General features: G+C 65.2%; 57 protein-coding genes and 1 pseudogene (3 of these 58 running past the window's edge). 42 read left to right on the plus strand and 16 right to left on the minus strand.

Going from position 1 to position 56012, the window contains the following annotated elements; genetic code table 11:
* Position 1, plus strand: a 1-nt sliver of a protein-coding gene (locus ACCQ03_RS14960; RefSeq protein WP_057679618.1) for a GNAT family N-acetyltransferase. The gene continues 539 nt to the left of window position 1, outside the view; only 1 of the gene's 540 nt is visible here; its start codon lies beyond the left edge, outside the window; its stop codon straddles the left edge of the window (only 1 of its three bases is visible, at position 1).
* Positions 1 to 327, plus strand: the 3' portion of a protein-coding gene (locus ACCQ03_RS14965) for a non-heme iron oxygenase ferredoxin subunit (protein WP_057679617.1). Its footprint begins 3 nt before the window's first position; 327 of the gene's 330 nt are visible here — the last part of the coding sequence; its start codon lies off the left edge, out of view; the stop codon is at positions 325 to 327. Before ACCQ03_RS14960 ends, ACCQ03_RS14965 begins: the two co-directional genes overlap by 4 nt.
* 344 nt (positions 328 to 671) lie before the next feature.
* Entirely contained in the window at positions 672 to 2990 is a 2319-nt protein-coding gene (locus ACCQ03_RS14970; RefSeq protein ID WP_209225937.1) for a TonB-dependent receptor, read from the plus strand.
* A 48-nt stretch (positions 2991 to 3038) separates the two neighbouring features.
* On the plus strand, positions 3039 to 3725 hold the full coding sequence (locus ACCQ03_RS14975) for a Fe2+-dependent dioxygenase (protein ID WP_209225935.1): 687 nt from the start codon (positions 3039 to 3041) through the stop codon (positions 3723 to 3725).
* Entirely contained in the window at positions 3718 to 4476 is a 759-nt protein-coding gene (locus ACCQ03_RS14980; RefSeq protein ID WP_209225932.1) for a tetratricopeptide repeat protein, read from the plus strand. The genes ACCQ03_RS14975 and ACCQ03_RS14980 overlap by 8 nt, the downstream gene beginning before the upstream one ends.
* Before the next feature lie 7 nt (positions 4477 to 4483).
* Positions 4484 to 5125, plus strand: a complete 642-nt coding sequence (locus ACCQ03_RS14985; RefSeq protein ID WP_057679613.1) for a PepSY-associated TM helix domain-containing protein — start codon at positions 4484 to 4486, stop codon at positions 5123 to 5125.
* A gap of 21 nt (positions 5126 to 5146) precedes the next feature.
* Positions 5147 to 5662 carry a DUF2271 domain-containing protein gene (locus ACCQ03_RS14990; protein ID WP_209225929.1) on the plus strand — a complete coding sequence of 172 codons (516 nt, stop codon included), beginning with the start codon at positions 5147 to 5149 and terminating at the stop codon, positions 5660 to 5662.
* Between the two features lie 181 nt (positions 5663 to 5843).
* Complete coding sequence (locus tag ACCQ03_RS14995) at positions 5844 to 6647, plus strand: DUF4198 domain-containing protein (RefSeq protein ID WP_057679611.1); 804 nt, start codon at positions 5844 to 5846, stop codon at positions 6645 to 6647.
* 206 nt (positions 6648 to 6853) lie between these two features.
* Positions 6854 to 7825, plus strand: a complete 972-nt coding sequence (locus tag ACCQ03_RS15000) for an FAD:protein FMN transferase (RefSeq protein WP_017157691.1) — start codon at positions 6854 to 6856, stop codon at positions 7823 to 7825.
* Positions 7822 to 9603: a flavodoxin domain-containing protein gene (locus tag ACCQ03_RS15005; RefSeq protein ID WP_209225927.1), complete on the plus strand. Its 1782-nt coding sequence runs from the start codon at positions 7822 to 7824 to the stop codon at positions 9601 to 9603. The genes ACCQ03_RS15000 and ACCQ03_RS15005 overlap by 4 nt, the downstream gene beginning before the upstream one ends.
* Positions 9604 to 9848: 245 nt before the next feature.
* Here ACCQ03_RS15005 and ACCQ03_RS15010 read toward each other — a convergent pair whose 3' ends face one another.
* On the minus strand, positions 9849 to 10778 hold the full coding sequence (locus tag ACCQ03_RS15010) for a HutD/Ves family protein (RefSeq protein WP_372359826.1): 930 nt from the start codon (positions 10776 to 10778) through the stop codon (positions 9849 to 9851).
* A 455-nt stretch (positions 10779 to 11233) separates the two neighbouring features.
* Positions 11234 to 11608 (minus strand): ComEA family DNA-binding protein, encoded by a 375-nt coding sequence (locus tag ACCQ03_RS15015; protein ID WP_006452365.1) that lies wholly within the window; start codon positions 11606 to 11608, stop codon positions 11234 to 11236.
* 157 nt (positions 11609 to 11765) lie between these two features.
* Here ACCQ03_RS15015 and ACCQ03_RS15020 point away from each other — a divergent pair, with 157 nt between their 5' ends.
* From ACCQ03_RS15020 to murU, 4 genes are all read left to right on the plus strand, one after another.
* Complete coding sequence (locus ACCQ03_RS15020; protein WP_150146657.1) at positions 11766 to 13259, plus strand: M20 family metallopeptidase; 1494 nt, start codon at positions 11766 to 11768, stop codon at positions 13257 to 13259.
* Between the two features lie 556 nt (positions 13260 to 13815).
* Positions 13816 to 14088, plus strand: coding sequence for a GlsB/YeaQ/YmgE family stress response membrane protein (locus ACCQ03_RS15025; protein ID WP_017157695.1), 273 nt, complete (start codon positions 13816 to 13818; stop codon positions 14086 to 14088).
* A 57-nt stretch (positions 14089 to 14145) separates the two neighbouring features.
* Entirely contained in the window at positions 14146 to 15165 is a 1020-nt protein-coding gene (locus ACCQ03_RS15030; RefSeq protein WP_209225922.1) for an aminoglycoside phosphotransferase family protein, read from the plus strand.
* A complete protein-coding gene (gene murU / locus ACCQ03_RS15035) occupies positions 15162 to 15872 on the plus strand; it encodes an N-acetylmuramate alpha-1-phosphate uridylyltransferase MurU (RefSeq protein WP_057679605.1) in 711 nt (236 codons plus the stop codon). Before ACCQ03_RS15030 ends, murU begins: the two co-directional genes overlap by 4 nt.
* 388 nt (positions 15873 to 16260) lie before the next feature.
* Here murU and hda read toward each other — a convergent pair whose 3' ends face one another.
* Genes hda through ACCQ03_RS15050 form a run of 3 tightly spaced genes read right to left on the minus strand, consistent with a single transcriptional unit; the run spans position 16261 to position 19234 of the window.
* Entirely contained in the window at positions 16261 to 16962 is a 702-nt protein-coding gene (hda, locus tag ACCQ03_RS15040) for a DnaA regulatory inactivator Hda (RefSeq protein ID WP_057679989.1), read from the minus strand.
* Positions 16959 to 18125, minus strand: coding sequence for an AI-2E family transporter (locus ACCQ03_RS15045; RefSeq protein WP_057679990.1), 1167 nt, complete (start codon positions 18123 to 18125; stop codon positions 16959 to 16961). Before ACCQ03_RS15045 ends, hda begins: the two co-directional genes overlap by 4 nt.
* Positions 18122 to 19234 carry a DUF2066 domain-containing protein gene (locus tag ACCQ03_RS15050; protein ID WP_209225919.1) on the minus strand — a complete coding sequence of 371 codons (1113 nt, stop codon included), beginning with the start codon at positions 19232 to 19234 and terminating at the stop codon, positions 18122 to 18124. The genes ACCQ03_RS15045 and ACCQ03_RS15050 overlap by 4 nt, the downstream gene beginning before the upstream one ends.
* 22 nt (positions 19235 to 19256) lie before the next feature.
* Here ACCQ03_RS15050 and purM point away from each other — a divergent pair, with 22 nt between their 5' ends.
* The 6 genes from purM to ACCQ03_RS15080 all read left to right on the plus strand — a co-directional run bounded on the left by purM (position 19257) and on the right by ACCQ03_RS15080 (position 23749).
* A complete protein-coding gene (purM, locus tag ACCQ03_RS15055) occupies positions 19257 to 20390 on the plus strand; it encodes a phosphoribosylformylglycinamidine cyclo-ligase (RefSeq protein WP_209225916.1) in 1134 nt (377 codons plus the stop codon).
* Between the two features lie 12 nt (positions 20391 to 20402).
* On the plus strand, positions 20403 to 20873 hold the full coding sequence (locus tag ACCQ03_RS15060; protein ID WP_057679992.1) for a hypothetical protein: 471 nt from the start codon (positions 20403 to 20405) through the stop codon (positions 20871 to 20873).
* Positions 20874 to 20895: 22 nt separating this feature from the next.
* Entirely contained in the window at positions 20896 to 21513 is a 618-nt protein-coding gene (locus tag ACCQ03_RS15065; RefSeq protein WP_057679993.1) for a DUF2238 domain-containing protein, read from the plus strand.
* Positions 21500 to 22168, plus strand: coding sequence for a phosphoribosylglycinamide formyltransferase (purN, locus tag ACCQ03_RS15070; protein ID WP_057686966.1), 669 nt, complete (start codon positions 21500 to 21502; stop codon positions 22166 to 22168). The genes ACCQ03_RS15065 and purN overlap by 14 nt, the downstream gene beginning before the upstream one ends.
* A 66-nt stretch (positions 22169 to 22234) precedes the next feature.
* Positions 22235 to 23062, plus strand: a complete 828-nt coding sequence (locus tag ACCQ03_RS15075) for a DUF3108 domain-containing protein (RefSeq protein ID WP_209225914.1) — start codon at positions 22235 to 22237, stop codon at positions 23060 to 23062.
* Between the two features lie 3 nt (positions 23063 to 23065).
* On the plus strand, positions 23066 to 23749 hold the full coding sequence (locus ACCQ03_RS15080) for a DUF3108 domain-containing protein (protein WP_039572766.1): 684 nt from the start codon (positions 23066 to 23068) through the stop codon (positions 23747 to 23749).
* Positions 23750 to 24307: 558 nt separating this feature from the next.
* Here the strand turns inward: ACCQ03_RS15080 and ACCQ03_RS15085 are convergent.
* The 3 genes from ACCQ03_RS15085 to ACCQ03_RS15095 form a co-directional block, all read right to left on the minus strand.
* On the minus strand, positions 24308 to 24631 hold the full coding sequence (locus ACCQ03_RS15085) for a hypothetical protein (protein WP_017157707.1): 324 nt from the start codon (positions 24629 to 24631) through the stop codon (positions 24308 to 24310).
* Positions 24628 to 25902 carry a UDP-N-acetylglucosamine 1-carboxyvinyltransferase gene (gene murA / locus ACCQ03_RS15090; RefSeq protein ID WP_017157708.1) on the minus strand — a complete coding sequence of 425 codons (1275 nt, stop codon included), beginning with the start codon at positions 25900 to 25902 and terminating at the stop codon, positions 24628 to 24630. Before murA ends, ACCQ03_RS15085 begins: the two co-directional genes overlap by 4 nt.
* A gap of 255 nt (positions 25903 to 26157) precedes the next feature.
* Entirely contained in the window at positions 26158 to 26385 is a 228-nt protein-coding gene (locus ACCQ03_RS15095; RefSeq protein WP_057679285.1) for a BolA family protein, read from the minus strand.
* 53 nt (positions 26386 to 26438) lie between these two features.
* Between ACCQ03_RS15095 and ACCQ03_RS15100 the strand changes: the two genes are divergently transcribed.
* The 16 genes from ACCQ03_RS15100 to ACCQ03_RS15175 all read left to right on the plus strand — a co-directional run bounded on the left by ACCQ03_RS15100 (position 26439) and on the right by ACCQ03_RS15175 (position 40028).
* Positions 26439 to 27440 carry a KpsF/GutQ family sugar-phosphate isomerase gene (locus ACCQ03_RS15100; RefSeq protein ID WP_057679286.1) on the plus strand — a complete coding sequence of 334 codons (1002 nt, stop codon included), beginning with the start codon at positions 26439 to 26441 and terminating at the stop codon, positions 27438 to 27440.
* A gap of 48 nt (positions 27441 to 27488) precedes the next feature.
* Positions 27489 to 28037, plus strand: coding sequence for a KdsC family phosphatase (locus ACCQ03_RS15105; protein ID WP_007964352.1), 549 nt, complete (start codon positions 27489 to 27491; stop codon positions 28035 to 28037).
* Positions 28034 to 28609 (plus strand): LPS export ABC transporter periplasmic protein LptC, encoded by a 576-nt coding sequence (lptC, locus tag ACCQ03_RS15110; protein ID WP_150146662.1) that lies wholly within the window; start codon positions 28034 to 28036, stop codon positions 28607 to 28609. Before ACCQ03_RS15105 ends, lptC begins: the two co-directional genes overlap by 4 nt.
* The gene (gene lptA / locus ACCQ03_RS15115) at positions 28587 to 29168 is read left to right on the plus strand and encodes a lipopolysaccharide transport periplasmic protein LptA (RefSeq protein ID WP_081022747.1); all 582 of its coding nucleotides are present in this window, start codon (positions 28587 to 28589) and stop codon (positions 29166 to 29168) included. Before lptC ends, lptA begins: the two co-directional genes overlap by 23 nt.
* On the plus strand, positions 29168 to 29887 hold the full coding sequence (lptB, locus tag ACCQ03_RS15120; RefSeq protein ID WP_008572666.1) for an LPS export ABC transporter ATP-binding protein: 720 nt from the start codon (positions 29168 to 29170) through the stop codon (positions 29885 to 29887). The genes lptA and lptB overlap by 1 nt, the downstream gene beginning before the upstream one ends.
* Before the next feature lie 40 nt (positions 29888 to 29927).
* Complete coding sequence (locus ACCQ03_RS15125; RefSeq protein WP_057679289.1) at positions 29928 to 31367, plus strand: RNA polymerase factor sigma-54; 1440 nt, start codon at positions 29928 to 29930, stop codon at positions 31365 to 31367.
* A gap of 87 nt (positions 31368 to 31454) precedes the next feature.
* A complete protein-coding gene (hpf, locus tag ACCQ03_RS15130; RefSeq protein WP_005913379.1) occupies positions 31455 to 31772 on the plus strand; it encodes a ribosome hibernation-promoting factor, HPF/YfiA family in 318 nt (105 codons plus the stop codon).
* A gap of 21 nt (positions 31773 to 31793) precedes the next feature.
* Complete coding sequence (locus ACCQ03_RS15135) at positions 31794 to 32252, plus strand: PTS sugar transporter subunit IIA (RefSeq protein ID WP_017157714.1); 459 nt, start codon at positions 31794 to 31796, stop codon at positions 32250 to 32252.
* Positions 32249 to 33199, plus strand: a complete 951-nt coding sequence (gene hprK / locus ACCQ03_RS15140) for an HPr(Ser) kinase/phosphatase (RefSeq protein ID WP_003487845.1) — start codon at positions 32249 to 32251, stop codon at positions 33197 to 33199. The genes ACCQ03_RS15135 and hprK overlap by 4 nt, the downstream gene beginning before the upstream one ends.
* A complete protein-coding gene (gene rapZ, locus ACCQ03_RS15145) occupies positions 33196 to 34068 on the plus strand; it encodes an RNase adapter RapZ (RefSeq protein WP_017157715.1) in 873 nt (290 codons plus the stop codon). The genes hprK and rapZ overlap by 4 nt, the downstream gene beginning before the upstream one ends.
* 594 nt (positions 34069 to 34662) lie before the next feature.
* On the plus strand, positions 34663 to 35055 hold the full coding sequence (locus ACCQ03_RS15150; protein WP_017154797.1) for a PTS sugar transporter subunit IIA: 393 nt from the start codon (positions 34663 to 34665) through the stop codon (positions 35053 to 35055).
* Positions 35048 to 35317, plus strand: a complete 270-nt coding sequence (locus tag ACCQ03_RS15155) for an HPr family phosphocarrier protein (RefSeq protein ID WP_005913389.1) — start codon at positions 35048 to 35050, stop codon at positions 35315 to 35317. Before ACCQ03_RS15150 ends, ACCQ03_RS15155 begins: the two co-directional genes overlap by 8 nt.
* A 58-nt stretch (positions 35318 to 35375) precedes the next feature.
* Positions 35376 to 37106 carry a phosphoenolpyruvate--protein phosphotransferase gene (ptsP, locus tag ACCQ03_RS15160; RefSeq protein ID WP_209225911.1) on the plus strand — a complete coding sequence of 577 codons (1731 nt, stop codon included), beginning with the start codon at positions 35376 to 35378 and terminating at the stop codon, positions 37104 to 37106.
* Between the two features lie 14 nt (positions 37107 to 37120).
* Entirely contained in the window at positions 37121 to 37417 is a 297-nt protein-coding gene (locus ACCQ03_RS15165; RefSeq protein WP_209225909.1) for a hypothetical protein, read from the plus strand.
* A 314-nt stretch (positions 37418 to 37731) separates the two neighbouring features.
* Positions 37732 to 39093, plus strand: coding sequence for a magnesium transporter (gene mgtE, locus ACCQ03_RS15170; protein ID WP_003487859.1), 1362 nt, complete (start codon positions 37732 to 37734; stop codon positions 39091 to 39093).
* Between the two features lie 110 nt (positions 39094 to 39203).
* Complete coding sequence (locus ACCQ03_RS15175; protein ID WP_017154793.1) at positions 39204 to 40028, plus strand: carboxylesterase family protein; 825 nt, start codon at positions 39204 to 39206, stop codon at positions 40026 to 40028.
* Between the two features lie 60 nt (positions 40029 to 40088).
* On the opposite strand, the gene cydB is transcribed toward ACCQ03_RS15175, so the two are convergent.
* The 5 genes from cydB to ACCQ03_RS15200 form a co-directional block, all read right to left on the minus strand.
* A complete protein-coding gene (cydB, locus tag ACCQ03_RS15180; protein WP_057679294.1) occupies positions 40089 to 41105 on the minus strand; it encodes a cytochrome d ubiquinol oxidase subunit II in 1017 nt (338 codons plus the stop codon).
* Positions 41105 to 42502, minus strand: coding sequence for a cytochrome ubiquinol oxidase subunit I (locus tag ACCQ03_RS15185; protein ID WP_209225906.1), 1398 nt, complete (start codon positions 42500 to 42502; stop codon positions 41105 to 41107). Before ACCQ03_RS15185 ends, cydB begins: the two co-directional genes overlap by 1 nt.
* A gap of 332 nt (positions 42503 to 42834) precedes the next feature.
* On the minus strand, positions 42835 to 44064 hold the full coding sequence (locus ACCQ03_RS15190; RefSeq protein WP_209225904.1) for a dipeptidase: 1230 nt from the start codon (positions 44062 to 44064) through the stop codon (positions 42835 to 42837).
* A 573-nt stretch (positions 44065 to 44637) separates the two neighbouring features.
* Entirely contained in the window at positions 44638 to 46026 is a 1389-nt protein-coding gene (locus tag ACCQ03_RS15195) for an amino acid permease (protein WP_209225901.1), read from the minus strand.
* Between the two features lie 410 nt (positions 46027 to 46436).
* The gene (locus ACCQ03_RS15200; protein ID WP_057679297.1) at positions 46437 to 47498 is read right to left on the minus strand and encodes a pectate lyase family protein; all 1062 of its coding nucleotides are present in this window, start codon (positions 47496 to 47498) and stop codon (positions 46437 to 46439) included.
* A gap of 244 nt (positions 47499 to 47742) precedes the next feature.
* On the opposite strand from ACCQ03_RS15200, the gene ACCQ03_RS15205 reads away from it, so the two are divergent.
* Positions 47743 to 47931 carry a hypothetical protein gene (locus ACCQ03_RS15205; protein ID WP_237377095.1) on the plus strand — a complete coding sequence of 63 codons (189 nt, stop codon included), beginning with the start codon at positions 47743 to 47745 and terminating at the stop codon, positions 47929 to 47931.
* 347 nt (positions 47932 to 48278) lie between these two features.
* On the opposite strand, the gene ACCQ03_RS15210 is transcribed toward ACCQ03_RS15205, so the two are convergent.
* Entirely contained in the window at positions 48279 to 49220 is a 942-nt protein-coding gene (locus ACCQ03_RS15210; RefSeq protein ID WP_057679299.1) for a proline iminopeptidase-family hydrolase, read from the minus strand.
* Positions 49221 to 49602: 382 nt separating this feature from the next.
* Entirely contained in the window at positions 49603 to 50367 is a 765-nt protein-coding gene (locus ACCQ03_RS15215) for a LuxR family transcriptional regulator (protein ID WP_209225899.1), read from the minus strand.
* 192 nt (positions 50368 to 50559) lie between these two features.
* On the opposite strand from ACCQ03_RS15215, the gene ACCQ03_RS15220 reads away from it, so the two are divergent.
* The 5 genes and pseudogenes from ACCQ03_RS15220 (at position 50560) to ACCQ03_RS15240 (ending at position 55743) form a co-directional block, all read left to right on the plus strand.
* Positions 50560 to 51942, plus strand: coding sequence for an APC family permease (locus ACCQ03_RS15220; protein WP_150146675.1), 1383 nt, complete (start codon positions 50560 to 50562; stop codon positions 51940 to 51942).
* A gap of 94 nt (positions 51943 to 52036) precedes the next feature.
* Positions 52037 to 52243, plus strand: coding sequence for a hypothetical protein (locus tag ACCQ03_RS15225; RefSeq protein ID WP_057679302.1), 207 nt, complete (start codon positions 52037 to 52039; stop codon positions 52241 to 52243).
* 151 nt (positions 52244 to 52394) lie between these two features.
* Positions 52395 to 53802 (plus strand): annotated as a pseudogene (locus tag ACCQ03_RS15230) (trypsin-like serine peptidase).
* A 399-nt stretch (positions 53803 to 54201) separates the two neighbouring features.
* The gene (locus tag ACCQ03_RS15235) at positions 54202 to 54600 is read left to right on the plus strand and encodes a hypothetical protein (RefSeq protein ID WP_057678741.1); all 399 of its coding nucleotides are present in this window, start codon (positions 54202 to 54204) and stop codon (positions 54598 to 54600) included.
* A gap of 135 nt (positions 54601 to 54735) precedes the next feature.
* Positions 54736 to 55743, plus strand: a complete 1008-nt coding sequence (locus ACCQ03_RS15240; RefSeq protein ID WP_209225896.1) for an MBL fold metallo-hydrolase — start codon at positions 54736 to 54738, stop codon at positions 55741 to 55743.
* Between the two features lie 35 nt (positions 55744 to 55778).
* Here the strand turns inward: ACCQ03_RS15240 and ACCQ03_RS15245 are convergent, their stop codons facing one another.
* Positions 55779 to 56012: the final stretch of a tryptophan halogenase family protein gene (locus ACCQ03_RS15245; RefSeq protein ID WP_057678739.1), read on the minus strand. The gene runs 1284 nt beyond the window's last position; 234 of the gene's 1518 nt are visible here — the last part of the coding sequence; its start codon lies beyond the right edge, outside the window; it ends in the stop codon at positions 55779 to 55781.

Consider the following 56012-nt stretch of genomic DNA (forward strand, 5'->3'; position numbering starts at 1 on the left):
AGCGACACCTGGACCTTCGTCTGTGCCAGCGATGCGCTGCTGCCCGGTGAAATGCAGACCGTCTGGGACGAGGTCACCGACACGCCGATCGTGGTGTTCAACCTCGATGGCGCCTTGTATGCGCTGGAAGACCGCTGCAGCCACGAAGACTACGAGCTGTCGCCCGGCAGCTTCGATCCGGTTGCCGGCACCATCGAATGCCAATTGCATGGCGCGCGCTTCAATATTCGCGACGGCCGCCCTTTATGCGCACCTGCCTACACGGCCGTGCCCAAGTTCCCGGTCAAGCGCGAACACGACGGCATCTGGACCCGCGACGACCGCTGACTGACGCGATGCGATGCGGCGGCCGTTCCGCTCGACGGCGCCACGTTACAGCGCCTGCCATCGACTCGCAAATATTGCAAAGAAGAATGATTTGCATTTAAGATCGCATCCTTAAGGCCTTCTTAACAACTAGCCTGTCTGCGATCCCATGCAACCAGCCCTGCTCGACACCCGCCCCGCTCGTTCGCTCCGCCTGCGCCCCCTCGCGCAGCGCTTCAGCTTGCCTGGTTCGGGCGACTGTCGGCGCAGCGCTTCAGGTTAGCCGGCGCAGCGCCCACGCATTCCATCCCGCATCCGCCGAGCCATCGCCAGGTGGGAGCCTCGACTCCTCTTTGAGACCTTCCATGACGCCTCGCATTTCCCCGCTCGCTTCGGCCGTGTTGCTGACGCTGTCCGCCCCCGCTTTCGCCCAGCCCGACGATGTGGCGGCGCCTCCAGGGGCGGTGGATCTGGATGCGATCCGGGTGCAGCAGGAACGTGCGCAAAAGCCGTCTTCGCCCAAGTACACAGAAGCGCTGCGCGACACGCCGCAGACCATTACCGTGGTCACCAAGCAGACCATGGACCAGCAGAATCTGCTGTCGCTGCGCGATGTGCTCAGCACCCTGCCCGGGATCACCTTCGGCGCGGGCGAAGGCGGCGGCGGCTATGGCGACAGCATCAATTTGCGCGGCTTCACCGCCAGCAGCGACATCACCACCGACGGCGTGCGCGACAGCGCACAGTACAGCCGCAGCGACACCTTCAACCTCGAATCCGTCGAGCTCATCAACGGTGCCAACTCGGCCATGTCCGGCGCAGGCTCGGTCGGTGGCAACATCAACCTGGTCACCAAGACTGCCGGCCAGGGCGACTTCACCAACGTCATGATCGGCGGCGGCAGCGACCGTTACGGCCGCCTCACTGCCGACAGCAACTACGACTTCGAAAACGGCATTGCCGTGCGCTTGAATGCGATGGGCCACACCCAGGACGTGCCGGGCCGCGACGAAGAATTCCGTCACCGTTGGGGTTTTGCTCCGTCGGTGGCGTTCGGCCTGGGTTCGGACACGCGCTTTACGCTGAGCTACCTGCACCAGCACGACAACAACCTGCCGCAGTACGGCGTGCCGTTCGCGCTCAGCCCGTTCAACGATGGCCCGTTGCCGGGCGTGGACCGCGAAACCTATTACGGCTATCGCAATGTGTCGCGCCAGGACATCGACGTGGACATGCTCACCGGCGTGCTGGAAATGGACTTCGACGACAACGTCAAACTGCGCAGCCTGGCGCGCTTGCAGCGCGTGGATCAGCGCACCATCGCCACTGCACCTGAGGGCACCTGGTGCCTGCCCGACAACACCAACGCCTACACCGGCCGCGCCTGCGTAGGCCAGCCACCGTCGACCTGGAACCCCAACAGCGGGCCGCGCGGACTGGTGCGCGATACCGAAAACTTCATCGCGCACAGCCAGACCGACCTGACCGCCACATTGCACACCGGCGCCATCGAACATCGCCTCGTCGCCGGTGTCGCCTTCAGCAAGGAAGATTTCGAACTGGATAGCGGTTCGCTGTTCCGCAATGCCGACGGCTCCACCACCGGCATCACCTACCCGCTGCAGTCGTTCGACAACCCGTACAACATCTGGACCGGACCGCAGAACTATTTCCGCACCGGCCGCAGCAAGGGCAGCCTGACCAACCAGGCGGTGTACCTGTTCGACACCTTGCAGTTCAACGAGCAGTGGATGCTCAACCTGGGCGGCCGCTACGAGCACAACGAAGGCGACACCACCACCTATACCGTCAACGCCACCGGCGGCATCACCGGCGTGGCCGCAGGCTTCCCGGCCGGCAGCAAGGACGATCTGTTTTCGTATCGCGCCGGACTGGTATTCAAGCCGGTCGACAACGCCAGCCTGTATCTGTCCTATGCAAATGCGAAGACGCCCTCCAAGGCCTCGGTCAACGGCTCGTGCACGCCGATTGCCACCTCCACGGTGGGTGCCAACTGCAATGTCGAACCGGAAACCGCGGTCAATATCGAACTGGGCGGCAAGTGGGATGCGTTGGACGAGCGCCTGGCGCTGACCGCCGCAGTGTTCCGCAACGAACGCGAGAACTACAAGGTCAACAGCGGCGACCCGCTGGTCCCCGAGCAGGTGCTGGACGGCAAGGCGCGCGTGGACGGCATTGCGCTGGGCGCGGCCGGCTACCTGACCGAGCGCTGGTCCATCTTCGCCAACTACACTTTCCTGGACAGCGAAGTGCTGCAGAGCGTGTCCAATCGCACCGCCAGCCTCACAGGCGACCCCATCGCCGGGCGCGAGCTGGTGCAGACCCCGCGTAATGCCGGCAACCTCTGGACCACCTACCAGCTCAACCAGTGGACCTTAGGGTACGGCGTCAACTATCAGGGCAGCTTCTACCCGAACAACACCTCGACCGCGGTGTATCGCAAGACCGACGCCTATTGGGTGCACCGCGCCATGGTCGGCCTGCGCGTCAACGAGTGGCTCAGCCTGCAATTGAACGTCAACAACCTGTTCGACAAGGAGTACTACACCAGCATCCGCAACAACCTCACTGTCAACGCCGCAGGAACCGTCACGGCGGGCAGCGGTTGGGCATTGCCGGGTGATGGCCGCTCGGCAGTGTTGAACGCCACCTTCAGCTTCTAACCCTCAGGCATGCCGTCCGCGCAGCGCGGGCGGCGTGGAGACCACCGCATGTTGTTGCCCATCCCCGATGTGCTCAGCCACGCGCAACTCGGCCAGTTGCGCGCGCAGCTGGACGTGGCCGACTGGTCAGACGGCCGCATCACCGCCGGCCCCCAATCGGCACAGGTCAAGGACAACGCACAGTTGCCCGAAGACAGCGCCGTCGCACGCGAAGCCGGCGCGCTGGTGCTGGAGGCGCTGGCGCGCAGCAGCACGTTCTTCTCGGCAGTGTTGCCGCGCAGGATCTACCCGCCGCTGTTCAATCGCTACAGCGGCGGGCAGTCGTTCGGCTATCACGTGGACAACGCGGTGCGCTACGACCGCAGTCGCGGCGGTGCCGAAGCGGTGCGCACCGATGTCTCCGCCACGCTGTTTCTCAGCGACCCGGACAGCTACGACGGTGGCGAGCTGGTCATCGAGGACACCTACGGCACGCAGTCGGTCAAGCTGCCGGCCGGGCACCTGGTGATCTATCCGGGCACGAGTCTGCACAGGGTCATGCCGGTCACGCGTGGCGCGCGTGTGGCGTGTTTCTTCTGGACACAAAGCATGCTGCGCGACGCTGCGCAGCGCCGCCTGTTGTTCGAACTGGATGTCTCGATCCGCCGCCTCACCCAGGACACGCCCGGGCATCCCTCATTGATCCAGCTCACCGGCGTGTACCACAACCTGTTGCGGCAATGGGCCGATGTCTGAGCCGGCGCTGGACATCGCGCAGCTGAGCGCATTGCTGCGCGGGCAGCCGGAACAGGCACGTGCGCTCTTGCACAACGCCGCTGCGAACCATGACGTAGGCGCACAGCTGCTGCTCGCACAGATGTATGCCGAAGGACGCGGCATTGCCGCAGATCCGGCTGCCGCGATGCTGTGGTACGAAGTGGCCGCCAACGCAGGGTGTGCGGAGGCGATGAACCAGCTTGGCCGCTGCCATGAGCTCGGGTTCGGCACGGCCATCAACGAGGTGCTGGCCGTGCTGTGGTATCGCCGCGCCGCCGACCATGGCCTGGCGTGGGGCATGTACAACCTGGCGCACATGTACGCCTCCGGGCGCGGCGTGGCGCAGGACCATGCGCAGGCATTGGCGCTGTACCGCCGCGCGGCCGAAGCCGGTCATGCCAAGTCGATGAACTTCCTGGCGCGCTTTCTCGACCAGGGCCTGGCCTGCGCTGCAGATCCCATGGCCGCATGCGTGTGGTACCGGCGCTCTGCCGAAGCGGGCGATTTCCGCGGCCAGGCCGGCTACGCCACGCTGCTTGCCGACAGCGGCGAGCTGGATCAGGCCGAGACATGGATGCGTCGCGCCATCGCAGGTGGCCACGCCGGCTTTCTGCAGCAGCTTGCGCCACTGCTGGCCGGCGCGCACCATCCACGCCTGCGCGCCTTGCTGCACGAGGTGGCTGCACGGCAGCGACAACTGCAGCCCTGCGTTTCCGAACAGGTGGCCTGAGCGCAGCATGTCGACCTCAGACCACGCTCACCTCGCCAGCGCACAGCAACGTCGCGGTTTCTGGCTGCGCATGCTGCATCAGTGGCACTGGATCAGCTCGGCGCTGTGCCTGATCGGCATGTTGCTGTTTACGGTCACCGGACTGACCTTGAACCACGCCGCACGCATCGAAGCCAGCCCATCGACCGAGCAACGCTCGCTGACGCTGCCGCCTGCCCTGCTGCACACGCTGGGCAACCGGCAGGACGGCAATGCACCGCTGCCGCCGCGTGTGGCGCAATGGTTGGGACGCCAGCTCGACATCGGCATCGGCGCGCGCACCGGCGAATGGTCGGCCGACGAAGTGTATGTCGCACTGCCCCGCCCAGGCGGCGACGCGTGGCTGAGCCTGGACCGCACGACGGGTGCAATCGAATACGAGCGCACCTCGCGTGGCTGGGTGGCCTATCTCAACGATCTGCACAAAGGCCGCAATGCCGGGCCGGCCTGGGGCTGGTTCATCGACGTGTTCGCCATCGCCTGCCTAGTGTTCTGCATCACCGGCCTGTTCCTTCTACACCTGCATGCACGGCAGCGGCGCATGACCTGGCCGCTGGTCGGCCTGGGCCTGCTGATTCCGTTGCTGCTTGCCCTGCTGTTGATCCACTGAACCTTTCTACCGGAGACGATCATGCGCGTCACGTTGACCATCGCCTTGAGCTGCCTGCTCGCCATGCCCGCATATGCGGCCACGCTCGACATCAATGTCGAAATCCCCAAGCTCACCGTCGCCGAATACCACCGCCCATATGTCGCGATCTGGCTGGAAGGCGCAGATCAGGAGGTCGCCGCCAATCTGGCGGTCTGGTATCAATCCAGGGACACCGCCGAAGGCCACGGCACCAAATGGCTGCCGGATCTGCGCCAGTGGTGGCGCAAGAGCGGCCGCACCCTGAGCGTGCCGGTCGATGGCGTCACCGGCCCCACCCGGCCGGCCGGCGCGCATGCGCTGTCGTTCTCCGACACCAAGGGCGCATTGAAGTCGCTGCCGGCGGGGCAATACACGCTGGTGGTGGAAGCCGCCCGCGAAGTTGGCGGCCGCGAGCTGGTCAAGCTGCCTTTCACCTGGCCGGCGACGTCCGCGCAAACAGCCAAAGCCAGCGGTAGCAGCGAGCTCGGTGCGATCAGCCTGGTGGCAAAGCCCTGAACACCGCGTTGGCGTTGGCAGTGCTCTCCAGCATGTCGATTTTTCCACAGTGCATACCTCGCGCATGGCGGCAACGCGTGTCGCTTCACACCTGGCGCTTTCTACGTACCCGGACAGCGTTGCAATCTCGCGCTGCTCCGACATGCGCCCCATCGTCGTCATCGTCTTTCAAGGAGTCGTCATGAAACGCTCGCTCGTCCTGGTCGTCCTGCTTGCCGCACTGCCGGTCAGCGCACTCGCCCACAAGGCCTGGTTGTTGCCGTCGCAGACCGTCGTCGCTGGCGATGCGCCATGGATCACCGTGGATGCCGCAGTGTCCAACGATCTGTTCTACTTCAACCACGTGCCGCTGCGACTGGATAACCTGAGCATCACCGCCCCCGATGGCAGTGCGCTCACGCCGGAAAACCCGGCGACCGGCAAATACCGCAGCGTGTTCGACCTGCAGCTCACCCAGCCCGGCACCTACAAGCTCGCCATCGTCAACGCAGGCCTGTTCGCCAGCTGGAAGGAAGACGGCAAACCCAAACGCTGGCGCGGCAACGAAGCCAGCTTCGCCACCGAAGTGCCGAAAAACGCCAAGGAATTGCAGGTCTCGCAATCGCTCAACCGCGTGGAAACCTTCGTCACCCGCGGTGCACCGTCGACCATCGTGTTCAAGCCCAGCGGCAAGGGCATCGAGCTGATTCCGGTAACGCACCCCAACGATCTGGTCGCCGGCGAAGCGGCGCAATTCACCCTGCAGCTGGACGGCAAACCGGCCGCCGGGCTGGAGATCGACATCGTGCGCGGTGGCACCCGGTACCGCAATGCGCAAAACGAGATCAAGCTCAAGACCGATGCCAAGGGTGGCTTCAGCGTGACCTGGCCGGAAGCCGGAATGTACTGGCTGGAAACCACCAGCGAAGACACAAAGACCTCGCTGCCGCAGGCCAAGCAACGTCGCCTGGGCTATGTCGCCACGCTGGAAGTGCTGCCGCAATAAGAGCGGCACGCACAAACCACAGCGCTCGCCGCCAGGCGGGCGCGACCGTCGCATGCTGCGGTGAATACCCTTCGCGCATACCGGTTTCTGCGCACTTTCCAGCCACTGACGACCGATCGCGAGGTTCTTGGCCTCCAGCGGTCAGGCACGGCAGCAAGGGCACCTTTGCGGCATGCTGCCGCTTCCCGCACCCACCCTGTCACGCCATGCCCGCAGCGCCTTCCAACCACGAAATCGCCACCCTGGGCGGCCGCAGCATGGGCACCACCTGGAGCGTGAAGCTGGTGGCGCCGCGCGGGCGCGACCTGCATCCGCTGCATGCCTGTATCCAGGCCGCACTGGATCGTGTCGTCCGGCAGATGAGCACCTGGGAGCCCGACTCGGACATCAGTCGCTACAACCGTGCGAGCGCGGGTCATTGGCAGACGCTGCCTGCCGAGTTCCACGCGGTACTACGCGCCGCCCTGGACATCGCCCAGGCCAGTGGCGGCGCCTTCGATCCCACCATCGGCCCGATGGTCGAGCTGTGGGGCTTCGGCGCCTCCGGCGGCCGACGACGCGTGCCTTCGCGCGAGCAGATCGGGCTGGCCGGCTTGCGTTGCGGCTGGCAGCGCCTGGATCTGGACGGCATGCGCGTGCTGCAGCCTGGCGCAGTGGCGCTGGATCTTTCGGGGATTGCCAAGGGATTTGGCGTGGACTGCGTACACCACGCGCTCATGCAGGCCGGCATCGCGAGCGCGTTGATCGAAGTCGGCGGCGAATTGTTCGGATACGGTCGCAAACCCGATGGCAGCGCGTGGCGCGTGCTGGTGGAATCGGCACCCGACGAAGATGCAGGCGCGGCATTGCCGGCACGCGTCCTCGCGCTGGATGGGCTGGCGGTGGCTACCTCTGGGGATCGCTGGCACCGCTTCGACGCCGACGGCGTCCGCTACGCGCACACGTTCGACCCGCGCACCGGCGTACCGGTGCCGCATGCGCCTGCCGCGGTCACCGTGCTCGCAAACGATGCGATGCACGCAGATGCGTGGGCCACGGCAATGACGGTGCTCGGCGTGGATGATGGACTCGCCCATGCGCGCACTGCGCATCTTGCGGTGCGCTTCCTGTCGCGTAACGACGGCGCGCTGCACGAATCGATGAGCCCTGCCTTCGAACAGCATCTGGCTGCGTCATGAATCTTGCACGACCACGCGCCCGGCTTGGCAACAGCCTGGTGTTGCTTGCATTGGCGGCGCTGCTCGGATGGTTCGGCAGCCTGCATGACGGCGCGTGGTGGAGCCCACCGACGCCGCACCGCTGGCAACTGGCGGCATTGGGCGTGGTGGCATACGCCGCTCTCTGCGCGCTCGTCGTATGGCGCTCATCCATCGGCGCTAGCGCGCAACGCGGCGACGCCAGCGGCGTGTTGATCGCCTGGGCGAGCCAGACCGGGTTCGCGCGCGAACTGGCCGAACGCAGCGCCGCCGCTTTGCAGTCGGCTGGGATAGGCGCGGTGGCGCTGCCGTTGGATGCCGTGGATGCCAGCCAACTCGCGCGCGTGCCGCGGCTGTTGTGCATTGTCAGCACCACCGGCGAAGGCGATGCACCCGACCATCTGCAGGCCGCCGAGCATCGCTGGTTGACCGGTGACGGCCAGGATCTGGCCGCACTCCGCTACGCCGTACTGGCGCTAGGCGACCGGCGCTACACGCAGTTCTGCGCATTCGGTCGGCGCCTGGACGATCGCCTGCAGGCACGCGGTGCCGCACCCTTGTTCGCGCGCATCGAGGTCGACAACGCCGACCCACAGGCGCTGCAACAGTGGCAGCGACAACTGGCGAAACTGGCCCCCGCACTCGCGACGCAGCCGGATTGGAGCGTACCGACCTACGCAGCCTGGCAACTGCGCGAGCGCATCCACGTCAATCCCGGCAGTGCCGGCTCGCCGATCTATCGGCTGCGGCTGACGCCGTGCGATGGCCAGTTACCCACGTGGAAAGCAGGCGACATCGCCGAGATCGCGCCACGCCATCCAGCCGCCACGGTGGACGCCTGGTTGCAGCGGCATCGCTACGATGGCACGCAGTCTATCGACAACCGCATGCTGCGCGACTGGCTCAGCGGCGCGCAGCTTCCCGCCGATCTGGCTGCCCACAGGGAGAAACATGCAGCCCCATCCCGAAAAGCAGCGGAACGAGCAGCTGCAAGGCTTGACGCAAAAATCGTTGCTCCGGTGGATCTAGCGCCAATCGCAGGCAACGCAACCGAAGAGACGAAAGCACAGGCGACTGCACTCCCGGAAACAGCTTCCGGGATCGGCACCGCATCGCCACTGGAGATGGAAACGCTGGTGCGCAATCTGGTGGCCCTCCCTCATCGCGAGTACTCGCTCGCCTCCCTCCCCGACGAAGGTCATATCGAGCTGCTGATACGCCAGCACCGCCACAGCGACGGCAGCCCGGGCCTGGGCAGCGGCTGGCTGTGCGTGCATGCACCGATCGGCGCACCGATTGCATTGCGCCTACGCAGCAACCCCGGCTTCCACCCGCCGGCTCCCGATCGGCCCATGCTGCTGATCGGCAACGGCACTGGCATCGCCGGCCTGCGCGCGCATCTGCGCGCACGTATCGCTGCCGGAGCGCGGCGCAACTGGTTGGTGTTCGGCGAACGCAACGCTGCGCAAGACGCGCTCTACGCCGACGAACTGCAGCAATGGCAACACGCCGGCTGGCTCGAACGTCTGGACCGCGTGTATTCGCGCGATCAGGACCAATCTGCACGCTATGTGCAACACGCGCTGGCTGCAGCGGCCGCCGACGTGCGCCTATGGGTCGAACAAGACGCCTGCCTCTACGTGTGCGGCAGCCTGCGCGGCATGGCGCCGGAGGTAGACCAGGCGCTAGACAATATCCTGGGTGCATCGGTCAGGCAGCAACTGCTACACGACGGCCGGTACCGACGCGATGTGTACTGATCCGCGTCACCGCGCCGCCAAACCTTCACGCCAATAATCGGCCAGACACGCGTCGACGCACTGGTCCGCATTTCATCCAGCATGCCTTCGACACAGGACACCTGCCCGCTCGCCCCACAAATGCGCCGGACGCAAACCGCGGGCAAACGTACATCCAAGATATCCGAACTGTACGCAAGCAGTAGGGGCGCGTGGCCACCGACCGAGTCGCCGCAGGCAGGACTGAGTAGCGCTGTCGGTCAAGTTCAATGTTCCGGCAACGGACTCACCCGGATCGCCAACAATTCGCCGCCACCGTCGAGCACGTAACGGGTGCGCGTCGCTGCGCTCAGCCATGCGGTATCGCCAGCCGCCAACGGCGGCAAACCGCTGTCCCGCCCGAAACTCGCCTGGCCGGCAAGCAGATGAATCGCCCAGGCGCTACCCGGGTCGGCAAAGAACAACATGGTGCCGACCAGCGGACGATGCAGCAGCTCGGTCTGCAGCAAGTCGCGCCGCCACATCAGGTTGAAATCCTGGGTAGGACCGTCCAGCAACACCGCCTCAACCGCCTCTTCGCCGGCAAATCGCACGCGCTGATAGGGCGGCACTAAGTCGACACACCTGCTACGCGAAGCGTTTGCACCCAGGCGCTCACCCGCGCCCCACGAGCCATCGACAGCAGCATGCTCGTCAGCACTCCCTGCGCCACTAGTGTCCGGACCAGCACCCTTCCGGGCATCCGCAGCGGTTTGGATTCCAGCAGTTGTGGCGCTGCCATTCGCGTGAGCGCTAGCACTGCCACTCTTGCGAGCACAGGTGTGGGTGTGGGTGTGGGTGTGGGTGTGGGTGTGGGTGTGGGTGTGGGTGTGGGTGTGGGTGTGGGTGTGGGTGTGGGTGTGGGTGTGGGTGTGGGTGTGGGTGTGGGTGTTGGTGTTGGTGTCGGTGTCGGCATCGCCACTGCCGAACATCAAGCGCATGCCGTTACCCCGAAGCAGCACCAACTCACGATCGATGCCTGCGAATGCCGAAAACGCGGCATCCTGCTCGATTTCGGCAATCGACAACCGCAATGCCCACTGCGCCGTATTGCCCAGGCGCAGGATCTCCCGAGTCCAACCCAACTGATTGCGCCACCGCTCACGGCGGTACTCATTGGCCGGAATCACCCGGCTGCTCAGGTCTGTCAGCTGCATCGGCGCATTGTGCCTCAAGCTCGCGCCTCGAGATCAGGCCGTATGTTGCCGCGTCGCCTACCTTTCTCGGCAAGACGCATAGTCGTCCGCCTTTATCGGCAAGACGCGTAGCCAGTGACCTGAATATCTAGCGGCGGGCTACGACACGACCATCGTAAGGCGGGCTCTACCGATGCTCGTATGCATGAGTCGCTCGAACGCTTTGAGGCTTTGCGGCGCAGTCCATCTCAGCTGAAGATTCCCGACACGTTTTGCTGCCCACTTCAGCACACCTTGGCGGTGCGCGATCCCAAGATCTTCACGGGCCCAAAACGAAAAACGCCCGGCTGCACATCCAAGTGCAACACCGGGCGATTCCACATCCTTGTCGGCTTCCAGCCATCCCCCAGACATCCTGTCCAGTTAGGTTGCGGCCACGCATCCTCGCGTCGAACCGTATCTCGGATCCCTTCCCCTTAACGCCGTCCCACCGGTTTCACCGCCGCCCCCTTGGCAGCCTTCTTGGCAGGAGCCATCGTGGCTCCTACTTCGATCAGGTCACGATTCCGTTCGACCGTCTTGAGTCCGATGCCCTTGACCAGTGCCAGTTCCTCGGCACTTTTGAAGGGACCGTTTGCCTGACGGTGCTCGACGATTGCCTCGGCTTTTGATCGCCCGACATTCGTCAGCACCTTGTCCAATTCCTCAGCAGACGCGGTGTTGATATCGACCTTGTCGAGCGCATACGCATTCGAGGACAACAACAACGCCAGTAGCAGGGACTTCAGGACTACGGTAAATGACTTCATTGCAACGCTCCTTGTGGCTTGGGTGATGGTCCTAGCCAGCATTCCTGCCGGCGGAGCCAGTGTCCCGCGCCACATGCAGCAATCCTATAGCCAACGAACTTTTCACACAGCCGGTGAACTGCGCGCCGCCTTGTAGGGAAATCCCTACCCCATGTCACCGGCGTAGAATGTGCTGCTACGTCACGCATTCGGAGCCTTCATGGACAGCGCCAAGATCGACCAATTCATCAGCGACACCTGGGACCGCGAGATCGTCCCGCAACTGGTCGATTACATCCGTATCCCCAACAAGTCGCCGATGTTCGACGCCGACTGGGTGGCCAATGGCTACATGGAGCAGGCCGTGACCCTGATGGAAACCTGGGCGCGCGCGCAGGCCATCGACGGCATGCAGGTCGAGGTAGTGCGCCTGGAAGGCCGCACCCCATTGATCTTCATCGAGATCCCGGCCACCGGCCCCGAATCGGGCGACGACACCGTGCTGTTGTACGGGCACCTGGACAAGCAGCCGGAGATGACCGGCTGGGACGCGGACCTGGGGCCCTGGGAGCCGGTGCTGCGCGAGGACAAGTTGTATGGGCGCGGTGGCGCCGACGACGGCTATGCCATCTTCGGTTCGCTGGCCGCAATCCTGGCGCTGCGTACCCAGGGCCTGCCGCATGCGCGTTGCGTGGTGCTGATCGAGGCCTGCGAAGAGTCCGGCAGCTACGATTTGCCGGCCTATGTGGACCATCTGGCCGAGCGCATCGGCAAGCCGTCGCTGGTGGTGTGCCTGGATTCGGGCTGCGGCAATTACGAACAGCTGTGGTGCACCACCTCGTTGCGCGGGCTGACCGGCGGCAACCTGACGGTCAAGGTGCTGGAAGAAGGCGTGCACTCGGGCGATGCCTCGGGCGTGGTGCCGTCCAGCTTCCGCCTGCTGCGCCAGCTGCTGTCGCGCATCGAGGACGAAACCACCGGCCGCATCCTGCTCGACGGCCTGCATGTGGAGGTGCCCGCCGAGCGGCTGACCCAGGCCAAGGCGGCCGCCGCGACGCTGGATACCGCGATCTTCGACAAGTTCCCGATGGTCGATGGGCTGGTGCCGATGCATGAGGATCTGACCGAGCTGGTGTTGAACCGGACCTGGCGCCCGGCGCTGTCGATTACCGGGGTGGATGGCATGCCGCCGCTGGCTTCGGCTGGCAATGTGCTGCGTCCGCAGACCGCAGTGAAACTGTCGCTGCGACTGCCGCCAACGGCCGATGGCAAGGCCTGCGGCGAGTTGCTCAAGGCAGCGCTGTTGCGCGACCCGCCCAATGGCGCGCAGGTGAGCCTGGAGCTGGAAAAGGCCTCCTCCGGCTGGAATGCACCGGCGATGGCACCATGGCTGGAAAAGGCGATCGACGACGCCAGCCGGGCTTTTTTCGACAAGCCGGCGATGTACATGGGCGAAGGCGGCTCGATCCCGTTCATGGGCATGCTTGGCGAGAAGTTTCCCGGCGCGCAGTTCATGATCACCGGCGTGCTGGGGCCGCATTCCAATGCGCATGGGCCGAACGAGTTCCTGCACATCCCGATGGGCAAGCGGGTGACGGCCTGCGTCTCGAAGGTAATTGCCGACCATCATGCCGCCTGCCTGCGCGGGGAAACCAGCGGCTCGCCGGTGGCAGCCGATAGCGGCACCCGTCATGGCGGGCATGGTTGCTGTTGAGTTAGCGGTTGAACCGGTGCATCCGGTTGGCTTGAATCAGTTGCTGGGAAAGCTGAGTAGTGGTTTGTGCGGGTGCTTGCATGGGTTGGTGGGTTGGTGGGTTGGTGGTCTGGCTGCCTGGTTGGTGGTCTGGTTGCCTGGTTGGCGATCAGGCTCATGGTGCGACTTGGCCGCCTGACTTCACGCGTTGCCTGGCCCCGTACCCTCACCCCAACCCCTCTCCCGATGGGAGAGGGGCTCAGGATCTGCTCCTCTTCGGGGAAGGATTTGGAAGTGGCTTGCCGATGCAGAGCCGTTTTTCCCCTGAAGCGTCGCCTGCGATGCTTTTGGTTTTGCAAACCTCATCCCCCGACATTTTCCTGCGGACATGTCTCCTGGGAAGCGGCTGGCCGGAGAGATGGATGGCTTCGCATGAAATCAAAAGCGCACAGCGGCAGAAGCCGATCACTACGCTCTCTGAAGTCGATGCATCGGCGCGATCGCTCCTGCGCCCACTGCGCCAGGCGGCGACATCCGAAATGCTAGTCTGCCGATCCCGTCCACCTTCGGTGCTGCGATGAATCATCTGTTTGGTAGCGACAGCTGGCTCTACATTCTGCTGGTCGGTTTTGTGGTTGGGCTGCTGGCGCGCTTCATTACGCCGGGTACGCAACGTCTGGGCTGCCTGCTGACGATCGTGCTGGGCATTGCCGGTGCCGTGGTCGCCAGCTGGTTTGGCCGCTACATGGGGTGGTACCACGCAGGCGAGCCGGCCGGTTTCCTTGGCGCGCTGCTCGGAGCGATCGCCATCCTGGCGTTGTTGCGGTTGTTCAGTGGCAACAAGCGCTGAGCGTTTCGACGCGTCTCTGCTGCGTTTATTCATCACTCCACTACACCTTCTCTCTCCATGACGTCACTCCATCCGGATCCTGCGCGCGATGCGCGTCGCCTGCACTGGGCGCAACAAGCGCTTGACGATCCACACGCCTCGCTGCAGCGCGCATCGGTCGATGCGGGGTTTCGCAGTTATTGGCGCACACGCGGGCGTGGTGTGGATCGCATCTTGATGGATGCGCCACCGCAGCTGGAAAACGTGGCGCCGTGGCTGCGCATGCATGCGCTCCTGGGCGCCCATGGGGTACGCGTGCCGCAGGTGCTCGCACAGGATCTGGACACCGGCTTTCTACTGCTGGAGGACTTGGGCGTTCCGACGCTGGCACAGGTTCTCACCGACGCCAACGCCGACGACTTGCTGGATGGCGCGATTGCTCAACTGTTGTTGCTACAAAAAATCCCCCCACCTGCCGATAGCGGCGTGTTTGGCGAAGCACTGCTTCAACGCGATGCCGGTTTGTTCGAAGAATGGTTTTTGGGCAGCCACCTGGGCGTGCAGCTGGACTGCGCCCATGCCGAGCAATTGCAATTGGTGCAGCGCCGTCTGATGGACAACGCGCTGGCCCAGCCGCGCGTGTTCACCCACCGCGATTTCATGCCGCGCAATCTGATGCCGGTACCCGATGGCCCGGCGGTGCTGGATTTCCAGGATTGCGTGATCGGCCCGATCGCCTACGACCCGATCAGCCTGTTCAAGGACACGTCGGTGAGCTGGCCGATCGTTCGGGTAGACGGCTGGCTGCAGCGCTATCACGCCCGGGCAACGGCGGCCGGGTTGCCGGTTCCGCCGCTGGCGCACTTCCTGCGCGATGCGGACTGGATGGGCGTGCAGCGCCATCTGAAAAACCTGGGGATTTTCTCGCGCCTGAGTCATCGCGATGGCAAGCATTGGTATCTGGACAACGTGCCGCGTTTCATTGCGTATCTGGACGAAGTACTGCCGCGCTACGCCGAGCTTGCGCCGCTCATCGGCCTGCTGGAAGAGGTGATCAAACCCGCGCTGGCTGCGCGTGCGCAGCAGGCCACGGCATGAAGGCGCTGATCTTCGCCGCAGGATTCGGCGAGCGCATGCGCCCGCTGACCGAACACACGCCCAAGCCGTTACTGTCCGTCGGCGGTGCGCCGTTGATCGTGTGGCATCTGCGCAAGTTGGCGGCGCTGGGGGTGGACGAGGCGGTGATCAATACCTCGTGGCTGGCCGAGCAGTTCCCGCAGATGTTGGGAGACGGCAGCGCGTACGGTCTGCGGCTGACCTATTCCTACGAAGGGACCACGCCGCTGGAAACTGGCGGCGGCATGTTGCACGCGCTTCCGCTGTTGGGCGATGCGCCCTTTTTGCTGATCAACGGCGACATCTGGACCGATTTCGATTTTTCCCGTCTGTCGCGTGCGCCGGAGGGATTGGCGCAACTGGTGCTGGTCGACCAACCTGCATATGCAGCGCGTGCGGATTTCGCGATGGACGCCGATGGCAAGGTACGCGCCGATCTCCCTGCTACGCATACTTATGCCGGCATCGGTGTCTATCGGCCAGCATTGCTACGCGATTGGCCATCGGTGATTGGCCCGCTGCCCGCACAGGGCAGCACGGCGCCGCGGTTTGCGCTGGCGCCGATCCTGCGCGCGCAGATGGCGGCAGGCTTGATCGATGGCATTCACCATTCCGGGCGCTGGACCGATGTCGGCACGCCGCAGCGGCTGGCGGCGCTGGATGCGCAGTTGCTGCACGACGGCGGCTGATCGTGGTCACAACGCCGCATCGCCCGGTGTGCATCGGCATTGCGTGCACCATGCGCCCCGACCATCTCGAGGGTCCTTGCAGGCAACCCGAGGGCCGTCGCACCTACTCTTATCCATGCGCACCGACCATCCCGACGGGTCCTTGCCCGCCCACCGTCGCGGGACCTTGAGCGGCATGGATGCCGCGCCGGAGCCTACAAGGACGTACTTGCGGCGTGTGCCGCGACGATGGGCGGGCAAGGGCCTTGCAGCAGAGCCACAGACCGGCTGCCCTGCAAGCTCTAGGCGATGTGCCTCGAGCGCCTGGACCTGCCATAGCTATGCTGATGGGAATCGCGAAGCAGCTCGAGCCTGCGTAGCGGTGATCGTGGTAACTCTGTCAGCTGCTCTAAGACCCACGATCCTCAACCACACGCCGCAGAAATGGCACGGTGATACGGCGTTTTGCAGCCAACGATTCGCGATCCAGACGATCCAGCAAGGCCACCAGCCCCGCCAGTTCGCGCTCGCTGTGGGTCAGTAGCCAGTCGATCGCCGCTTCGTCCAGCGCCAGGCCGCGACGCTGCGCGCGGTCGCGCAGCACCGCCGCGCGTGCCGCATCGTCGAGCACCGGCAACCCGATCCGGATGCATTGCGACAACCGCGAACGCAGGTCTGGCAACACCAACGCCAGCCCATCGGGCATTTGTCGCGCGGTGTACAACAGCGTGATGCCGGCCGCGCGCGCGCGATTGTGGAAATCGAACAACGCCACTTCGTCGTCGCGCTGTCCGGCGATGCTTTCCACGCCATCCAGGGCGACCAGGCTGCGGCCTTCCAGCGCTTCGAGCGCATCACGCAGACGGCCGGCGGCCGCCTGCAGCGGCAGATACGCCGGCGCGCGCCCGGCCTGCTCGGCGGCGGCGCACAGCGACAGCGCCAGATGCGTCTTGCCGGTGCCGGCGGGGCCGGAAAGGTACAACCAATCGCTCACCTGCCCGGCAGCCAGTGCCTGCAACTGCGCGAGCAGGCCGTCGGGCGCGGCGATGTAGCTGTCGAAGCGCTGATCGGGCGGCGCGCGCAACGCCAGCGGCAACTGCGGAACACTCACAACCGGTCCGCGTCCTTGCTGGGGTCGATGATCACGCTGCGCTCGGGCGTGGACTGCAGCACGATGCCGGCACGCTCGCCCGCATACAGATCGCTGCGCGTGTACTGCTCATGCGCATAGCGCAACAACACGTTGGCCACCGCCGCCACCGGCAATGCCAACAACATACCGAGGAAGCCGAACAACTGGCCGCCGGCCATCACCGCGAAGATCACCGCCACCGGATGCAGGCCGATCTTGTCGCCGACGATGCGCGGCGTGAGCACATAGCTTTCCAGCAACTGGCCCACCGTGAACACGACGCCCACACCGATCAGCAATTTCAGATCCAACCCTTGCGCCTGCACGATGGCTGCCAGCAATGCGAGCACGATGCCTGTGGTCGCGCCCAGGTACGGGATGAAGCTGATCAAGCCGGCGATGATGCCGATCAACAGGCCCAGGTTGAGCCCGATGATGGACATGCCGGTGGCGTAGATCGCCCCCAGCGCCAGCATCACCAGGAACTGGCCGCGGATAAAGCCACCGAGCACGTCGTTGGATTCCTGTGCCAGGCGACTCACGGTACCGATGTAGGCGCGCGGGATGACGGCAGCCACGCGTTCGACCAACCGGTCCCAGTCGCGCAGGAAGTAGAACGCCAGGATCGGCAGCAGCGCCAGGTTGATCACCCAGGTCACCATCGCAAAGCCCGAGCGCGACACGTAGCCGAAGAGCGTCTTGGCGGCGCCACCGGCCTGTTCCCAGTGGCTGCGGATCCAGTCGATCAAGCGCTCCGGGTCCAGCCAGGCCATCAGCTGCATGCCGGTCTTGGCTTCCAGCCACGGAATGGCGGTCCCGGTGGCCCAGTTGCGCATCTGCGGCAGCGCATCGATCAAGGTCATGATCTGGCGCTCGATCATCGGCACCAGAATCATCAGCGCCAGCACGAACAGCAGCGTCGCCAGCACGAAGACCAGCATCACTGCGACATTACGCGAGCGTCCGGCACGTTCGATGCGATCCACCAGCGGGTCGCCCAGCCATGCCAGCAACAACGCCAGCACGAACGGGGTCAGGATCGGCGCCAGCAGCGAGACTACCCACAACACACCGACAATCACCGCCGCCCATTTGAGGCGACGCAGGAACAGGGCAATCTCGGCTTCGGGAGTCAAAGTCATTTCAGGCGGTACTCGGCGTGCTCGTTTTCGAGAATGATCGGGCCTTCGGTCGGTACCGAGACCGACACCAGCGGGCTGTTGTCGCCGAGCATACGGTTGAGGCCGGAAATACCCGTGAGCAATTCCAGGTCCAGTTCCATCCGGTCGCCATTGGCGCTGACCGGGCGAATGCTGCGGACCACCGAAACGCCCTGCAGCGCGGCCGACACGCGCAGGTAGTCGTCGGCGCTGCTGATGCCGGTGATCACCACGCGGTAGACACCGGGCACGCCCGAATCCACCCGCTTGGCATAGCGCTTGACCAGTGCATCGGCGGCGCCGTCGGCACCGGCCGCCATGGCGCGGCGTGCGTCGCCGTCGCTGCTGGTCCAGCTGGACAGCACATTGCCGTTGTCCACGAACACCCAATCGGCGGTCCAGCCGGCGTCACTGCGGTAGAGCTTGCCGATCAGCTGCATCGGCGGGCTGTACTTGGCCGAGGCGCGCGACACCGCGGCGGTGTCCTTGCGCCAGATCGCGCCAGCCAGTGCCTGCTCGGCGGCCGCGCCGCTCGGCAACCCGAGTCGGTAGCCGCGTTCGATCGCACGGTCCAGCACGCTGCGCGCGGCATTGGCCTGGGCCACGCCAACCAGACGTGGGCCGCTGCCGTCGTCGATGGCCAACCACAGCACCGGCTTGGGGCGCGGCAACGGCCACACCGGCAGGCCCAGCGCGGCGATCAGGCCATCCACATCCGATTGCCGGAACCGTGCCACCAGGGTCGTACGGAAGGTCGGCGCGCCGGTGCGCGAGGTGCCCTGATCCTGGCGGTAGTCGTAGTGGTCGACGTAGTTGGGCCCGTTGCGCAGCGCCTGCGGCACGCCGGGGCGGCTCATCACGCCGCGGTCGCCGGAGACCTTGCCCAGCACTGCACCCAGCGCGCGCGCCAGTGCGCCGGGGCGATCGGATTCGCTCTGGCTATTGACCGGCACTTCGGCGTCGTAGGCACTTTGCGCCTTGGCAACGTCGCCTTCGGTGCGCAGGTCTGCTTGCGCAAAGGCCGGGGCAACGGGCATGGCGACCACGAGGGCGAGAAAGAAAGCGAGACTGCGGCGCATCGACGGTTCCATGACATAAGCGTATCCGGGTGAATTGTTGCCCGAATGGGGCGCTAGCGCCAACGTGGCTGCTAAAATCGCTGCCTTTACCGCCGAGCCACCCCCGCCCGTGACCAGCCAAACGCCTTCCAGCCCCTCGCCCATGACCTACCGCGACGCGGGTGTCGACATCGACGCCGGCAATGCATTGGTCGAACGCATCAAACCGCTGGTCAAGCGCAGCTTCCGGCCAGAGGTGATGGGCGGCCTGGGTGGCTTCGGCGCGCTGTTCGACCTGTCCGGCAAATACAAGGAGCCGGTGCTGGTCTCGGGCACCGACGGCGTGGGCACCAAGCTCAAGCTGGCCCAGCAGTTGGGCCGGCACGACACCATCGGCATCGATCTGGTGGGCATGTGCGTCAACGACGTGCTGGTGCAGGGCGCCGAGCCGCTGTTCTTCCTGGATTACTTCGCCACCGGCAAGCTGAATGTGGACACCGCCGCGGCGGTGGTGGGCGGCATCGCGCGTGGCTGCGAGCTCTCCGGTTGCGCACTGATCGGCGGCGAAACTGCCGAAATGCCCGACATGTACCCGCCGGGCGAATACGACCTGGCCGGCTTCACCGTGGGCGCGGTGGAAAAATCGCAGCTGCTGGATGGCGCGCAGGTGCGCGCCGGCGACGTGCTGATCGGCATCGCCTCCTCCGGCCCGCATTCCAATGGCTATTCGTTGATCCGCAAGATCTACGAGCGCGCCGGCGCCCCGGCCGAACACGTACTGGACGATGGCAGCAAGCTGATCGATGCGCTGATGGCGCCGACCGCGCTGTACGTCAAGCCGGTGCTGGCGCTGCTCAAGGCGCATGGCGAGGCGATCCATGCCATGGCCCATATCACCGGCGGCGGATTGACCGAAAACATCATCCGCGTCGTTCCGGACGGGCTGGGCCTGGACATCGATGCCACCGCCTGGACGCTGCCGCCGGTCTTCGCCTGGCTGCAGCGCGAAGGTGCGGTGGCCGATGCCGAAATGTGGCGCACCTTCAACTGCGGCATCGGCTTCGTGCTGATCGCCTCGCCCGAGCAAGCCGCCACGCTCGAGCAGGCGCTGGATGCGCAGTCGCTGGCGCACTGGCGTATCGGCCAGGTGGTCAGTGCGCACGGCGACGAACGCGTGCGGATCGGCTGAGAGAAGACCTGCATGGACGCGTCCCCGATCGCCAGCCCTTCCGCTGCCACTGTCGCTGCCAGCGCCGAAGATCTGCAGCACCTCAAGCTGCTGTCGATCTTCCACTACGTGCTGGCTGGCATCACCGGGCTGTTTTCGCTGATTCCGCTGATCCACCTGTTCATGGGGCTGGCCATCGTGACCGGGCGGCTGCCCATGAAGGACAGCACCGGGCAGGCGGCGCCCCAGGAGATACAGCTGTTCGGCTGGGTCTTCGTGATCATTGCAGCGATGCTCATCCTGGGTGGACTCAGCATGGCCGGCTTCATGGCCTATGCCGGCCGTTGCATCGCCCAGCGCAGGCGGCATCTGTTGTGCCTGATCGTGGCCGGCATCTCCTGCTCGTTCATGCCGTTCGGCACCGTCGTCGGTGTGTTTACGCTGGTGGTGCTGCTGCGTCCGCAGGTCAAGGCGTTGTTCGGCATCGCCGCACCCGCCACCTGAGATCGACGTGAGCACATCCGCGTTGCGCCTTCCCAAGCTGGCGGCATTGCTCATCACGGTTGCGGTCTTTTCGGTGAGCTGGATCTCGCCGCTGTGGCCGGTGGAACAGGCACTGCACAGTTCGTTGACGGTGCTGGGGCTGCTTGCGATGGTGTGGGCCGACCGTCGCTGGCAGCTGGGCACGGGTGCATTCTTGGCCATCTGCGTGTTCATCGCCATGCACTGCATTGGCGCACGCTGGCTGTATTCCAACGTGCCCTATGAGCAATGGAGCCTGCAGCTGCTGCACTGGTCGCCCAGCGCCACGTTCGGCTGGACACGCAATCATTTCGATCGGCTGATCCATCTGCTGTTCGGGCTGTGCTTCACGCCAGCCATTGCGCAGCTGGCGATGCAGCGGTGGCCACGCCTGACGCTTCGGCAAGCGTTCGTGCTGACGGCGATGACCATCATGTGCGTCAGCCTGGTCTACGAATGGTTCGAATGGGGCATCGCGCTGCTGCTGTCGCCGCAGGCGGCCGAAGCCTACAACGGCCAGCAGGGCGACCTCTGGGATGCGCATACCGACATGCTGCTGGCCACCCTTGGCAGCCTGGCGGCCTACCCCGTTGTGAGGACGTTATCCAATGCACGCACCTGACGCCCGCCTGCGCCTGGCCGTGCTGGCGTCCGGGCGCGGCAGCAACCTGCAGGCCATCCTGGATGCGATCGCCAGCGGGCGCCTGCATGCCGAGGTGGTCGGGGTGTTCTCCGATCGGCCGCAGGCGCCGGCCCTGCACAAGGTCGAGCAAGCGCTGCGCTGGAGCGCCAGCCCGCGCGATTTCGCCGACCGCGCTGCCTTCGATGCCGCGCTGGGCGATGCTATCGCCGCCGTGCAGCCGGACTGGGTGATCTGCGCCGGCTACATGCGCATCCTGGGCGAGCCGCTGGTGCGCCGTTTCGCCGGGAGCATGCTCAACATCCACCCGTCGCTGCTGCCCAAATACCGCGGGCTGCACACGCACGCGCGCGCGCTGGAAGCCGGCGATGCGGAGCACGGTGCCAGCGTGCACCTGGTGGTGCCGGAGCTGGATGCCGGCGCAGTGATCGCGCAGGCGCGCGTGCCGGTCCTGCCCTGCGACAGCGCCGAGCAGCTGGCCGCGCGGGTGCTGGCGCGCGAGCACCCGCTGCTCCTGGCCACGCTGGAGCTGCTAGCCAGTGGCCGCGTCGCGGTGCACGGCGACAGCGTGCTTATCGACGGTCAGTGCCTGTTTACGCCACTGCGACTAGAGTCCGCAAACACCGCGCTCGCCTGAATGCGGAAGACATTCCCCTCATCCCGTTCCGGACATCCTTGCGGCCTCCGTGCCCGCGACCAGCGCATGAACGTCATCCAGATCGCCGCCGCGCTGTTAACTGTTGCCTTGCTTGCCGAGGCCGGCACCGGCCGTGCGCAACAAGCGCCCGCCGCGCCTGTGCCAGCGGTGCCCGCCCCGGTCACGACTCCGGGCGCCGCGCCGACGCCGCCCGTTGCCCTGCCCGCCAGCACCTGGACGCCGCCGCCGCTGGAGCCGTTCGTGGCGACCTATCAAGCGTTCTATCGTGGCAAGGAAGCGGGCGATGCCACCATGCAGGTCAGTCACGGCGAGGGTAGCCAGTGGCGCATCGACATGTCGGTGCGTGGCCGCAAGGGCTTCGCCAGCATCCTGGGCCTAAACCTGGAGCAGAGCACGGTGTTCCGCGTGGATGGCGACACGTATGTGCCGCTGAGCCAGAGCACCGTGCGCAAGGCGGTGTTCTTCGGCAAGAAGGTCACCGGCGTCTACAACTGGCAGGCCGGCACAGCGCAATGGAACGGCGATCTGAAGGAAGATCGCCAGCAGCCGATTCCCTTGCAGCACGGCGACCAGAGCGCGTTGTCGCTGAACCTGTCGCTGATGCGCGACGCGCAACCCGGGCGCAGCCTCAGCTATCGCTATGTCGACGTGGGCAAGGTGCGCAAATACGACTACCGCGCTGCCGATGCCACCGAAGTGGTGCAGGTGGGCGATCTGAGCTACGACGCGTTGCGGGTGTACCGCGTCAACAGCGGCGACAACGAAACCATCCTCTGGATCGCCAACGGGGTCCCCACTCCGGTGCGCATCCTGCAACGTGACAAAGGTGAGGATCAGATCGATCTGCGCCTGGTCGAATACCAAGGAGCCTAAGCGATGAAAATCTTCTCCCGTACCAGCGCCGTGATCGCTGCCGCCGCATTGGCGATGTCCAGCGTGCCCGCATTTGCCATGCAACCGTTCCAGGCCGACTACTCGGCCAACTACATGGGCATGCAGGCCAACGGCACCATGACCCTGGCCGCTGCCGGCGCCAACCAGTGGCGCTATACGCTGACCATCCAGAACCAGCTGGCCAACCTGACCCAGAGCACGGTGTTCGAAGAAGCCAATGGCCAACTGCGCCCGGTCAGCAGCAACGACACCTCGTCGATGATGGTCAAGCGCCGTAACGTCACCGCCAACTACGACTGGAAGACCAGTCAGGCGACCTGGGGCGGCGACATCAAGCCGGACCGCCGCGGCCCGGTGAAACTGCAGCCCGGCGACATGGATGCGCTGCTGATCAACCTGGCGATCACCCGTGACCTGGCCGCCGGCAAGCCGCTGAACTACCGCATGGTGGACGAAGGCCGTATCAAGCCGATGAGCTACAAGGTGGTCGGCAAGGAAACCATCACCGTCAACGGCAAGCAGGAGCAGGCCACCAAGGTGTCGCGCGTGGATGGCGACAAGGAATTGATTGCGTGGGTGGTCAAGGACCTGCCGGTCCCGGCGCGCCTGTTGCAAAAGGAAAAAGGCCAAGACGCGCTGGATCTGACCATCAAGTCGCTGCGCTGAGCGACCCGCGCGCCACCGAGCGTGCCCAGGAATGCGCTGAGGTGCGCTGCTGGGCACCACTATTGGACGGGCAATCTGCCAATCGCGGTTTAAAGCGTGGTGAACCGAGTGTGCGGTGCCCTCACCGCTCCCGGGATACGCCGTGAATCCGTCCGTGGAGGCTCGGTGGCGGCATCCATGCCGCCACACGGTCCCGCAATCAGCGAGGACACCGCACCAGGCAGTTCGCGCGCCGCGTGGTTGAAAGCGGGAGCAGCAACGGTCGGTTGAAGACACGGTGAGGACACCACCTCAAACACTTTACGTGCCTGGATTGAAGAACCAAGAAGCCACGCCGGAGCACTGAATGTTGCTCGGTCGAACTCTGCACACCGACCATCATCACCGGTCCTTGCCCGCTCACCGTCGCGGGACCTTTGGCAGCGTGGATGCCGCCAAAGCGCTGACATAGACGTACTTGCAGCGTGTCCGTGATGGCGGGCGGCAAGCACCCCGCAGCCAAGCCGCAGCTCAGCCGCTCTTCACACACCGATCGGAGCCAGACCGAGCGACAACCTATCAGGGCTTGCCAGCAGCCTTGTCATCGCCGGTCATGAACACCGTGCGGCAATCCACGCGAATCTGCTGGTCGTTCTTGCGCCAATAGAACAGGTCGCAATGGCGCTTGCCTTCGACGGTCTTCTTCACAGCCACTGCATAGAACGACTGCGCGATCTCTTCGCGGCTGGCAGTGCCGTCGTTGTTCCAGTCCATGTCCTTGAACTCCACGCCCTGGGTGATGGCCATGCCCACGCTCCAGGCATAGGCCAGCCACGCCAGGATCAGCACGATCACGCCGAGCAGGATCTTGCGCCGGGTGGTGAAACGGCCGCGCAGGATCATGCGGTGCGCTGAATGGTCGCGCCCAGCGCCCCCAGCTTCTCCTCGATGTTTTCGTAGCCACGGTCCAGGTGGTAGATGCGATCGATGGTGGTGTCGCCATCGGCGACCAGGCCCGCCAGGATCAGCGATGCCGACGCGCGCAGGTCGGTCGCCATCACCGGCGCGCCGCTCAGGCGTTCGGCACCGCGCACGATGGCGGTGTGGCCTTCGACCTGGATATCCGCGCCCAGGCGCAGCAGCTCGTTGACGTGCATGAAGCGGTTTTCGAAGATGGTTTCGTTGATCACGCCCACGCCATCGGCCACGCAGTTGAGCGCCATGAATTGCGCCTGCATGTCGGTGGGAAACGCCGGGTACGGCGCGGTGGTCAGGCTGACTGCGCGCGGACGCTTGCCCTGCATGTCCAGCGTGATGCTGTCGGCGGTGGTGGTGATGGTGGCGCCGGCCTCGGTCAGCTTGTCCAGCACCGCATCCAGCGTTTCCGGGCGCGCGCGGCGCACGGTGACGCTGCCGCCGGTCATCGCCGCGGCGACCAGGAAGGTGCCGGTTTCGATGCGGTCGGGCAACACCGCGTGATGGCCGCCGCCCAGGCGCTCGACGCCCTGCACCACGATGCGCGGCGTGCCGGCGCCTTCGATCTGCGCACCGAGTGCGATCAGGCAGTCGGCCAGGTCGGTGACTTCCGGTTCCATCGCCGCGTTTTCCAGCACCGTGGTGCCTTCGGCGAGCACGGCGGCCATCAGTACGTTCTCGGTGCCGGTGACGCTGACCATGTCGAACACGTAGCGGCCGCCCTTCAGGCGCCCGTTGCTGGTGGCCTTGATGTAGCCGTTCTCCACGCTGATCTCGGCACCCAGCGCCTGCAGGCCCTTGATGTGCTGGTCCACCGGGCGCGAGCCGATCGCGCAGCCGCCGGGCAGCGACACTTCGGCAGTGCCGTAGCGCGCCAGCAGCGGGCCCAGCACCAGGATCGAGGCGCGCATGGTCTTGACCAACTCATAGGGCGCGACCTGGTGCGTGACCGAGCGCGGGTCGACCAGGATCGAGCGGCCCTTGGCCAGCGTGCCTTCGTCGATGGTGACCTCGGCGCCCAGCTCGCTGAGCAGCTTCACCGTGGTGATCACGTCGTGCAGGTGCGGCACGTTGCTGATTTCCACCGGCGCATCGGCCAGCAGGGTCGCGCACAGGATCGGCAGCACTGCGTTCTTGGCACCGGAAATATTGACTTCGCCATGCAGCGCTTGGCCGCCGGTCACTACGATTTTTGCCATGGGAATCTGAGAAATCCGAAAGTAGAAAGGATGTCGGGGGAATGAGGAGAGGGACGTGTCGACCGTAGTGCACGCGGCGCGCGGTGAAACCGGGGGATCGAGCGGCGCCGGGTACGGCCCGGGACGCGCTGGATACCGTGACTGCGTGAGCGTGGACGACACCAGCCGAGGAATGCAGGTGCATAACGCTTACCGCCCCTGCCCTGCACACCGCTTTCGGCCCAGCCCGCCTGATGGCGAGCGCGGCGGCTGCGTTCAGCCTTCCTCGGGCGTCAGGGTCTTCAGCTGCAGCGCGTGGATCGCCCCACCCATCAGATCGCCCAGGGTGGCGTAAACCATACGATGCCGCGCCAGCGGGGCCTTGCCGGCAAAGGCCGGGCTGACCACGGTGGCCTCGAAGTGCACGCCGTCGTCGCCGTGCACGTCGACGCGGGCTTCGGGCAAGCCGGATTCGATGAGTTTACGGATGGTTTCGGCGTCCAAAGGGCGTTTCCTCATAAAATGAGCGCACATTCTACTCTTCACCCGAGTCCTGCATGGCTGTCTCGCACTTGCCCTCCGCCACCGTCAGCGACGCCAGCCTGGTCGCCAGCGGCCAGCGCGTGCTGGAGATCGAGCGCGAGGCCCTGGCCAGCGTGGGCGCACGCATCGGCAGCGAGTTTGCCGCGGCCTGCCGGCTGGTGCTGGCCTCGCGCGGACGGGTGGTCGCCACCGGCATGGGCAAGTCCGGCCATGTGGCGCGCAAGATCGCCGCCACCCTCGCCTCGACCGGCACGCCGGCGTTCTTCGTTCACCCCGGCGAGGCCGGCCATGGCGACCTGGGCATGATCACCGAGGCCGACATCGTGCTGGCGCTGTCGTACTCCGGGGAATCGGACGAAGTGCGCATGCTGCTGCCGGTGCTCAAGCGCCAGGGCAACCCGATCATCGCCATGACCGGGCGCGCCAGTTCCACCCTGGCCCAGGCCGCCGACGTGCACCTGGACGTCAGCGTCTCCGCCGAGGCCTGCCCGCTGCACCTGGCCCCGACCTCCAGCACCACCGCCTCGCTGGCGATGGGCGATGCGCTGGCGGTAGCGCTACTGGATGCGCGCGGCTTCACCGCCGACGACTTCGCCCGCTCGCACCCGGCCGGCAGCCTGGGCCGGCGCCTGCTGCTGCACATCACCGATGTGATGCACGCCGGCGAGGGCCTGCCGCGTGTGCGCGAAGACGCCAGCCTGAGCGAGGCGTTGATGGAAATGAGCCGCAAGCGGCTGGGCATGACCGCCGTGGTGGACGCCGACGACCGTCTGATCGGCCTGTTCACCGACGGCGACCTGCGCCGTGCGCTGGACAGCGACATCGACGTGCGCAGCGCCGGCATCGCGCAGGTGATGACGCGCAACCCGCGCACCATCGGCGCCGACCAGCTGGCCGCCGAGGCCGCGCGGCTGATGGAGGACTACAAGATCAACGGCCTGATCGTGGTGGATGCGCAGCACCGCGCGGTGGGTGCATTGAACATTCACGACCTGTTGCGCGCCAAGGTGGTTTAACAGGTTCAGTTTTCAACCGCCGGACCCCGTTCTCACCGATTCGTGCCGATGCCCTATTCCCCTTTGCAGCACCTTCCCGCCGAGCTGATCGAGCGCGCCGCGCGCGTCCGCCTGGCCTGTTTCGACGTCGACGGCACGCTGACCGACGGCCGCCTGTACTACGACCACGCCGGTCACGAGAGCAAGGCGTTCAATGTGCTCGATGGCCAGGGTCTCAAGCAGCTCGATCACGCTGGCATCCATGTCGCGCTGATCACTGCGCGCGCCAGCCTGTCGGCGGAAAAGCGCGGCCAGGATCTGGGCCTGCATGTGCAGATCGGGGTCAAGAACAAGCGCCTGGCGGTGCTGGCACTGTGCCAGGAGCACGGCCTGTCGCTGGACCAGGTGCTGTTCATGGGCGATGACCTCCCCGACCTGCCTGCCCTGCTCGCAGTCGGCCTGCCGGTGGCGCCGGCCAACGCGCACCCTTGGATCGCCGAGCGCGTGCAGTGGCATACCCGCGCCCGTGGCGGCGAAGGCGCCGCGCGCGAAGTCTGCGATGTGGTGCTGGCCGCACAAGGCCAGGTCGAACGCATCATCGAAGGGTTCTCGGCATGAATTGGAGCTGGCGCACCACCCTGGGCGTGGTGCTGTTCGTCGCCGCCGTCGTCTCCGGCTGGTCGGCCTGGAAGCAGCGCGCGCGCCCGGCCGCCGCGGCCGTGCAGGAGTCCGGCGCCGACTACATCCTGCGCGACTTCGAGTTGATCGCCCTGGACAAGCAGAGCGGCAAGGAATCGATGACGCTGCGCGCACCGGAGATGCATCGCAACCGGGCCGACCAGACCGCCGACATCACCACGCCGGTGTTCCTGATGCCCGATAACGCCAACCTGCCGTGGACCCTGCGCTCCAAGACCGGGTGGGTCAACCCGGACGGCACCCAGCTGCGCCTGCGCGGCGATGTCGAGGGCGATAGCCCCACCGGCGGCGCCACTCCGCCAACCACGTTCCGTACCCAAAGCCTGGACGTGTTCCCGCAACAGAACATCGCCAAGACCGACGCGCCGGTGACCATGACCCGCCCGGGTATCATGCAGAGCGGCGTCGGCTTCGAAGCCGACCTCAAATCACGCCAGTACAAGCTCCTCTCTCAGGTCAAGACCCGCTATGAACCGAATGCTGCCCGCTAAACTGGCGTTTGCCGCACTGCTGCTGCCTGCACTGGCAATGGCCAAGACCAGCGATCGCAACCAGCCGATGGCGATCGACTCCAATGCCAACGATTGCAACATGCTCGACGACAGCGGCAAGTGCCGTTTCAGCGGCAATGTGGTGATCACCCAGGGCACGCTGGAAATCCACGCCGACACCGCCGATATCTTCCAGAAGAACGGCCAGACCGATCGCGTGGTGCTCAACGGCAAGCAGGCAACGCTCAAGCAGGAGATGGACGACGGCGCGATGATGCACGGCCAGGCCGACAACATCGAATACAAGGTCGCCGACGAAATCATCATCCTGACCGGCAATTACAAGGTCGATTCGCCCAAGGGCACCAACGCCGGCCAGCGCATGGTCTACAACACCAAGACCGGCAACATGCAGAGCGGCGGCGACGGTAGCCGCGTGCGCACCATCATCCAGCCCAAGACCGCAGCTCCGGGAGCAGCGGCGCCTGCTGCCGCACCGGCGACCAACCCGGCCCCGGCAGCCGCCAAGCCCGCTGCCAAGCCGCAGGGGAAGAAGTAATGCTGGTCGCCACCGGTCTGCGCAAGAAGTACAAGCAACGCGAAGTGGTCAAGGAATTCGGCCTTACGCTCGAGGCCGGCGAGGTGGTGGGCCTGCTCGGCCCCAACGGCGCCGGCAAGACGACGTGCTTCTACATGATCGTGGGTCTGGTCGAAGCCGATGCCGGGCGGATCGAATTGGACGGCCGCGACCTCACTGCCGAGCCGATGTACGCACGCGCCAAGCTGGGCGTCGGCTACCTGCCGCAGGAACCCTCGATCTTCCGCAAGCTCACCGTGGCCGACAACATCCGCCTGGTGCTGGAGCTGCGCGAGGAACTCGACAACGCCGGCCGTGAGAAAGAACTGGTCTCGCTGCTGGAAGAGTTGCAGATCACCCACGTGGCCGATCAACTCGGCGCCAGCCTCTCCGGCGGCGAGCGGCGCCGCTGCGAGATCGCACGTGCGCTGGCGGCCAAGCCGCGCATGATGCTGCTGGACGAACCCTTCGCCGGCGTGGACCCGATTTCGGTCGGCGAGATCCAGCGCATCATCATCCACCTCAAGGAGCGCGGCATCGGTGTCCTGATCACCGACCACAACGTGCGCGAGACCTTGGGAATCTGCGACCGCGCGTATATCCTCGCCGAGGGGGGCGTGCTGGCGCAGGGGGCACCGGACACGCTGCTAGCCAATCCCGACGTCCGTCGCGTGTATCTGGGGGAAACTTTCCGCCTTTGAGCGCGTCGCCGCGCCAACGCTTTTTCCAGTCAGTGCCCGCATGAAAGCCCGGCTCCAGACATCGTTAGGACAGCAGTTGGTCATGACGCCGCAATTGCGTCAGGCGATCAAGCTATTGCAGATGTCCACCACCGAGCTGGAAGTGGAAATCGCCGAGGCCGTTGAAACCAATCCGCTGCTGGAGTGGGCCGACGAAGCCGCGTATGCGGCCAGCGACGTCGCGGTGGACGCCTCGCCGTCCGCGTCCGCCGAAGCACCTCAGCGCGAAGAAGTCGCGCCTGCCGAGCGCGACGAGGATTGGTCGCAGGACGAACTGCAGTGGACCGGCTCGGGCAGCGGCGGCAGCTTCGACGACGACGAGTCCGGCGATGCCGCAGAGCGCGTGGCCGAATCCGAAACACTGGCCGACCACCTCTTGTGGCAGCTGCATCTGTCGCCGCTGTCGCCGCGCGACCGCCAGATCGGCGCGATGCTGATCGACGCGCTCGACGAAAACGGCTACCTGCGCGAACCGCTGTCGGCCATTCTCGAAACCCTGGCGCTGGGCGCAGCGGTCGACGAGGCCGATGTGCTCACCGTCCTGCATCAGATCCAGCGCTTCGACCCGGTGGGCGTGGGCGCGCGCACCCTGGGCGAATGCCTAGCGTTGCAGCTGGGGGTGCTCGATGCGGACACGCCTGGCCGGGAGCTGGCGCTGCAGATCGTTGCCGGCCCGCTGGAACGGCTGCCGCGCAGCGGCGTGACCGGGCTGGCCCACGAGCTCAAGCGCTCCACTGCCGATGTGGAACAGGCGGTGCAGCTGGTGCGCTCGCTGGACCCGCGCCCGGGCAAACAGATCGGCGACCTGTCGCAGGACACCTATGTCGTGCCCGATTGCGTGATCTGGCGCCAGCGCGGGGTCTGGCGGGCCGCGCTGGCCGGCCGCGCGCAGCCCAAGGTCACCATCCACCGCGGCTACGAAAACCTGATCCGCAGTTGCGGCGAGTCCGACGCCGGCTACCTGCGCGGCCAGTTGCAGGAGGCACGCTGGTTGCTCAAGAGCCTGGAGGCGCGCGGCGAGACCCTGCTGCGGGTGGTGCGCTGCCTGCTGGAACACCAGGCCGGGTTCCTGGAGTTCGGCGCGCAGGCCTTGCGCCCGCTGACGCTGCGCGAAATCGCAGGCGAGCTCGGGCTGCACGAATCCACCATTTCCCGCGCGATCGCCCGCAAGTACGTGCGCACCCCGCGCGGGACCATCGCGCTGCGCGCATTCTTCGCCTCCGGCATCGACACCGACAGCGGCGGCGAGGCCTCCAGCACCGCCATCCAGGCCATGATCCGGCGCCTGATCGACGCGGAAAACCCGCGCAAACCGCTCTCCGACGCCAAACTGGCCGACCTGCTGAAAACATCCGGCGTACCAGTGGCGCGGCGCACCGTTGCGAAGTATCGTGAGGCCATGAACATTTCCGCCTCCCACGAACGCGTGCGCATCGCCTGACGTTGCAACCACCGCAACGCCGGCATGCGCCGGGTTTGTCGGATCACCGGAACGGTTCATTGGCCCACCGACCAATGGAGGTATCCGATGCGTATCGAGACGTATGGCCACCAGCTTGAAGTGACCCCCGCCCTGCGGGAGTACGTGGCAAGCAAGCTGCAGCGATTGCAGCGCCATTTCGACCAGCACTGCGAAGTCCGAACGCAGCTGGCCGTCCGCAAGCCGGACCACCACGTGGTCGCCACCGTCAACCTTCCCGGTCGCACCCTGCACGCAGATGCCAGCGGCTCCACCATGTATGCGGCCATCGACCTGCTGGTCGACAAGCTCGACCGCCTGGTCCTCAAGCACAAAGAGAAGAAATGTAACCACCACGCCCGCGAGGTGCGCGACAATCCTGCGTGACGCTTCCCGCTTGATGCCCTCATGCCCTTAACCGATCTGATGGCGGCCGTGCGCACCCTGGTGTCGCCGGCCGCCGATCGCGACACCGTCCTGCATGCCGCCGCCGACCTGCTCTCCTGTCGTCAGGCCGGCGCCGACGAGCTCTACGCCAACCTGTGCGAGCGCGAGGCCCTGGGCAGTACCGCCATTGGCCACGGCATCGCCATTCCGCATGGGCGCTGCCCCAATCTCACCGAGCCACGCGGGGCCTTGCTGCGGCTGGCCACGCCGGTCTCCTTCGGCGGCGACGAGCCGGTGGACCTGGTGTTTGCCATGGCCGTGCCGGCGCACTACACCCACCAGCACCTGATGCTGCTGTCCGAGCTGGCCGAACGATTCTCCGATGCCGACTTCCGTCGAAACCTGCGCGCCGCACCCAATGCCGATGCCCTGATGGCGCTGCTCGCCGACGTGCCGCCCACGCAGGCGAGTGCGGCATGAATACCAGCATCACCGCACGCGAACTGTTCGACCAGCAGCGCGACAAGCTGGCCCTGCGCTGGGTCGCCGGTCCCAAGGGCGAGCACCGCGAGATCCAGGCCGGCAGCAACAACGCGCGGCGCCCGTCGCTGGCCGGCTACCTCAATGTGATCTATCCCAACAAGGTGCAGATCTTGGGCACCGAGGAACTGGCCTGGCTGGACTCGCTGGATGCGCGCCAGCGCTGGGAAACCATCGAAAAGATCATCCAGGTGCAACCGCTGGCGCTGGCGATCAGCAAGAACCAGTCCTGCCCGGAAGATCTGCGCGCGGCGGCCGACGAATCCAATACGCCGCTGTGGATCTCGTCCAAGCGCGGCCACGAACTGCTCAACCACCTTTCCTACCATCTGGCGCGCACGCTGGCGCCACGGGTCACGCTGCATGGCGTGTTCATGGAGATCTACTCGATCGGCGTGCTGATCACCGGCGAAGCCGGCTCGGGCAAGAGCGAGCTGGCGCTGGAACTGCTCAGCCGCGGCCACCGGCTGGTGGCCGACGATGCGCCCGAGTTCACCCAGATCGCGCCCGACGTGCTCGACGGTACCTGCCCCGAATTGCTCCAGGATTTGCTGGAAGTGCGCGGCCTCGGCGTGTTGAATGTGCGCGACATGTTCGGCGACACCGCGGTGAAGAAGAACAAGTACCTGCGCCTGATCGTGCACCTGACCCGGCCGATGACCGAGCCCACGCCGTCCGGCTACGAGCGTCTGACCGGCGACTCCGGCAGCCGCCATGTGCTGGACCTGGACGTGCCGCTGATCACCCTGCCGGTGATGCCCGGCCGCAACCTGGCCGTGCTGACCGAAGCGGCGACCCGGCTGCATATCCTGCGCACCAAGGGCATCGACCCGGCCGCGATGTTCATCGCCCGCCATAGCAACCTGCTGGAGCGACGCACGCCATGAGTATCGCGCCCTCCACGCTGATGATCGTGAGCGGGCTGTCCGGCTCGGGCAAATCGGTCGCGCTGAAGACCTTCGAAGACCTGGATTACTACTGCTCGGACAACCTGCCGGTGGAGCTGCTGCCGGACTTCGTCAAAAGCCGCCTGCGTGGCAACCCGATCGGCGACCAGCGCCTGGCGGTGGGCATCGATGTGCGCAGCCGCAGCGACCTGACCCAGCTGGCGCAGTGGCGCCAGGCCGCGCAGGAATACGGCATCGAGGCGCGGCTGCTGTTTTTCGAGGCCAGCGACGAGGCGTTGATCAAGCGGTATGCCGATACCCGTCGCCGCCACCCGCTCAGCCATCTCGGCCTGGCATTGCCGGAAGCGATCACCCGCGAGCGCCAGTTGACCGAACCCTTGCGCACGCAGGCCGATGCCGTCATCGACACCAGCACCCTCAACGTGCATCAATTGCGCCGCCGCGTGGTCACCGAGTTCGCGCTTGGTTCCCATGATCGGCTGTCGCTGCTGTTCGAATCGTTTGCCTACAAGCGCGGCGTGCCGGCCGAAGCCGACTTCGTGTTCGATGCGCGCGTGCTGCCCAATCCGCATTGGGATCCGGAGCTGCGCCCGCTGACCGGCCGCGATGCCGGCGTGCGCGACTATCTGGACAACGAGGCCGACGTGCAGCGTTACAGCGCGCAGATCGTGGACCTGCTCGACACCTGGCTGCCGCGGCTGCGCAACGACACCCGCAGCTATGTGACCATCGCCTTCGGCTGCACCGGCGGCAAGCACCGCTCGGTGTACATGGCCGAACGCATGGCCCGACATGCGCGCGAACAAGGCTGGCCGGAAGTGGCGACGTTTCATCGCGAGCAGGACTGAGGGGCTGGGATTCGGGATTCGGGATTCGGGATTCGGGATTCGGGATTCGGGATTCGGGATTCGGGATTCGGGATTCGGGATTCGGGGATCGGGAATCGGGAATCGTTGCAGCGGCATCCTGCGAGGTAAGCGTGCTTTACCTACGTTGAGGACGAGACGCTCGCTGGCCTTATTCTTAGGTTGGAGTGCTTGCGCGCTGGCTGGCGTGTGGCGGACGCTGCGCAGGCCAACGACGCTGTAGCTGGTGCGACTGGATCGCCGACGTTCCCGAAAGCCGCTTGGCGTTCTCGTTCGGCGCGCCATGCAACGCTGCACGACCGATGCGCTGTCGCCGTCACCACCAATGCGTCGTGGTATTCCGCCGTGCATGGCGACATGTCCCCGCGCGCTGCAGGGAAACGGCAGCGCTCGCTTGCGCTGCAGGCCGTACTGCTGGCGCTGCGCACGTCGCGGATCGCGCCACGCCGGCAGCGCACGATGGCGCACATGCTGCCGCCGCGTCGCTGCCGCGGTCCTAAACGGCTATTCAGTTCGCAACGCATCTGTGTAGGCAGACGCTATCGCGCAGTCATGCTGACCTGTTAACGTTTCGACATGGCCTGTGGCATTCTCCTCATTACTCATCCCGGCATCGGCGCGGCGTTGTTGAACGTGGCGACGGGGCTGTTGCGGCAATTGCCGTTGAAGACCGAAGCATTCGAGGTGCCCTTCGATGCAGACCTGGACGCGTTGCTGCCCCAGGCATCGTCGGCGATGCGCCGGGTCGACAGCGGTGACGGCGTGCTGGTCATGACCGACCTGTACGGCGCCAGCCCCAGCAATCTGGCCAACCGTCTGGCCAAGCTGGGCACACCGGTTCGCCGGGTGTCCGCACTGAGCCTGCCGATGCTGCTGCGCGTGATGAACTACCCCGAACAAGGATTGCAGGAGCTGCCCGCCACTGCGGCGGCCGGTACCCGCAACGGAGCGATCATCGACGATGCTTGAACGCGAACTCATAGTTTCCAACCGACTCGGACTGCATGCGCGGGCCACCGCCAAGCTGGTGCAGACGTTGTCGTCGTATCGCAGCAACGCCACCCTGGCGGCCAAGGGGCGCGAGGTGAATGCCAAGAGCATCATGGGCGTGATGTTGCTGGCCGCAGGCCAAGGCACCAGCGTGGTGGTGCGGCTGGATGGCGAAGACGAAGCCGAGGCCTTGCAGGCGCTGGTGGACCTGTTCGAGCGCCGTTTCGACGAGGACAGCTGAGCATGCGCGGCGTCGGTGCCGTTGCGACCGACACGGCGCCGCTGCGCCAGGGACGCGCATGAGCCTGCGCCTGCGCGGACATGGCGCTGCACGCGGCAACGCGCTTGGCCGCGCACGCGTGCGCCAGAGCCATACCCTGGAAGTGGCCGAACAACGCGTGCCCGCCAGTCAGGTGGAAACGCAGCTGCAGCGCCTGCATGTAGCCATCGCCTCGGCACGGGTCGAGATGCAGCAGCTGCGCGATCGCCTGCACGGCGCACTGGCGAGCGAGGTCGGCGAATTCCTCGAGTTGCATGCATTGCTGCTCGATGACCCCGAGCTGCTGAAAGGCCTGGATGAGCTGATCCGCACCCACCGCTACAGCGCCGACTATGCCTTGCGTGTGCAGCGCGACCGTCTGGCGGCAGTGTTCGACGGGATGGAGGATGCATATCTCAAGAGCCGCATGGACGATCTGGATCACGTGATCGGTCGCATCCACGCGTTCTTGCACAAGCGCGCCCCCGACCTCAAGGGTGTGGCCGGCGAGATCCTGGTGTGCGACAACGTGGCACCTTCCGAGCTGGCGCAGCTGCAGGCACAAGGCGTGGTCGGCATCGTCACCACCGCCGGCAGCACGCTGTCGCACAGCGCGATCCTGGCGCGCAGCCTGCACCTGCCGTTGGTGGTGGGCGTCGGCGAGGCGCTGCAGCGCATCGAAGATGGCGATGTGTTGATTGTCGATGCCGGCTCGGGCCAGGTGATCGTCGACCCCAAGCCCGAACATCTGCGCGACTACCGCGAGCGCCTGCGTGCGCTGGCCAAGGAACAGCGCGAGCTGGGCCGGCTGCGCTCCAAGCCCACGCGCACGCGCGACAACGTCGACATCACCCTGCTGGCCAACGCCGAATCGCTGGAAGACGTGGCCAACGCGCATGCGCTCGGCGCCAGCGGCCTGGGCTTGTACCGCACCGAATTCCTGTTCCTGCAGCGCAACGAGCTGCCGGACGAAGACGAACAGTTCCACACCTACCGCGACACCGTGCTGGGCATGAGCGGCCGCCCGGTCACCATCCGCACCCTGGACCTTGGCGCCGACAAGGCCGACCGCACCGGCCTGACCTTGAGCGATGAGGACAACCCGGCGCTGGGCCTGCGCGGGGTGAGCCTGTCGCTGGCGCGGCCGGCGGTGGCACAGGCGCAATTGCGCGCGATCCTGCGTGCGTCCGGCTATGGGCCGGTGCGCATCCTGGTGCCGATGGTCAGCGGCCGCGAAGAAATCCTGCAGCTGCGCAAGCAGTTGAAGAAGCTCACCGCGCAGCTGCGTGCCGAAGGCCACGAGATCGCCGAGCATATTCCGCTGGGTGCGATGATCGAGGTACCGGCTGCGGCATTGGCGCTGGACTGCTTCATCGACGATATCGATTTCCTGTCCATCGGCACCAACGACCTGGTGCAGTACCTGCTGGCGGTGGATCGCAACAACGAGGCGCTGGGCGAGCTGTATTCGCCCCTGCATCCCGCCGTCCTCCGACTGATCGCCCAGGTCATCGCCACCGGACGCACCTGTGGCAAGCCGGTCGCGGTGTGCGGCGAAATCGCCGGCGATCCGCGCTTCGTACCGATGCTGCTGGCATTGGGGCTCACCGAGTTCAGCCTGCATCCGGCCACCCTGCTGGAAGTGCGCCGCGCGGTGCGCGACGCCCACCTGGGCGAGTTGCGCGTGCACGGCGAAAAATTGCTGCGCGCCCGCGATCGCAAGGGCATCGAGAAATGGCTGGCCGGCCATGCGCAGACCATGTTGCGTTAACGCCACAGGCGACGGTGAGGTCTCACAGAGACCTCATGACAACTCGAAAATCACCATGGGACCAGTGGGCCGAGCTCAACGAGATCGAGTACAAGCTCAAAAGCGACAGTGAGGTGCCACCCGAGGATGGCTGGACCGATGATCAGCGCATCATGGCAACCGTCAACCAAGTCCATTTTCGCTCATACCGCATCGAGCGGCGACAAGACATCCTCTTTACCCCATTGCGACGGCAACAGACTGCCCAAAGGGTTGACCGCGTGATGCTGATTACGGCTGTGATGCTGTTGCTATACGTGCTGCTGAGGTAAGCCCTGACAGTCCATTCAAGCCGGAACCGCTGTGCGTGTCGGCGTACTTCAGGCAACTTCGCCCCCGCGCACGCAGCGATACGAAGAGTTGGCCACGCGTAGCAGCTTGCGCACGCCTCACGTCGTTGGTCCGATGCGGCGGACTCCCGCGCAATAGACGCACCAATTCAAGTCGCATTCGGCATCACTTCGGCAATCCGCACGCATCCGGCACGCCCCTGTATGTTTCGTCACCATACGCAAGCGATAATGCCTTGCTGACCCAGCACCGCGTCCTTGACTGATGGCGCGTCCACTCTTCCGGGAAGCCGCGCATGGCCGAAGCCGTCCGCCACGACAAAACCGCGCGCCAGCTACGCCTGCTGTCCGACGCGCTGGATAGCGGACGCCTGGGGCCGGTACGCCGGTTGGTCAATACGCTGGCGCCGGCGGAAATCGGCAACCTGCTCGAATCGCTGCCACCGGGCAAGCGCGAAGTGGTGTGGGGGCTGGTCGATCCGGAAGACGATGGCGAGGTGCTGCTGCACGTCGGCGACGAAGTACGCGAAAGCCTGCTGGCCGACATGGACCCGGACGAGATCGTGGCTGCGGTCGAAGACCTGGACATCGACGATCTGGCCAACCTGGTCGAAGACCTGCCCGACACCGTCATCGATGAAGTGCTCAAGTCGATGGACCGCGAAAACCGCGAGCGGCTCGAGCAGGTGCTCTCGTATCCGGAAGACACCGCCGGGCGCCTGATGAACCCGGACGTGGTCACCGTGCGCGCCGACGTCAATGTGGATGTGGTGCTGCGCTATCTACGCCTGCGCGGCGAGCTGCCCGACCACACCGATCACCTGTACGTGGTGAGCCGGCGCCACCAATACCTGGGCCGCGTGCCGCTGGCGGCGCTGGTCACCCACGAAGACAGCACGCCGGTCAACCGGCTGATCGACGACGAGCAGCCGGCCATCGATGTCGGCGATGGGTCCGACGAGGTGGCGCGGCGCTTCTCCGACCACGACTGGATCTCCGCACCGGTGGTGGACGACAACAACATCCTGCTCGGCCGCATCACCATCGACGACGTGGTCGACATCATCCGCGAGCAGGCCGAGCACCAGGCCATGAGCGCGGCCGGCCTGGACGAAGACGAAGACATGTTCAGCCCGGCACGGCGCGCATTCCGGCGCCGCCTGATCTGGCTGAGCATCAATCTGTGCACCGCGTTCCTGGCCTCCAGCGTGGTCAGCAGGTTCGAAGGCACCATCGAAAAACTGGTGGCGCTGGCGGCGCTGATGCCGATCGTGGCCGGCATGGGCGGCAATGCCGGCACCCAGGTGCTGGCCCTGATGGTGCGCGGTCTGGCACTGGGCCAGATCGGCTCCTCCAACGTGATGACCTTGCTCAAGAAAGAGCTCACTGTCGCGCTGATCAACGGGCTGTGCCTGGGCATCGGGCTTGGCTTGATCGTGCTGGCCTGGTTCCGGCAACCGATGCTCTCGCTGGTGATCGGCACCGCGTTGACGGTGAACATGCTCACTGCCGCCTTCGGCGGAGTGCTGGTGCCGGTGACCCTGAAACGGTTGGGCTTCGATCCGGCATTGGCCGGTGGCGTGATCCTGACCACCCTGACCGACGTGATGGGCTTTCTGAGCTTCCTGGGCCTGGCCACGTTGATCCTGCTGCCCTGACCTGCGCTACCCGCCCGGCGGCCACGCAGGCGATGACGACAAGCAGATGAATATTCGACAGGAATCGCCTCGCCTCGACACGCCAACGCACCGGCATGCGGTAATACTGCATAGATGTGATCGGTCGGGAGAGCTGCGTGATTCGTCGTTGTCTTGTTGTCATTGCCATTGCGCTGCTGCTGGCCGGCTGTTCCAGCATGGCTGAGCGCCACCACGACCAGCGCCGCGGCCACTTCGTCACCCGCACGCTGAAAATGGAAGGGCGCCTGTACCGCTATCAGGTGTTCGTACCCGCGTCCAAGGTGCCGCAGCCGCGGCCCATCGTGCTGTTCCTGCATGGCTCGGGCGAGCGCGGCGACAATGGGCGCGATCAGGCCGAAGTCGGCCTGGGCCCGTACTTGAGCGAACACACCGCCGACTTCCCCGCGCTTGTCGTATTGCCGCAAGTGCCCAATGACGAAGAGTGGATGGGCGTCAATGCGCGCATGGCGATCGCGGCGCTGGATGCGGCCAGTGCCGAGTTCGCTGCCGACCCGCAGCGCACCTACCTCACCGGCATTTCAATGGGCGGCTATGGCGCCTGGGAAATCGGGCTGATGCAGCCGCAACGGTTTGCGGCGATCGTGCCGATCTGCGGCGCACTCAAGGCACCGCGCGATGAACGCCGCACCTTGTACGTGAGCCTGGTAGCGAAGGAAGCGGACCCGTACACCGCGGCAGTGACGCAACTCAAGCACGTGCCGATCTGGATGTTCCATGGCGCCAAGGACGATTCGGTGCCGCCGCACGACGACCGCGCGCTCTACCGGGCCGCGAAGGGCGTCGGCGCCAATGTGCGTTACAGCGAATATCCGCAAGGCAACCACAATGCCTGGGACGCGACCTATGCGGATCCGGCGATGTGGGAATGGATGTTCAAGCAGCGCCTGCGCTGACGCTGTGCAGCGCCACGCGGGCACCGCGCCCGCGTGCGGGCATGACACGGCCAATGCGCCTCAGTGGTGATACCCGGTGTCGGCGGTGATCTTGCCGCGGAAGACGCGGTACGACCATACCGTGTAGCCCAGGATCAGGGGCAGCAGCATGACCAGCCCCACCATCGCGAACAGCTGCGAAGACGGCGGCGCGGCAGCCTGCCAGATGGTGTAGACCGGCGGCACCAGATACGGCCACATGCCCAGCACCAGGCCCAAAAAGCCCAGTACGAACAAGCCCATCGCCAGCAGGAAGGGCAGCGCGTCCGAGCGCGCGGACTCGCTCGCACGCCATAGCGCAACGCCCACGATGGCGACCAGCAGCGGCACCGGCATCAGCCACAGATAGTGCGTGCCATTGAACCAGCGCTCCATCACATGCGACTGCAGCGAGGGCAACCAGGCGCTGACCAGGCCGATGAAGATCAATACGCTGATGGTCAACGGCCGGCTCAACTGCCGCGCCAACTGCTGCACGTGGCCCTCCGTCTTGAGAATCAGCCAGGTACTGCCGAGCAGCGCATAGCCGAACACCAAGGCGGCGCCGGTCAGCATCGCGAATGGGCTGAACCAGCCCCAGATGCCGCCGACGTAGCGGTCGTTCTCGATCGGCAGCCCCTGCACCAGCGCGCCCAGGATCACGCCCTGCGCGAAGGTGGCCAGGATCGAACCGCCGGCAAACGCATTGCTCCACAAGCGCCGCGAGCGATGCGCCTTGAAGCGGAATTCGAATGCAACGCCGCGGAACACCAAAGCCATCACCATCAACAGCACCGGCAGATACAGCGCCGACAAGATCACCGCATACGCCTTGGGAAATGCGGCCAGCAGCCCTGCCCCGCCGAGCACCAGCCAGGTTTCGTTGCCGTCCCAGATCGGCGCGGCGGTGTTCATCATCAGATCCAGCTGCGCTTCGTCCTTGCGGAACGGCGCCAGGATGCCGATGCCAAGCACGAAGCCGTCCAGCACGACGTACATCAGCACCCCGAAGCCGATCACCGCAAACCACGCCACCGGCAATATGCTCGTCATCTCCATCATGCAGCTCCGTCGATCGATTCGTCGGCCGCCGACAGCGGGCGTGCGGGCGTGTGTTCGCCATGATCCAACTGCGGCGCATCATGCGGTGTCGGTCCGATCTTGCCGATCTTGACCAGATACCAGATGCCCCAGCCGAACACGAACGCGTAGCCGGCGACATACACCGCCAGCGAAATGGCGGTCATCAGCGCAGACTGCGGGCCCACCGCGTCGGCGGTGCGCAACAAGCCGTAAACCACATAGGGCTGACGGCCGATTTCGGTGACGAACCAGCCCGAAACCAGCGCGATGAAGCCGCTCGGCAACATCCAGCGCCACACCGCCAGCAACCAGCGCCACTGCACCAACTTGCCGCGCCACAACGCGAACGCAGACACCCAGGCCACGAGCAGCATCATTGAGCCGATCCCCACCATGATGCGGAAGGCGAAGAACACCGGCGTCACCGGTGGGCGCTCGCTTGCCGGCACCGACGTCAGCGGCGCGATGCTGCCATCCGGGCGATGGGTCAGGATCAGGCTGCCCAGGCGCGGAATCGCCACCTCATAGTCGTTACGCTCGGCCTGCGCGTTGGGCAACGCAAACACCACCAGCGGGAACCCCTCGCCCGGCTTTTCGGCATGCCAGTGCGCTTCCATCGCCGCGATCTTCATCGGCTGATGCTTGAGCGTGTTCAAGCCGTGCATGTCGCCGACGACGATCTGCAGCGATACGGCAATCGCGGCAAACACCACGGCCAGCTTGAGCATGCGCAGCCCTGCCTGGCGGTGCACGCCACGATGCAGATACCACGCGCCCACGGCACCCACCACGAAGCAGGTGGTGATGAACGAGCCCAGCGCCATGTGCGCAAGCCGATACGGGAAAGAAGGGTTGAAGATGATCTGCAACCAGTCCACCGGATGCACCACGCCGCCGCTGACCTCATAACCGGCCGGGGTCTGCAACCAGCTGTTGGACGACAGGATCCAGAACGTGGAAAACAACGTGCCCAGCGCCACCATGCAGGTGGCCAGGAAATGCAGGCGCTCGGAAATGCGACCCCAGCCGAACATCATCACGCCCAGGAAACTGGCTTCCAGAAAGAACGCGGTGAGTACTTCATAGCTCAGCAGTGGCCCGATCACGCCACCGGCCACGCGGCTCAATTCCGGCCAGTTGGCCCCGAACTGGAAGGCCATCACGATGCCGCTGACCACGCCCATGCCGAAAGACACCGCAAAGATCTTCTGCCAGAAAAAATACAGCTCGCGCCAGACCGGCAGGCGGGTGCGCAACCAGCGCCATTCCAGAAACGCCAGCAGGCTGGAAAGCCCGATGGTGAATGCCGGAAACAACACGTGGAACGCGATGACGAATCCGAACTGGATCCGCGATAACAGCAGTGCGTCCATGGAGAACCCTCCAGGAAAAAGTGATCGTCGGCGTGCAGGTCGCAGGGCGATCGCCGGGATGCACTGCATCGGGCGATCGCGCGCACGCTGCTGCGCTACGCGATCATGATAGGGACGGTCGGGCCCGTTCCCGATGCGACACGGCGTCGCATCTGCGACAAATTGCCGCCCTTGTACTGCAGAGCGCCGCATCACACGCCATGCAGTGCAGTGCACCGAAGCGGCCCAATCGCGCGAACGCTGTCACTGCGATACGCCGCGCGCCAGTCATTGCACGTCGACAGGCGGCGCAACCCGCCATGCCGGTGCCGTCCAACCGGGTCGCCGGAACGCTATGGCCGCACCCGCTCCCAGATGCGCAGGAAGTTGCCGCTATACACATCCACGATGCGTTGGGTGGGCCAGCCGGCATCCAGCATCGCCTGCGTGAGCTTGGGCAGATCCGCCCCGCTGCGCATCCCGGTCGGCACGCTGGAAATGCCGCCATCGAAATCGCTACCGAAACTCAGGTGTTTCCATGGATCTTCGACGATCCCTATGGCGGCAATCTGCCGGGCAAACGCTTCGTAGTACGCAACGACAAAGGCAAGATCGGCATCCATGTCCGGCGTGCCATCGGCCAGATAGACGTGTTGCAAGAAGTACGGCGCCAGGATGACGCTGATGCAGCCACCGGTCTGCACGATGGCACGGATCGCCGCATCGTCGAGCGCCCGGTCCAGGTGACGCGAGGGCCGCGTTTCCACACCACGCGTGACGCTGCGCGATGCGCCATGCGAGACGAAGGCCGGCACGTTGCGACGGATGCAGATGCCGCAGGCGTCAAGGATCCCCTGGCTCGAGGTATGCGAAAGATCCACCAGAAGCCCGGCATCGATGCAGCGCTCCACCACCTGCCGGCCAAACGCCGTCAGCCCCGCACCCTTCTTCTCGCGCCACGGATTGAGCGATGCATAGCCGGCCTGGGAGATGTCGGTATGGCTGAAATGGTTGAGCGTCAGATAGGCGGCGCCGGCCTTGGCCGCACTGTCCAGACGCGCCAGCCGCAGCGCCTGGCTGCGGACACCGCGTGGTCCAAGCATGTGCGCACCCTCCAACGACAGGATGGCGCAGCACAGACCCACTGCGCGAATCGCGCGTAGCTCGGCGGCGCTGCGTGCCAGCCGCATCCGCCCATCGCTCGCCGCCACCATCTTCTGGACATAGCGCCGATGCGCCACCCAGTGCTTCCAGGGGTCGAGAAAAGGCACACCGATGAGGTTTTCCCACAGTGCGTGGGCGCTGAAACAGGCACCGCCATAGCCGCCGGCAAGAAAGTCTGGGCCGCTCACGTGGTACATCAGCGGTTGGTTGCGACCTCTCGGCGAGGTCTTGGACATCAACCAGAGGATCGCAGAACGCCGATGCGCTTTCCAATCGCCCTTCCAGAAATCGAAGCCGCCCAGCCGCGACAGATACAGCGAATCCAGATGCGTATCGACCGGACACGCCAATGCATGCACTGCGTCCAGCGTGCGCGGCGGAGCCAAGTCAGCCAGGTTGTCGGAGGAAACTGCATGCATGGGCGAACCCCGGCAATGACGTCTGAAGAAGTCACCCATAAGAGCGCGTTACTGCATTGAATATCCCGCCGCAATTGTTCGAGCGCCCTGATGGGTCGAGCATGTGCGTTCAGATGAGAGTAACCGAACTGGACCATCAAATCCGCAACGCGAGTGCCCGGCCCGAGAGGAAAACGCAGGACTGCTGACGCATTTCTCGTTTCGCTTGGCACTGCAATCGGTGCGGCGGTTTTTTGTTTGACCCGTCGTCATCCAACCAGGTGGCGACGAGTCCTGGAAACCTCTGGTGACGATGCCGCATGCTGCGACGAGAAGCCTGCCGATATCGGTAAGTCCTGCGTGTGCAACCGCAGCGGTTCCTGGACAGGCGGATTAGCGCGCGTGCGCGATTGCGGGCGCGCTACCCCGATGCCGTGATCCGTGGCCAGGCCGGCACCGGGACACATGAACTTTGCCAGCAACGACCGGGGCAATTCCCGGTCGCATTCGCGTCATGCGCGCTGGCCGCTGGTGACAGCTGACAAGCCCGCCACCGCATGCAACGCACCAGCGCACTGGCACGCTCACCATCCCTCACATGCGCGCACGCAGGCGCCGCGCAACTTCGCTGACCGCTGCGATGACTGCGGTCAGCGCGACCATCGAGAGGAATTGCGCGCGCGTATCGGCCGAAGAGGCCAACAACACGAAGATCACGGCCAGGATGACCAGCGCCAACACCGTCAGAAACGGATAGCCGCGCATGCGGAACGGCAACGCAAGGCCGGCACGGTCCGCGCGGGCGCGCAAGATCAGTTGCGACACCAGCGAGATCGTCCACACCAGCAGGCAGGTGGCGCCGACGATGTTGAGCAGCATGGGCAACACCTTGTTCGGATACAGCAACTCCAGCGCTGCGGCGGCGAAGCCGAACAACACGCTGGCGATCACCGCCACCAGCGGCACCTGCTCGCCGCTGGTCCTGGCCAGCAGCCGCGGCGCTTCGCCACGCTGGGCCAGCGAGAAGATCATCCGCGAGGCGCCGTATAGGTTGGCGTTGAGCGCCGACAGCAGCGCCACCACCGCCACCAGGGTGATCGCCGTGGCGGCACCGGGAATGCGCGCCACGTCCAGCACAGCCGCGAACGGCGAGCTGAGCGCGGCGCTGGTCCACGGCACCACCGCCACGATCACGCTGATCGACCCGATATAGAACACCAGGATGCGCCAGGCAACGGTGCGGATGGTGCGTGCCAGGCTACGTCCCGGGTCGGCGGTTTCCGCTGCGGCCACCGCCACGATTTCGGTGCCGCCGAAGGCAAACACCACCACCAGCAGGGCCGAGCCGATACCAGCCAGACCCTTCGGCGCAAAGCCGCCGTTCTGCGTGAAGTTGGACAGCCCGGGCGACGCCACGCCGGGCAACCAGCCCGCCAGCAAGGCCACGCCGATCAGCAGGAACACCACGATCGCCAGCACTTTCAGAATGGCGAACCAGAATTCGAACTCGCCAAAGTTGCGCACGCCAAGCAGATTGATCGCAGTGAACGTGGCCATGAACAGCAACGCCAGCAACGGCACCGGCAACGCCGGCCAGACCGTGGCCAGCAGCGCGGCGGCGCCTACCGCTTCGGCCGCAATCACCACCACCACCTGAAACCACCACAGCCAGCCCACGGTGGCGCCGGCCGTCGGGCCCATCGCATCGGCCGCGTACACCGAAAAGGCCCCGCTGGCCGGCTTGGCGGCGGCCATTTCGCCCAGCGCGTTCATCACGATGATGACCAACGCCCCGGCAATCAGATACGAGATCAGCACCGCCGGCCCGGCCGCGTGGATGCCCACGCCGGAACCCAGAAACAGCCCGGCGCCGATCGCCGTGCCCAGGCCCATCATCATCAATTGCCGCGGCTTCAGCGCATGGCGCAATGCAGGCGCGGCGGGCGCAGCGGTCTCAGCAACGGAATCGGTCGGAAGCGGCATGGACAGGCTTGCATGGATGGAATCGCGACACGATACCGTGTCGCAGCGCCTGCCGCGCCTCTTGACGCCAGCCCGGGGAAGGAGTGGCGACCTTGCGCGATCGCGCCTTGCGCTCGGGTTTGCAGTAGACAACGCGCGGCAACCTGCCGGCGCCCGCTGTCCCTGACGGCCGGTGCAGCGCGCGCATGTGAGCCGTCGTCTTCAAGAACCGGGCAAAGCACATCACCGAACGAGCAGGGGACGTGCGGTGATGCCGCCAGGAGCAACCGGCGATCGTGCGCGCGCCTCCAGATGGAAGGCCGCGACCGGTCATGGGCCTGTCCCGCAAAAACGCTACGCTTCCCGTGCGCCGCCCCCGCCCACCTGACCAGTGCTCGCTACGGCTGGTGCGCGACTCCGAGCGTTACCGGTCACTCCGCCAGGTTCTTGCCCGCACCCGCGGTGGCGATCACCTTGGCCTTGACCTGTGCTGCCGGGGTCACGGTGTAGATGTAGCCCAGCGACTCCGGGAACACCTTGGAGCTCACCCAGTTGGTGGCATTGGCGTAGGGCTTACTGCCGTCCGGCGTGCTCCAGGTGATGCCGCTGCCAACGTAGTTGTTGATCAGGTCCCAGTAGCCGATCTCGCTGCTGTCGCGCGAGGTCACCGGGTTCTTGATGTTCTCGAAGTAGTTGGACTCGATCTTGGCCACCCCACCCATGCGCACGTTGATGCCCGAGGTGAGCACATTGTTGAAGTAGTTGTTGTAGATGTGGCTCAAACCGCGGCGCTGCAATGGCAAACGCGATTCCACGTTCTCGAAGCGGTTGTGGTGATACGTGGTGCGCGCAGCCGCGTTCTTGGTGTCGCTGTCGCTGTAGCCGTTGAGCGCGACCTTTTGATAGTTGTAGACATAGTTGTAGGACACGGTGACGTGGTGCACGCCCTTCTTCATGTCGATGCCGCCGTCGAAGGAGGCATCGCCTGCACCGGAGCACTTGGTGAGCGAGGCGAAGATGGTGTTGTGGTCGATCCAGATCTTGGACGGCTCGCCGCTGGAGTTGCCTTCCAGCGAGATCGAATCCGCATCTTCGCCGCCTTGCAGCAAGCCGATGGTCATGTTCTGGATGATCACGTTGTGCGCATTGCCTACCACACGCACGCCGAAGTTCGCCGAAGAGCCATTGGCGCCCTTGATGGTGATATCGCTCTTGTTCTTGATCTGCACGGTCTTGGCCGGCAGCTTCCATTGCGCGCACACGTCCTTGATGCTGCCGAAGTCGAACTGGCCGGTGTAGTTGAGCACCAGCCCGCCGCTACCGGAATAGTTATCGATGGCGGCCTGCACCGCTTCGAACGTCGCCACGTTGACTGGCGACTTGTTGCCGCCGCCGGTAGTCGCCGCACCGTAGCCAACCGGGCCGGCAATCGCGCCGGCGGCGCAAGCGGACAGTGCAAGCGCAAGTGCGCCCTGGAGCGTCTTGATGATCATGTAGCCTCTCCCAATGAAGTCGACAAGCGATGCCGGCCGTCAGCGCAGTGGCGACGACAACAGCAAGGCGATGCGTGGGGGGCTGCATTCTTCGCGCGATTTAAAGCATAAAACAATTATTCATCTTCGAAACTTAGACACACCGCGGCGTTCTCTTTCCGGGACATGCAAAAGAGACAGCGAAGGACAGCCGGGACAGGACACGCCAATGCCAGGCGATCGCCATGTGTGGATCGATGCATGCGTGCGTGCGCCTGCAGATGCCGGCGATGCGCAGGCGTTGGAATGTGCAGCGCGATTGCGCCTGCAAACCGTCACGATCTACATGCCGGCGCAGCGGCAGGCATCGGCGCACTCAGTGCATGCCTGGCGATCGCAGCTGGCCAATTGCACTGCAGTCATGCATTGCAGCGCTGCGTCCACATCGGCATGAACAGGCGCACGCAAGCTGTCGCGCGCGAGCGCCGGCGCGGCGCACCAGAGCGAATACGTGCATGGCTACCGATCGTCTGCGTTGCCTTCCACGCTGCGGCCTGTGCGCTGCGACGCTCGCACATCAACGCGCGCTAGCGGCCTGAAACGGGCTTACGTCGATGCTCGAACCTCCATTGACACAGCTGCCCGGACTGCGTGCAGCGATGGAAGCACACCCACGCTGCAGGGCCCGCATCGCAGGCACGGATGGATGGTGTCTGCCCACAGCGACATGATCGCGGCAGGCAGCGAAACGTAGTGCCGTTGATCGGCCCGCTGGCGATCGCCCCAGCACACCCTGCACGCTCAAACAGCGCGATTGGCCAGTGTTGACGAGCGCAGCATTTGTCCACCGGGCCACGGTGTCTGATCGTCCAGGAAATTGCCGACCAGGCGCATGCACGCCGCACGTTCTTCCACGTGCGGCATGTGGCTGGAGTTGGCGAACACGTGCCAGCGCGCATCCGGGATCAAGCGCGCATAGGGCTCCACCGTTTCCGGCGTGGCTTCGTCGTACTTGCCAGAGAGCACCAACGTGGGCGCGGTGATGCGGTGCAGGCGCTCGATGATGCTCCAGTTGCGCAAGCTGCCCACCACGTGGAATTCGGTCGGGCCGTTCATGGCGTGATACACGGTTGGGTCGGCGTCGATGGCGGCGAACGTTCGCGCCACCTCGGCAGGCCACGGCAGCACGCGACACACGTGCTGCGCGTAGAACACCTGGCTGGCAGCGCGGTAGGCCGGATGGTCCAGCGTACCGGCGGCTTCGTGCTCGTCCAGTACGGCCTGGATATCGTCAGGCAGGCGCGCGCGCAGGCGCAGCGCAGCCGCGCGCCACAACCCCATCGAGGCGGGCGAATTGGCGATGACCAGCGCTCGCAGGCCGGCCGGACGGCGCACCGCATGTTCGGCGGCCAGCATTCCGCCCCAGGACTGGCCCAGCAATGCGTACTGCGACAGCCCCAGATGCGCGATCAGCGCCTGCAGCTCGTCCAGAAACAGCCCCACTGTCCAGAAGCCTGGCTCGGCATTGCGCAGATGCGTGGAGTTGCCGTTGCCCAGCTGGTCGTAGTGGATCACCGCGCGGCCGTTGGCCGCCAGGTCCTTGAAGCTGTCCACGTAGTCGTGCGTGCATCCGGGGCCGCCGTGCAGCACCAGCAGCGGGCAGGCATCTGCGCACAGGTCGCCGGTAATGCGGTACCAGGTGCGGTAGCCGCGGAATTCGACGTAACCCTCGGTGCACTGCATGACCTGCGCCTGCCTACGGCAATGATGAACCCCGAGCCTAGCGAGCACGCCGAGCGGGGTTAACTGGCAAATTTCACAGGTTTGGGCGCGCCCGGATGCGCGGTTGGCGCTGGCCGATAGCCGGTTGGAGCGAACGCGTTGCGTCGCCGAAAGCAACGTCTATCGCGCGACTCAGCAGCGCTTTGGGATCGAAATGTCGGCTTCCAATCAGCGCATCTATTGCCGCTGCGAACGCCACTGGACTCCATTTGGCCCACGAACGGATCGGCGTTCAGAACACAGGTGGCCGCGCCAGGGAAACGGCAGTGCATGTGCGCTCTGCCGCTCCGAAACCGCCGAAGCCGCGCGCGCCGCAGCCGACACAGGCACGCTCAAAGAATACTTATGTCTCCAGCAACCGATAGTGCATACCACGCACCACTGCTTCCACGCGATTGCGTGCGCCCAGCTTGCGGGCGGCCGAATTCAGATGCAGGTTCACCGTGGCGGTTGAACGGTTGAGTGCCGCGGCAATCCGCTTGGACGTCAGGCCTTTTGCCGAATACTGCAGGCATTCGCGCTCACGACGGGTCAGCGCGATGTGGTGGCAGCGGCGCTCCTGCGGGTCCAGCAATTCCTGCGCGCGCGCCTGGAAGGCATGCGCCAGCAACAGGAAGGGCAGCAACTGCGCTTCGGCCAAACGCGGCGCCTGGGCGGCGGCGGCATCGATCGCGCCGCTGAAGGTGGCAAATGCGCCACCAGGCAAATGCAGCGGCACGGTGACACCGGTGCACATGCCGCTATCGCAGAGATAGCGGGTCACTTGCCGGTGCTGCCCCCCCACATATTCCACGCCCGCGCCGTGGCCGTCAGTGCGGTACGACCATACGAACGGCGTGGTACGTCGCGTTGCACGCTGCTGAACGGGGTCATGTTGGTAGTACCCGTACTCGCACCACACATGCTGCATATCGCCCGGCGCATTGCGCTGCATGAACACCGTTGGCGTGATCAGCGCCCCCTCCAGACTCAGGGGCACCGGCGCGTAGTCGTACACCAGCGATTGGAAACCGAGCGCGCAGACATCGCGAAATACCCGGTCCAGACAGCTATCGAGCGTCTGCAACGCCTGCAGATCGCGGCCCAGGCTGGCCAGAATGTCGAACATGATGATCCTTCGGTACCGGTGGTTGCCAGCAAATGACATCCAGCATGGAAAACCTAGCACTTTTGCCAATGGATGGGCTTGCCGGCCACATTATCGTCACAATGCCGGTCACATGGCGGCAGCACGAAACGGGCGTTCAGCTCGTCCAGGCGCTCGTGTTGCGTGCCGGCATTCCTTTCAACGGACACCTGCATGACCGACACGCCCCGCCGCGACGATGCGGCCACGCTGGAACGCTTCGGCTACGCACAGGAGCTCAAGCGGCAGCTCACGCTCAAGGATCTGCTGATCTACGGGCTGGTGTGCATGGTGCCCACGGCGCCGTTCTCGATCTTCGGCGGCGTCTTCGACATTAGTGCCGGGATGGTGCCGCTGACCTACCTGGTCGGCTTCGTGGCGATGCTGCTCACCGCACTGAGCTACCAGCAGATGTCACAGGCATTTCCGGTGGCCGGTTCGGTGTATGCCTATGTCGGACGCGGGCTGAGCAACGGCATGGGATTTCTGGCCGGCTGGGCGATTCTGCTCGACTACCTGCTGGTGCCGACCCTGCTGTATGTGGTCGGCGCCAATGCGATGCAGACCGTACTGCCGGCAATACCGCAGCCGGCGTGGATTGGGTTCTTCGTGGTGCTCAACACGGTGGTGAACCTGCGTGGCATCGAAACCACCGCACGCGCCAATCGTTTTTTCCTGCTCGCGCAGTTGCTGGTACTGGCGGTGTTCGTGGTGCTGGCGACACTGGCGATCCAGCGCGGCGTCAATGGGGCGCACTGGAGCTGGCGCCCACTGTATAACCCACAGGCGTTTTCGCCGCAGCTGATCTTCAGCGCGTTGTCGGTGGCGGTGGTGTCGTTCCTCGGCTTCGATGCCATCTCCACCATGTCCGAGGAAGCGCGCGGCGGTAATCGCGTGGTGGGGCGCGCGACCTTGCTGGCCTTGCTGATCGTGGCCGGGCTGTTCGTCCTGCAAACTTGGCTGGCGGCATTGCTGCAGCCGGACCTGCAGCGCTACCCAAGCGCGCAGGCATCCAACGATGCGTTCTTCGAGATCGGCCGATTGATCGCTGGGCCATGGCTGCAGATCGTCATTGCGCTCACTGTGGCGATCAGCGCGGCAATCGCCAATTCATTGGTCGCACAGGCGGCCACGTCGCGGCTGTTGTTCGCCATGGCGCGCGACCGGCAGTTGCCGGGCTTCCTGCGCTACATCCACCCGCGCACCGGCGTACCGCAGCGTGCGATCCTGCTGGTGGCGGGCCTGAGCCTGGTACTGGGCGAAGTCTTCGTCGGGCAGATCGCGCTGCTGTCGTCGTTGTGCAACGTCGGCGCACTGACCGCCTTCGTGTTGTTGCATATCGCAGTGCTGTGGCACTTCCGCACCCACGGCCGGCGTGTGCTGCATGGCGTGGTGCCCTTGATCGGAATCGTCATCCTGGCCTATGTGCTGCTCAATGCGGACCTGCATGCACAACTGGGTGGCGCTGCATGGATGGCGGTGGGGCTGACGGTCCTGGCGTTTCTGAAACTCAGCGGACGTTCCACCGAATTGCGCGCCAGCGACGCGCTGGAATAGCCGCGACAGCCGCGCTGTCTGTTGCGCCGCCGTATTCCGTGCGGCCAGCCACGCGCCGCGAGTCTTCGCAGCTGCATTGTGCCGGCCTGCACGCGTGATCAGACGCGAGAAGCGCGATGCTGCAGATGACCTGATCAACACAACGATGGCCGCATGGCGCATGCACAAGGTGCCGGGCCGCTTCGCGCGCGTTGCAAGGCGCTGGTGCAAGCAACTTGTCCATCGCCACTGCGTGCGCCGGCGCACTCGCAAGACCGACGACCCGCACGCAAGACGCAGCACATCGATACGCGAAAAGTAGATTGTATTTATAGCAACCATTTATCCACGAACGAGATTTTCAGCACATATTCAGCCTTGAAGTTTCGCTAGTCTCGTTCGGCGCCAACGATGGCGCCCGCTTGTTGCAGCCCCCGCTGCAGCCTGACGATCCCTGACGAGAAGGACTACCCATGAATCGCAAGAACGCGATGTATCTGGCGTTGTTTTCCGCTATTTCCGGCGCCGCAGCGGCCGCACCGCCCACCGAGATGGATGCAGCGCCGGTCACCACCGCGCCGCAGGCGGCCAAGCTTGGTGCGGCCACGTTGCAATCGGCAAGCTTGCGCGGCGGCGTTCTGCCCACGCGCGTGGTGCAACTTACCGCACCCACCAGCGCCGAGATCGGCCGTGTGCGCGAGCGTCGCATTGCGCAGGTCAAGCATGGACAGCCGTTGCAGATCGGTTTTTCGCGTGCAGTCGCACAGCCAACGGTGAACCTGTCCAAGCTCGATTGGCAGATGGCTCCCGATGGCTCCCGATGGCTCGCGCGTGGCCAGCCTCAAGGTCAGCTCCGCACAGGCGGCATCGCTGCGTGCATCGTTGATACTGCGTGGCGCAGGTGCAACGCCTGGCGACCCGTCCAAGGTGACGCTGCGCTTTGCCGGCAACGATGGTCGCGTGTTCGAGCAATCCGGCGCCAGCTTTGCTGCCAGCGGCAACGATATCGGCTGGTCGCCGACGGTGAGTGGCGAGGACCTGCTGGTCGAGCTGTCGCTGCCGGCCGGGTTATATCCGGAGAACTTCAGCCTCAGCATTCCGCAGCTGTCGCATCTGGATATCAGCCCCACTGCCAGCCCGCGCGACATGATGACCATTGCCATCGGCGAGAGCGATTCGTGTGAGAACGACATCGTCTGCCGTGCCAATCCCACGACCGGCTTCACCAGCGCCGCAAAGGCAGTGGCGCGCATGGTGTTCACCACCAGCCAGGGCTCGTTCCTGTGCACCGGCACGCTGCTGAACAACACCAACTCGCCCAAACGCAACCTGTTCTGGACCGCAGCGCATTGCATCAGCACGCAGACCGTGGCCAACACGCTGCAGACATACTGGTTCTACGATGCGGCCAGCTGCAATGGCAGTACGGCCAGCTCGCAGGCAACCACATTGACGGGCGGTGCGTTCCTGCGGCACGCCAACACGACGCGCGACACCGCATTGCTGGAGCTGAAGACCGCACCGCCAAGCGGCGCGTTCTATGCAGCGTGGAATAGCGCGGCGATCGGTTCCACCGGCACCTCGATTGTCGGCATCCACCACCCATCAGGCGACGTCAAGAAGTATTCGCTGGGTGCGGTCAATGCATTGAACAGCTCCATCGATGGCAAGAGCCCGCTCTATCGGGTGGTGTGGAGCGACGGCGTGACCGAAGGCGGCTCATCCGGCTCGGGCCTGTTCACCGTCGCCAGCAATGGCGCCTATCAGCTTCGTGGTGGCCTATATGGGGGTTACTCCTTCTGCAGCGCGCAGACTGATCCGGACTACTACTCGCGCTTCTCGGACGTGTATTCCACCATTTCCACCTACTTCGGCCAGTAAGCGGTAAGCCGCATGGCAGGGCGACCTTGCGCGCCTGCCACGCTGATCGCCTCGCCCGGCAATCCGATTGCCGGGCGACGCGTCTTCGGCCCGGCGAACGTGTATGCGTTAACTCATGCACTGCAACGTCCGCACGCTGTCTAATGACACCACCCTATTGTTGCCACTCACTCATGGCAACGGCGTGATGCGCTCGCGCGAGGCATCGCTCCACGGCTGTTTTTTGCAGACTCGTTCAACAAGCTTGTCGCTGTGCTGTTGCCGGCACGCTGGATTTACCAGATCCACGTCGGCCAAGCTGGCAATGCCTGATTGACCCCGGCGGCACCAACGCCGCATCGGCGGCAAGCGGCGCAATGATGCAGACTGATGGGGTCTGTTCCCTCACAACGGCTGCCCATGGTTCGCGTACGTACCTCACTGCTAGTCATCACCCTTGTGGCCTTGGCGCTGCAAACCCCTGCCCTGGCGGCCGGCAAGCCGGCCGATCGCCAGGACATCAAGGCCTACGCCCTGCAGCGATGCCTGGATAACAACTACACGCATAGCGGCAAGTACGCACCCGATCAGCTGCGCGACCGCTCGTATCTGCTCACCACCTATGCGATGGACAACGCCAAGGCCGGCGCGACCGACCGCCTGCATCGGTTTGTCGACGCCAACACGGCGGGTTTGGACAAGCGCGAAGTCCCGATGAAGGACGAAGCGCGCCGCGGCCCGTTCAATCGCATCTTCGCCCAGTGCATGGCGTTCTATCGTTCGCCGGCCTTGAATCAATTCATTGCACGCGAATTCTGAGCGTGGCGACAGAAGCAGCGAAAAAATAGCGCCCTGACCGCGGCTTCGGATCACTGCCAGCGAGGCCTGCCGTATCGTGTATAGCGCACGCAGGGATTGCATCGACACTCAACCCTCACATCGACACGAGCCACAATGACCACCTTCCAGCCATCCCGCTCCCGTCGCGCGCTGCTACGCACTGCATTCGCGGCGAGTGCGCTGACCGCAGTGGGGCAGCTCGATGCCGCTGCGCGTCCGGCGGTGCGACACACATCCGCCAAGCCCGACTCTGCGCCACCTGCCCCCTTTCCAGCCAAGGGCAGCGTGCTGGTGCTGCTGGGCACCAAGGGTGGCCCGACGCCCTCGCCCATGCGGGCGGCGGCCGCCAATGCCCTGGTCATCGACGGGCAACCGTATCTCATCGATTGCGGCAACGGCGTGGCGCAGCAACTGGTCAAGGCCGGCATTCGACTGCCCATGCTGCGCGATATCTTTCTGACCCACCACCATTCCGACCACAATGCCGATCTGCTCAACGTGGTGTGGCTGGCCTGGGCCAGTGGCCTGCAGACGCCGGTGCATCTGTATGGCCCGCCCGGCATCGCCAGGATGGTGGAAGCGTTTGTCGCGATGAATGCCATCGACATCCAGGCACGCATCCGTGAGGAAGGCCGCCCGCCGTTCGAAGCACTCGTCCATGTGCATGAGTTCGACCAGCCCGGCACCGTTTTGAAGAACGATCAGGTCACCGTCACTGCTACCTTGGTGGACCATTACACGCTCAAGCCGGCCTTCGCCTATCGGTTCGAAGCGCCCGACCGCAGCGTGGTGTTCTCCGGCGATACGCGCTACCTGCCCGCGCTGGCCGAGTTCGCGAAGAACTCTGATGTCCTGGTGCACGAGGTGATGTATCTGGCGGCGCTACAAACGATGCTGAAGGCCAACGACAACGCCCCCACATTGCTCGACCATCTGCTCAAGAGCCACTCCACCAGCGAAGAGGTCGGCATGATTGCGGCTGCAGCCAACGCGAAGATGCTGGTGCTCAGTCACTTCGTCCCCGGCGGCGATGCATCCATCACCGATGCGATGTGGAGCGGAGGCGCGCGCAAGCATTACGCCGGGCCGATCGTAGTGGGAAAGGATCTGATGCGGCTATAGCGCGGGCGCGCACTGCGCCCGCGCGCAGCGAGCCACTAGGCAGGCACCGGGCTGCGCATCCCCCACACCTGCTCGCCTGCCTTGCAGTAGCGCTCGATGAAGTCCTGCTGCGACGGCATCTGCCGCACGGCGTGCTGGATCGGCTGGGCGATACCGTCGAGCAGGCGGCGCAGGTCGTGGTCGGAAAATGCGCGCGTCAGCGGATGATGCTGCTCGGGCGCGATGCCCTGCCCCATCAGCACGTGGGTCCAGGAATCGACACGGAACAA

This window comes from Xanthomonas sp. NCPPB 3569 (assembly GCF_041475645.2).
GTDB lineage: Bacteria > Pseudomonadota > Gammaproteobacteria > Xanthomonadales > Xanthomonadaceae > Xanthomonas > Xanthomonas phaseoli.

Bases quoted from the DNA above. Each gene is read 5' to 3' on its own strand.
- ACCQ03_RS14970 (WP_209225937.1), top strand. From the start codon at position 672: ATGACGCCTCGCATTTCCCCGCTCGCTTCGGCCGTGTTGCTGACGCTG.
- ACCQ03_RS14975 (WP_209225935.1), top strand. From the start codon at position 3,039: ATGTTGTTGCCCATCCCCGATGTGCTCAGCCACGCGCAACTCGGCCAG.
- ACCQ03_RS14980 (WP_209225932.1), top strand. From the start codon at position 3,718: ATGTCTGAGCCGGCGCTGGACATCGCGCAGCTGAGCGCATTGCTGCGC.
- ACCQ03_RS14985 (WP_057679613.1), top strand. From the start codon at position 4,484: ATGTCGACCTCAGACCACGCTCACCTCGCCAGCGCACAGCAACGTCGC.
- ACCQ03_RS14990 (WP_209225929.1), top strand. From the start codon at position 5,147: ATGCGCGTCACGTTGACCATCGCCTTGAGCTGCCTGCTCGCCATGCCC.
- ACCQ03_RS14995 (WP_057679611.1), top strand. From the start codon at position 5,844: ATGAAACGCTCGCTCGTCCTGGTCGTCCTGCTTGCCGCACTGCCGGTC.
- ACCQ03_RS15000 (WP_017157691.1), top strand. From the start codon at position 6,854: ATGCCCGCAGCGCCTTCCAACCACGAAATCGCCACCCTGGGCGGCCGC.
- ACCQ03_RS15005 (WP_209225927.1), top strand. From the start codon at position 7,822: ATGAATCTTGCACGACCACGCGCCCGGCTTGGCAACAGCCTGGTGTTG.
- ACCQ03_RS15010 (WP_372359826.1), bottom strand. From the start codon at position 10,778: ATGCAGCTGACAGACCTGAGCAGCCGGGTGATTCCGGCCAATGAGTAC.
- ACCQ03_RS15015 (WP_006452365.1), bottom strand. From the start codon at position 11,608: ATGCTGGCTAGGACCATCACCCAAGCCACAAGGAGCGTTGCAATGAAG.
- ACCQ03_RS15020 (WP_150146657.1), top strand. From the start codon at position 11,766: ATGGACAGCGCCAAGATCGACCAATTCATCAGCGACACCTGGGACCGC.
- ACCQ03_RS15025 (WP_017157695.1), top strand. From the start codon at position 13,816: ATGAATCATCTGTTTGGTAGCGACAGCTGGCTCTACATTCTGCTGGTC.
- ACCQ03_RS15030 (WP_209225922.1), top strand. From the start codon at position 14,146: ATGACGTCACTCCATCCGGATCCTGCGCGCGATGCGCGTCGCCTGCAC.
- murU (WP_057679605.1), top strand. From the start codon at position 15,162: ATGAAGGCGCTGATCTTCGCCGCAGGATTCGGCGAGCGCATGCGCCCG.
- ACCQ03_RS15045 (WP_057679990.1), bottom strand. From the start codon at position 18,125: ATGACTTTGACTCCCGAAGCCGAGATTGCCCTGTTCCTGCGTCGCCTC.
- ACCQ03_RS15050 (WP_209225919.1), bottom strand. From the start codon at position 19,234: ATGGAACCGTCGATGCGCCGCAGTCTCGCTTTCTTTCTCGCCCTCGTG.
- ACCQ03_RS15060 (WP_057679992.1), top strand. From the start codon at position 20,403: ATGGACGCGTCCCCGATCGCCAGCCCTTCCGCTGCCACTGTCGCTGCC.
- purN (WP_057686966.1), top strand. From the start codon at position 21,500: ATGCACGCACCTGACGCCCGCCTGCGCCTGGCCGTGCTGGCGTCCGGG.
- ACCQ03_RS15075 (WP_209225914.1), top strand. From the start codon at position 22,235: ATGAACGTCATCCAGATCGCCGCCGCGCTGTTAACTGTTGCCTTGCTT.
- ACCQ03_RS15080 (WP_039572766.1), top strand. From the start codon at position 23,066: ATGAAAATCTTCTCCCGTACCAGCGCCGTGATCGCTGCCGCCGCATTG.
- ACCQ03_RS15085 (WP_017157707.1), bottom strand. From the start codon at position 24,631: ATGATCCTGCGCGGCCGTTTCACCACCCGGCGCAAGATCCTGCTCGGC.
- murA (WP_017157708.1), bottom strand. From the start codon at position 25,902: ATGGCAAAAATCGTAGTGACCGGCGGCCAAGCGCTGCATGGCGAAGTC.
- ACCQ03_RS15100 (WP_057679286.1), top strand. From the start codon at position 26,439: ATGGCTGTCTCGCACTTGCCCTCCGCCACCGTCAGCGACGCCAGCCTG.
- ACCQ03_RS15105 (WP_007964352.1), top strand. From the start codon at position 27,489: ATGCCCTATTCCCCTTTGCAGCACCTTCCCGCCGAGCTGATCGAGCGC.
- lptC (WP_150146662.1), top strand. From the start codon at position 28,034: ATGAATTGGAGCTGGCGCACCACCCTGGGCGTGGTGCTGTTCGTCGCC.
- lptA (WP_081022747.1), top strand. From the start codon at position 28,587: ATGAACCGAATGCTGCCCGCTAAACTGGCGTTTGCCGCACTGCTGCTG.
- lptB (WP_008572666.1), top strand. From the start codon at position 29,168: ATGCTGGTCGCCACCGGTCTGCGCAAGAAGTACAAGCAACGCGAAGTG.
- ACCQ03_RS15125 (WP_057679289.1), top strand. From the start codon at position 29,928: ATGAAAGCCCGGCTCCAGACATCGTTAGGACAGCAGTTGGTCATGACG.
- hpf (WP_005913379.1), top strand. From the start codon at position 31,455: ATGCGTATCGAGACGTATGGCCACCAGCTTGAAGTGACCCCCGCCCTG.
- ACCQ03_RS15135 (WP_017157714.1), top strand. From the start codon at position 31,794: ATGCCCTTAACCGATCTGATGGCGGCCGTGCGCACCCTGGTGTCGCCG.
- hprK (WP_003487845.1), top strand. From the start codon at position 32,249: ATGAATACCAGCATCACCGCACGCGAACTGTTCGACCAGCAGCGCGAC.
- rapZ (WP_017157715.1), top strand. From the start codon at position 33,196: ATGAGTATCGCGCCCTCCACGCTGATGATCGTGAGCGGGCTGTCCGGC.
- ACCQ03_RS15150 (WP_017154797.1), top strand. From the start codon at position 34,663: ATGGCCTGTGGCATTCTCCTCATTACTCATCCCGGCATCGGCGCGGCG.
- ACCQ03_RS15155 (WP_005913389.1), top strand. From the start codon at position 35,048: ATGCTTGAACGCGAACTCATAGTTTCCAACCGACTCGGACTGCATGCG.
- ptsP (WP_209225911.1), top strand. From the start codon at position 35,376: ATGAGCCTGCGCCTGCGCGGACATGGCGCTGCACGCGGCAACGCGCTT.
- mgtE (WP_003487859.1), top strand. From the start codon at position 37,732: ATGGCCGAAGCCGTCCGCCACGACAAAACCGCGCGCCAGCTACGCCTG.
- cydB (WP_057679294.1), bottom strand. From the start codon at position 41,105: ATGGAGATGACGAGCATATTGCCGGTGGCGTGGTTTGCGGTGATCGGC.
- ACCQ03_RS15185 (WP_209225906.1), bottom strand. From the start codon at position 42,502: ATGGACGCACTGCTGTTATCGCGGATCCAGTTCGGATTCGTCATCGCG.
- ACCQ03_RS15190 (WP_209225904.1), bottom strand. From the start codon at position 44,064: ATGCATGCAGTTTCCTCCGACAACCTGGCTGACTTGGCTCCGCCGCGC.
- ACCQ03_RS15195 (WP_209225901.1), bottom strand. From the start codon at position 46,026: ATGCCGCTTCCGACCGATTCCGTTGCTGAGACCGCTGCGCCCGCCGCG.
- ACCQ03_RS15200 (WP_057679297.1), bottom strand. From the start codon at position 47,498: ATGATCATCAAGACGCTCCAGGGCGCACTTGCGCTTGCACTGTCCGCT.
- ACCQ03_RS15210 (WP_057679299.1), bottom strand. From the start codon at position 49,220: ATGCAGTGCACCGAGGGTTACGTCGAATTCCGCGGCTACCGCACCTGG.
- ACCQ03_RS15215 (WP_209225899.1), bottom strand. From the start codon at position 50,367: ATGTTCGACATTCTGGCCAGCCTGGGCCGCGATCTGCAGGCGTTGCAG.
- ACCQ03_RS15220 (WP_150146675.1), top strand. From the start codon at position 50,560: ATGACCGACACGCCCCGCCGCGACGATGCGGCCACGCTGGAACGCTTC.
- ACCQ03_RS15235 (WP_057678741.1), top strand. From the start codon at position 54,202: ATGGTTCGCGTACGTACCTCACTGCTAGTCATCACCCTTGTGGCCTTG.
- ACCQ03_RS15240 (WP_209225896.1), top strand. From the start codon at position 54,736: ATGACCACCTTCCAGCCATCCCGCTCCCGTCGCGCGCTGCTACGCACT.